Consider the following 56,930-nt stretch of genomic DNA (forward strand, 5'->3'; position numbering starts at 1 on the left):
TGCCTGGCGGCTGTAGCGCGGTGGTCCCACCTGACCCCATGCCGAACTCAGAAGTGAAACGCCGTAGCGCCGATGGTAGTGTGGGGCCTCCCCATGCGAGAGTAGGGAACTGCCAGGCATCAAATTACGACCAGACGCTGGTCATGACCGTTTCGGTGACGCGAATCGGGCGAGTTACCTGAAGCACGCACGCAATAGCGGGCATCAGTACAGAATCGGTGGAGCGGTAGTTCAGTTGGTTAGAATACCTGCCTGTCACGCAGGGGGTCGCGGGTTCGAGCCCCGTCCGTTCCGCCACCCTATTTAGGGGCGTAGTTCAATTGGTAGAGCACCGGTCTCCAAAACCGGGTGTTGGGGGTTCGAGTCCCTCCGCCCCTGCCAGAATTTAGAATCCTTTGCTCAGGCAAAGGATTTTTTTTTGCCTGACGATCCGCTGCCGGCACACAGTGGCTACAGAAGCGGGCTGCCTGGGCAGCCCTCTCCACACTATCTACCCGTTCACTGCCACTGGCTGTTTTAATAACTGGCGAATAGATGCCTGCTGATCGCTATTTTGCAGCCAGACGGCATAAAGCGGTCTTACGGCGGTGGGCGTATTCGCCACCGGCATCAGATCTTCGTATACCTTTCCCCAGCCTTCGGGCAGAAACGCACAGGCCGCCGTCGTGGCCAGCATTTGACGCGTCAGGCTGGCCGAGGTGGTGGTCAGGATCGGAAGATCATCCGCCCCGGCCAGATAACCCTCGTGCTGATGAAAGTCGGCGCCCCATTCCACCTTGATGTAGGGATACTTCTCGCGCTTTTCGCTCTGACGCGAGCGGAAAAGCGTTAATGAGATATGGCCCACCTGCTGGCTGGTCAGTTCATCCATTTTGGGCGCCTCCGTGGTTATCAGCAGGTCTAACTGCCTTTCGTGCAGCTGCTTAACCAGTAACTGCCGCTGCGCCACACGCGCCTCCAGATGCAGATTTTCGCGGGTTTCATACAGGGTCTGTAGCCAGGGAGTGAGATAGGCTTCCCACAGCGAAGCGCTGGCGCCAATGGACAGCTCATTGTGCTCCTGCGTATGCGACACCTCTTTGCGCGCCATCGTCCAGGTATTCATTAATGTTTCAGCGTAGGGAAGCAGGCGCTCACCGGCGGAAGTGAGCCGGATATTATTACGATGGCGCGTAAACAGATTTACACCCAGCTGATTTTCCAGCTGGCGTATGCGAAAGCTTACCGCAGATTGTGTGAGGTAAAGTGCTTCGGCCGCGCGCCCAAAATGTCGCGTCCGACTGACTTCCAGGAAGGTTTTTAGTAATTCTGTATCCACGGTCATCCCCCAAAAAATGTTTGTCGAGATGATTTAAATGTTTTGTTTTACACTCTGTCAAGCCTATCTAATACTCCGCGCCATAAATAGCACGGCCATAAAAGAGTTAGGAGCGTGTAAAATGGCGGAAAGCTTCGCAACAACCAACCGTTTTTTTGATAACAAGCACTACCCGCGTGGTTTCTCACGCCACGGCGATTTTACCATCAAAGAAGCGCAGCTTCTTGAGCGTCACGGATACGCATTTAACGAATTGGACCTTGCTAAACGCGAGCCGGTGACGGAAGAAGAGCGTTTATTTATTGAGGTGTGCCGCGGTATTCGGGAGCCGCATACGGAAGCTGAGCGGGTATGGAGCAAGTACATGTCCCGCATTAAGCGTCCCAAACGTTTTCACACCCTTTCTGGTGGTAAACCACAGATGGAAGGTGTGGAAGACTACAGCGACAGCGATGATTAATTAACGGGGCCTCACGGCCCCTTTTTTTTATTCCAGCTGTTGGTAGAGTTGCAACAGCAAGCGATCGATCCCGCGATAGGCGACGGCTTCCATCAAATGCGCGCGCTGTATCTTCTCCTGACCGTCTAAATCCGCCAGCGTGCGGGATACCCGCAGTAGCCGCTGCCAGGCGCGTACCGACAGTCCCAGCGCGTATAGTGCCTCTTCCAGCCAGCGGGCGTCTGCGCTGGCGATCGCGCAGTACCGGCTGATGTCCGCATTGTTCATCCAGGCGTTTACCTTTCCTGCTCGCGCCAGCTGCCGCTCGCGAACCTGCGCCACTCGCGCTGCCACGCTGGCACTGTTCTCCACTTCATCTCGCGGCTTGCTGAGCGTGCCGGGTGGGAGCAGAGGAACCTCCAGTGACAGATCAAAACGATCGAGCAAGGGGCCGGAGAGCTTATTCAGATAGCGCAGCACCTGCCGCGGAGAAGCACGATTGTGTGCGCCGGTATAGTGTCCGCCCGGACTGGGATTCATCGCTGCAATCAGCTGAAAGCGGGCGGGGAAGGTCACGCTGGCTCGTGCGCGGGAGAGGGTGATGCTTCCCGCTTCCAGCGGCTGTCGCAGCGCGTCCAGCGTGTGGCGTTGAAACTCCGGGAGCTCATCCAGAAACAACACGCCGTGATGGGCAAGTGAGATCTCGCCGGGTCGGGGGATAGTACCTCCGCCGACCAGCGCATGCAGCGTGGCGCTGTGGTGTGGCGCCCGAAAGGGACGCTGTCGCCATGCCGGACGCGCGGTTCCGGGCCCGATCAGGCTGTACAGCGCGGCAGACTCCAGCGCCTGCTGCTCATCCAGCGGCGGTAGCAGCGCAGGCAGCCTGGAGGCCAGCATCGTTTTACCGGTCCCCGGAGGCCCAATGAACAGCAGATTATGTCCCCCTGCCGCCGCCACCTCCAGCGCTCTGCGTGCCTGGTGTTGACCAATAATTTCACTGAGATCGCCGTCGCAAACGGCCGGTGAGGGCGGTGAGGCCGCTGCGCTGGGAAGATTATCCTCACCGCGCAGGAAGGCGCAGACTTCAAGCAGGTGTCCGGCGATGCGGTGCTCACCGGACTGAATCAAACCGATCTCTGCGCTGTTGTCCCCGGCGATGATCAGGGCACGGCCGTCCTGATGAGCGGCCAGGGCAGCGGGAATCGCGCCCTGCACTCCCTTTAATCCCCCATGCAGCGTCAATTCTCCGAGAAACTCCAGTTGAGCGAGCCGTTCAGCCGGCAGCTGAGCGGAAGCGGCGAGGATGGCCAGCGCAATCGGCAGATCGTAGCGCCCCCCCTCTTTGGGCAAGTCTGCCGGTGCTAAATTAATGGTCAGCCGCTGGGAGGGAAAGCGAAAGCCGCTGTTAAGCAGGGCGCTGCGAACGCGATCGCGGGCTTCTTTGACGGTTTTTTCCGGCAGGCCCACCAGCGTCATTGCCGGCAGCCCACCGCTGACGTGGGCTTCCACCGACACCAGCGGCGCCTGCATTCCAAATGCGGCGCGCGTATATACCGTAGCTAGTGACATGCTCTTCTCCTGTTGACGGCGCGCCAGTGTGGCCTCCGTCATCGGCGCTGAACAGCGCTCGTGTTCCGCTTTGCGCAGCGTCTTCCAAAAGTTTCACCAGGCTTGTCGGTGCGGCACGCGATAGGTGAGCAGCTATTGCCACGGCGGATGATGTCCGTCGGCAGGGTAAAAATGAAAAATTCTCATGGCCGGGTATATATCTCTGTTAATCATTAGGTTGATAGCAATATGCAGCTCGGGATAACCGCGTGAACATGAAAAAAAATTGCCATCTGAAGGATAACTGTGATAACTCTGTAGGCATTACTTCGAACTGATAAGTTTTTAAACCGACAATGACAGCCCTTCTACGCGTGATTAGCCTGGTCGTAATTAGCGTGGTGGTGATTATTATCCCACCGTGCGGGGCTGCACTCGGAGAAAGAAAGGCTTAAAAATCAAGTCTGAATTCAAAGAACCCCCGCACCGACAGGTCCGGGGGTTTTTTATTTTCAGGGTTTTCATGACAGAGGGATGAAAGATGAACAGTAGAATAAAATGCTGTTTTTCCCGAAAAGAGGCGGGGGAATAACTATGAATGGTGCTCAGTGGGTGGTTCAGGCGTTGCGTGCGCAGGGGGTTGATACGGTATTCGGCTACCCCGGTGGGGCGATTATGCCGGTGTATGATGCGCTCTACGACGGCGGTGTTGACCATCTACTGTGCCGCCATGAACAAGGTGCGGTGATGGCAGCGATAGGCTTTGCCCGCGCAACCGGCAAGGTCGGGGTGTGCATCGCTACCTCCGGTCCCGGTGCCACTAACCTGATTACCGGACTGGCCGACGCGATGATGGACTCCATTCCGGTGGTTGCCATCACCGGTCAGGTAGCCTCCCCGCTGATCGGCACCGATGCTTTTCAGGAAATTGATGTCCTCGGACTGTCGCTGGCTTGCACCAAACATAGCTTCCTGGTGTCGTCGCTGGACGAATTGCCGGCGGTGATGGCGGAAGCCTTCGCCATTGCGGTATCGGGACGTCCCGGGCCGGTGCTGGTTGATATCCCTAAAGATATACAACTGGCCTGCGGCGATTTGCCACCCCACCTGCTGCCCGTTGAAGAGCACCATGACTTCCCCACCGCGGAGCTGCAGCAGGCGCGAGCCATGCTGGCCGATGCGGCAAAGCCGGTTTTATACATTGGCGGCGGCGTTGGCATGGCTCAGGCGGTACCGGCCCTGCGCGAGCTGGTGCAGGCGACCGGTATTCCAAGCGTAGTGACGCTGAAGGGGCTGGGCGCGATCGGAGCCGATGATCCACACTATCTTGGCATGCTGGGGATGCACGGCACCAAAGCGGCCAACCTCGCCGTGCAGGCGTGCGATCTGCTGATCGCCGTTGGCGCGCGGTTTGATGATCGTGTCACCGGTAAGCTGAACACGTTTGCACCGCACGCGCAGGTGATCCATCTGGATATCGACCCGGCAGAGTTGAATAAGCTACGTCAGGCGCACGTCAGCCTGCGCGGCGACCTGAACGCGCTGTTACCCGCGCTGGCTCAGCCACTGACGATTGCGGCGTGGCAGCGCGACGTGCAGCGGCTCAAAAGCGAGCACGCCTGGCGCTACGATCATCCCGGTGAGGCCATTTTTGCCCCGCTGTTCCTTAAGCAGCTCTCCGACCGTAAACCGGCCCGCACGGTGATCACGACCGACGTTGGTCAGCATCAAATGTGGGCTGCACAGCATATCCAGGTGGATGCACCGGAAGATTTCATCACCTCCAGCGGCTTGGGAACGATGGGGTTTGGCCTGCCCGCCGCAGTGGGTGCGCAGGTGGCGCGCCCTCACGATACGGTGATTTGCGTGTCGGGCGATGGCTCATTCATGATGAATGTGCAGGAGCTGGGTACCCTTAAGCGCAAGCAGCTGCCGTTAAAAATTGTGCTGCTGGATAACCAGCGGCTGGGCATGGTGCGCCAGTGGCAGCAGCTGTTCTTTGCTGAGCGCTACAGTGAAACCAATCTCTCTGATAATCCCGATTTCCTGACGCTGGCCAGCGCATTTGATATCCCTGGCCAGCGCGTGACCCGTAAAGACCAGGTCGACGCCGCATTAGACGCTCTGCTGAATAGCGATGGGCCTTACATGCTGCATGTCTCGATCGACGAGCATGAAAACGTCTGGCCGCTGGTACCACCGGGCGCCAGTAATGCAAACATGATGGAGAAAACCGCATGAATCAGCATCAATTGTCTATCGAAGCCCGTTTTCGCCCGGAAATACTGGAGCGCATTTTGCGCGTGGTTCGCCATCGCGGTTTTCAGGTCTGCGCGATGAATATGGCATCGGCGCATGACGCTGACAGCATTAATATCGAATTGACCGTTGCCAGCCAGCGGCCTGTCGATTTACTGTCAACGCAACTGAGCAAGCTGATGGACGTCGCTTGCGTTCAGGTACAACAACAGACAACACAACATATCCGCGCACACGCGTAACAAGGAACAGAGTATGAGCACGAAAAAAGCTGACTTTATTTGGTTTAACGGCGAGATGGTGAAGTGGGAGGAGGCTAAAGTCAGCGTAATGTCTCACGCCCTGCATTACGGTACGTCCGTGTTTGAAGGTGTGCGCTGCTACGACTCTCATCTGGGCCCGGTGGTGTTTCGCCATCGTGAGCACATGCAGCGTCTGCATGATTCAGCCAAAATCTACCGTTTCCCACTGCCTTACAGCGTTGATCAGCTGATGGACGCCTGTCGCGACGTGCTGCGTAAAAATAACCTGAAGAGCGCGTATATCCGCCCGCTGGCGTTTGTCGGCGATGTGGGGCTGGGGGTCAATCCGCCGGATGGCTATCAGACTGACGTGATCATCGCGGCGTTCCCGTGGGGGGCCTATCTGGGGGCCGAAGCGCTGGAGCAGGGGATCGATGCGATGGTTTCTTCCTGGAACCGCGTGGCGCCTAACACGCTGCCAACCGCGGCGAAAGCCGGTGGTAACTATCTCTCTTCGCTGCTGGTTGGCAGCGAAGCACGACGTCATGGCTATCAGGAAGGGATCGCACTGGATACGCACGGTTACATCTCTGAAGGCGCCGGTGAAAACCTGTTTGAAGTGAAGGACGGTGTGCTGTTTACCCCGCCGTTCACCTCGTCCGCACTGCCGGGCATTACCCGCGATGCGATTATCACCCTGGCGAAAGACCTGGGTATTGAAGTGCGTGAGCAGGTGCTGTCAAGGGAGTCGCTCTATCTGTCCGATGAGGTCTTTATGTCCGGCACCGCAGCGGAGATCACGCCGGTCCGCAGCGTGGATGGCATCCAGGTGGGCGCCGGTAAACGTGGTCCGGTGACGCAGCGCATTCAGGAGGCCTTCTTCGGTCTGTTTACCGGCAAAACCGAAGACAAATGGGGCTGGCTGGATCAGGTCGACCGCTAAGTTTTTATTGCTATTCGCGGGCGACAGCAGTGGCCCGCATTCCGTACAGACTGGAGTATACCGAGCATGCCTAAGTACCGTTCCGCCACTACCACACACGGCCGCAACATGGCGGGCGCCCGCGCGCTATGGCGCGCCACTGGAATGACCGATGACGATTTCGGCAAGCCGATTATCGCCGTGGTCAACTCCTTCACCCAATTTGTCCCGGGCCACGTGCACCTGCGCGATCTGGGTAAGCTGGTCGCCGAGCAGATTGAAGCCGCCGGCGGCGTGGCCAAAGAGTTCAACACCATTGCCGTCGACGACGGTATCGCCATGGGACACGGTGGCATGCTCTACTCGCTGCCGTCGCGCGAGCTGATTGCCGATTCAGTGGAGTATATGGTTAACGCCCACTGCGCTGACGCGATGGTGTGTATCTCCAACTGCGACAAAATCACGCCGGGTATGCTGATGGCCGCAATGCGTCTGAACATTCCGGCCATTTTTGTCTCCGGTGGTCCCATGGAGGCGGGGAAAACCAAGTTGTCCGATCAGATCATCAAGCTGGACCTGGTCGATGCGATGATTCAGGGCGCTAATCCGAACGTATCGGACGCGGAAAGCGAGCAAATCGAGCGTTCCGCCTGCCCGACCTGCGGCTCCTGCTCAGGCATGTTCACCGCGAACTCCATGAACTGCCTGACCGAGGCGCTGGGGCTGTCGCAGCCCGGCAACGGCTCGCTGTTGGCGACCCATGCCGATCGTAAGCAGCTGTTTATCAACGCCGGTAAGCGCATTGTTGGCCTGGCAAAGCGCTATTATGAGCAGGATGATGAGAGCGTACTGCCGCGCAATATCGCCAGCAAAACCGCCTTTGAGAATGCCATGACGCTGGACATAGCTATGGGCGGCTCGACCAATACCGTTCTGCACCTGCTGGCCGCTGCGCAGGAGGGAGAGGTCGAGTTCAATATTTCGGATATCGACCGCCTGTCGCGCCATGTGCCGCATCTGTGCAAAGTGGCTCCAAGCACGCAGAAATACCATATGGAAGACGTCCATCGCGCCGGCGGGGTGATCGGTATTCTTGGTGAGTTGGACCGCGCCGGCCTGCTGAAGACTGATGTGCCAAACGTGCTCGGGACGACGCTGCGCGAGACGCTGGATCAGTATGACATCATGCTTACTCAGGACGAGGCGGTGAAAACGATGTTCCGCGCCGGTCCTGCCGGGATCCGTACCACGCAGGCTTTTTCGCAGAATTGTCGCTGGGATACGCTCGATGATGATCGTCAGCAGGGCTGTATCCGTACAAAAGAACACGCCTTTAGTCAGGACGGTGGTCTGGCAGTGCTGTATGGCAACCTGGCGCAGGATGGCTGTATTGTAAAAACCGCCGGCGTGGATGAAGAGAACCTGACCTTCCGCGGGCCGGCCAAAGTGTATGAAAGCCAGGAAGACGCGGTGGAGGCGATCCTCGGCGGTAAAGTGGTGGCGGGCGATGTCGTGGTGATTCGCTACGAAGGACCGAAGGGCGGACCGGGGATGCAGGAGATGCTCTATCCCACCACCTATCTGAAATCGATGGGGCTTGGGAAGCAGTGCGCGCTGATTACCGACGGGCGCTTTTCCGGCGGTACGTCGGGTCTCTCGATTGGTCACGTCTCGCCGGAAGCGGCCAGCGGCGGTGATATCGCGCTGGTGCGCGATGGCGATATGATCAACATTGATATTCCGCAGCGCAGCATGGTGCTGGACGTGGCGGACAGCGAACTGCACGCCCGTCGCGAGGCGGAAGCGGCGCGCGGAGACGCCGCCTGGACTCCGCACTCGCGGGAACGTGCGGTGTCGTTTGCCCTGCGCGCTTACGCTACGCTGGCCACCAGCGCGGACAAGGGCGCGGTGCGTGACAAGAGCAAGCTGGGAGGCTAATGATGGCAGAGTCTCAACCCCTACCCGACGCGCCCGGCGGCGCCGAGTATCTGCGCGCGGTGCTGCGCTCGCCGGTGTATGAGATCGCGCAGGTGACGCCGCTGCAAATCATGGAGAAGCTCTCCACGCGGCTGGGCAACACCATCCTCGTGAAGCGAGAAGATCGTCAACCGGTGCACAGTTTTAAGCTGCGTGGTGCCTACGCCATGATTGCCGGCCTGAGCGAAGCACAACAGGCGCGCGGAGTGGTCACCGCGTCGGCCGGCAATCATGCCCAGGGCGTGGCACTGTCGGCCAGCAAGCTGGGCATAAAATCGCTGATCGTGATGCCGGTCACAACCGCGGACATTAAAGTGGATGCGGTGCGCGGGTTTGGCGGTGAGGCTTTCCTGTACGGGGCCAATTTTGATGAGGCGAAAGCCAAGGCGATCGAGCTGGCGCAGCAGCAGGGCTTAACCTTTGTGCCACCGTTTGATCATCCGGCGGTGATCGCCGGGCAGGGCACGCTGGCGATGGAGCTGCTTCAGCAGGATGCACATCTCGATCGCGTTTTCGTTCCGGTCGGCGGCGGCGGCCTGGCGGCCGGCGTGGCGGTGCTGATTAAGCAGCTGATGCCGCAAATCAAGGTGATTGCGGTAGAGGCTCAGGATTCAGCCTGTCTGAAAGCGGCGCTGGACGCGGGGCATCCGGTTGATCTGCCGCGCGTCGGGCTGTTTGCCGAAGGTGTTGCAGTGAAGCGGATTGGAGAAGAAACATTTCGCCTTTGCCAGCAGTATCTCGATGATATCGTCACGGTGGATAGCGACGCTATCTGCGCTGCCATGAAGGATCTGTTTGAGGACGTGCGGGCCGTGGCTGAACCCTCGGGCGCGCTGGCGCTGGCGGGGATGAAAAAATATATCCATCAGCATGCCATTCAGGGCGAGCGGCTGGCGCACGTGCTGTCAGGTGCGAACGTCAACTTCCACGGCCTGCGCTACGTTTCCGAACGCTGTGAGCTGGGCGAGCAGCGTGAGGCGCTGCTGGCGGTCACCATCCCTGAGCAACCGGGCAGCTTTCTGACCTTCTGTCAGGTGCTGGGGGGACGTGCGGTCACCGAGTTTAACTACCGCTATGCCGATGCGGACAATGCCTGCATCTTTGTGGGCGTCAGGCTAACGCGCGGATTGGAGGAGCGCCACGAGATCATCAATCAGCTGGGGGAAAGCGGCTATCAGGTCGTGGATTTGTCGGATGACGAAATGGCTAAGCTGCACGTGCGCTATATGGTCGGCGGGCGTCCGTCGAAGCCGCTGCGCGAACGGCTGTTCAGCTTTGAATTTCCGGAGGCACCCGGCGCGCTGCTGAAGTTTTTACAGACGCTGGGAACCCACTGGAATATCTCGCTGTTTCACTACCGCAGCCACGGTACCGACTACGGTCGCGTGCTGGCGGCATTTGAACTGAGCGACGACGAGCCGCGTTTTGAAAAGCACCTGACCGATCTCGGCTACGATTTTCACGATGAGAGCCAGAATCCGGCGTTTCGCTTCTTTCTCGGTGGTAACGCCGTAGGCTGAGCTACAGTAATCGCCAAAACGCATCAATCAGCGGCTCCCCGAGCCGCTTTTTTTGTACGCACACGCCGAGCTCAAACGGCTCAACCGATTCCAGATTGTTCAGCACCAGTACGCGATTGCGGACCGGCTCAGGGCTGTTCTCCAGCACCACCTCCGGTAGCAGCGCGATACCACAGCCCAGCGCGACCATCGAGACGATTGCCTCATGTCCGGAGACCGTGGCGTAAATGAGCGGATTACTGATGCGATGGCGACGGAACCAGAGCTCAATACGGCGGCGGGCTGGCCCCTGATCCGGCAGAATAAAGGGGATCGCATTCCACTCCGGCTGCTCTGCAGTCGCCTGCTGACGAACCGGGCAGGGCAGCGACGGGGCAATCAGCACCAGCGGGATCAGGCCAAGAGGCATAAAGTCGAGGCTGGCGGGTAAACTGGCCGGTCGGCCGGCAATCGCCAGATCGGCTTCGGCCGACTGAATTTTCTCCTCCGCGGCGGCGGCATCGCCGGTGTCCAGCTTAATTTCTACCAGTGGATGGGCGGCGCGAAAGCGGTCAAGAATCGGTGGCAGATGGCTGTAAGCGGCGGTAACCGAGCAAAACAGGCGCAGCTCGCCGCTGAGCGTCGGACCGTTCTGGCCAATCGCGTGGCACATTTGCTGGTACTGTAGCAGCGTTTGCTGGGCAAACTGCCGCAGGCATTCGCCGGCCTCGGTCAGGGTTACGGTGCGATTATCTCGTAAAAACAGCGCCTGACCGAGATCCTCCTCCAGCCGCTGGATCTGGCGGGAGAGCGTGGAGGGGCTGACGTGCATCGCACGCGCGGTGCGGCCAAAATGGCGGCTCTCTGCCAAATGCAGAAACAGTTTCAGATCGCGTAAATCCATTGATATCCGCCCTCGCGTAATGTTTCATTTTGTGCAATGACAGATTGTTAATATATCAATTTAAGCAACGCATGTCCTGTCATATGATGAAGTCATCGTGATGCGGCAAACCGGCCCCATCGACAGAATAAAACAGCATACACAACCGAATAACGGAGTTCCCATGGCTAACTATTTCAATACCCTGAACCTGCGTCAGCAGCTGGCGCAATTAGGTAAATGTCGCTTTATGTCCCGCGATGAGTTTGCGGACGAGGCCAGCTACCTGAAAGGCAAAAAAGTGGTGATTGTTGGCTGTGGTGCTCAGGGTCTGAATCAGGGCCTGAACATGCGCGATTCCGGCCTGGACGTGGCTTATGCCCTGCGTGCCGAAGCGATTGCCGAAAAGCGAGCCTCCTTCCGTAAGGCCACGGAAAACGGTTTTAAAGTTGGCACGTATGAAGAGCTGATTCCGCAGGCGGATTTGGTCATTAACCTGACGCCGGACAAGCAGCACTCGGCGGTGGTACAGGCGGTTCAACCGCTGATGAAAGACGGCGCGGCGCTGGGGTACTCGCATGGCTTTAATATTGTGGAAGTCGGCGAAACCATCCGTAAAGATATCACCGTGGTGATGGTGGCGCCGAAGTGCCCGGGCACCGAGGTGCGTGAAGAGTACAAGCGCGGCTTTGGCGTGCCGACGCTGATCGCTGTGCATCCGGAAAACGATCCGAAAGGCGAAGGCATGGCAATTGCGAAAGCCTGGGCAGCAGCCACGGGCGGCCACCGCGCGGGCGTGCTGGAATCCTCCTTCGTGGCCGAAGTGAAGTCAGATCTGATGGGCGAGCAGACCATTCTGTGCGGTATGCTGCAGGCCGGCTCATTGCTGTGCTTCGATAAGCTGGTGGCGGAAGGTACCGACCCGGCTTACGCGGAGAAGCTGCTGCAGTTTGGCTGGGAAACCATTACCGAATCGCTGAAGTTTGGCGGTATCACCCTGATGATGGATCGCCTGTCTAATCCGGCGAAACTGCGCGCTTACGCGCTGTCTGAGCAGTTGAAAACCATTATGGCTCCGCTGTTCCAGAAGCACATGGATGACATCATCTCCGGCGAATTCTCTTCCGGCATGATGGCCGACTGGGCCAATGATGACCAGAAACTGCTGGCCTGGCGTGAAGAGACCGGTCGCACGGCGTTTGAAAACGCGCCGCAGTTTGATGGCAAGATTGCCGAGCAGGAGTACTACGATCAGGGCGTGGTGATGGTGGCGATGGTAAAAGCGGGCGTGGAGCTGGCGTTTGAAACCATGGTAGATGCCGGCATTATTGAAGAATCCGCGTACTACGAGTCACTGCATGAGCTGCCGCTGATTGCCAATACAATCGCGCGTAAGCGTCTGTATGAAATGAACGTGGTGATTTCCGATACCGCGGAATACGGTAACTATTTGTTCTCCTTCGCCGCGGTACCGTTGCTGCAGGCGTTTATGACCACGCTGCAGGCCGGCGATCTCGGCAAAGCGGCATCCGCCGGGAATGCGGTGGATAATGCGCAGCTGCGCGACGTGAATGAAGCGATTCGCAACCACCCAATCGAAGCGGTGGGCAGCAAGCTTCGCGGCTACATGAAAGACATGAAGCGTATCGCCGTTGCGGGATAATTTAATTCCTACAGGGCAATAAACAGGCGCCGTGAGGCGCCTTTTTTATCAGCTGCGGTACAGTACTTTAATGATGTGGTAGCCAAACTGGGTATGCAGCGGGCCGTAAGGCTCCAGCAGTGGGCAGGAGAATACCACTTTATCAAAAGCGGGTACCATTGCTCCCTGGCGGAACTCGCCCAAATCTCCCCCGCGCTTGCCTGACGGACAGGTAGAGTGCTTTTTTGCCAGCTTTTCAAAGTCCGCGCCGTTCTTTAACTGTTCCAGCAGGTCCAGCGCCAGTTTTTCTTCTTTCACAAGGATATGCAGTGCAGCTGCTTTTTTTGCCATGATCGTGTCCCGGGTGTTCGTTATACTGGCGAGCGATTTTATCTCAGCTGTCCTCAATGAGCGAATTCTGTTTATGCGTCTGAACCCAAGCCAACAACATGCCGTCGAATTTGTCACCGGGCCCTGCCTGGTTCTGGCCGGAGCCGGTTCGGGCAAAACCCGCGTAATCACCAATAAAATTGCGCACCTGATCCGCGAATGTGGTTACCAGGTACGGCATATTGCGGCTGTAACCTTCACCAACAAGGCCTCCCGCGAAATGAAGGAGCGCGTGGCGCAGACTCTCGGGCGAAAAGAGGCCCGCGGGCTGATGATCTCGACTTTTCATACGCTGGGGTTGGAGATCATTAAGCGCGAATACAAGGCGTTGGGGATGAAAGCGAACTTTTCACTGTTTGACGATCAGGATCAGCTGGCGCTGCTGAAAGATTTGACCGAACGGTGGTTAGAAAACGACAAAGCCCTGCTGCAGCAGCTGATCGCGACGATCTCTAACTGGAAGAACGATCTGATCGATCCGCACGGCGCCGAAGCGCGGGCGACGTCGGAGCGCGATCGTCTTTTTGCCCACTGTTACGGGCTCTATGATACGCATCTGAAATCCTGCAACGTGCTGGATTTTGACGATTTGATCCTGCTGCCTACCCTGCTACTGCAGCGCAACGAAGAAGTGCGGGAGCGCTGGCAGCAGCGCATCCGTTATCTGCTGGTGGACGAATACCAGGATACCAATACCAGCCAGTACGAACTGGTCAAGCTGCTGGTCGGATCGCGAGCGCGGTTCACCGTAGTGGGTGACGACGACCAGTCGATTTACTCCTGGCGCGGAGCGCGGCCGCAAAACCTGGTGCTGTTGAAAGAGGACTTCCCGGCGCTGCAGGTGGTCAAGCTTGAGCAGAATTACCGTTCGACTGAGCGGATCCTGAAAGCGGCCAATATCCTGATCGCCAATAATCCGCACGTGTTTGAGAAACGGCTGTTTTCCGAACTGGGCTACGGCGCCGAGCTCAAAGTGATTACCGCCAATAACGAGGACCATGAAGCGGAGCGCGTCGCCGGTGAGCTGATCGCGCACCACTTTATCCACAAAACCCAGTACAAAGATTACGCCATTCTTTATCGCGGCAACCACCAGTCGCGGGTCTTTGAAAAGTTGTTGATGCAGAACCGCATTCCCTATCGTATTTCGGGCGGGACGTCGTTCTTTTCGCGACCGGAAATTAAGGATTTGCTGGCTTATCTGCGGGTGTTGACTAACCCCGATGACGACAGCGCGTTTTTACGTATTGTGAATACCCCACGCCGGGAAATTGGCCCGGCCACGCTGCAGAAGCTGGGGGAGTGGGCTAACCAGCGCGATAAGAGTCTGTTCTCCGCCAGCTTCGATATGGGACTGGAACAGACGCTGACCGGCCGGGGACTGACTTCGCTACAGCAATTCACCCACTGGCTGCGGGAGATTGCCAGCGCAGCGGAGCGTGAACCGATCGTGGCGGTGCGCGATCTGATTCGCGGTATCGATTATGAGAGCTGGCTGTTTGAAACCTCCGCCAGTCCGAAAGCCGCCGAAATGCGCATGAAGAACGTCAATACCCTGTTTCAGTGGATGACGGAGATGCTTGAGGGCAGCGACATTGATGAAGCCATGACGCTGACCCAAGTGGTCACGCGCTTTACGCTGCGCGACATGATGGAGCGAGGTGAGAGTGATGATGAGTTGGATCAGGTCCAGCTGATGACCCTCCACGCTTCTAAAGGCCTCGAGTTTCCGTATGTCTATCTGGTCGGAATGGAAGAGGGGCTGCTGCCGCATCAAAGCAGCATTGACGAAGATAACGTTGAGGAGGAGCGCCGGCTGGCCTACGTGGGCATCACGCGCGCGCAGCGCGAACTGACGTTTACCCTCTGTCGCGAGCGGCGGCAGTACGGCGAACTGGTGCGTCCGGAGCCCAGCCGCTTTCTGCTGGAACTGCCGCAGGATGATGTACAGTGGGAAACCCAGCGAAAAGTGGTCAGTGCTGAAGAGCGTATGAAAACCGGCCAGAGCCGGATTGCCGGGCTGCGGGCGATGCTGGATAAATCGAAAGGGGGATGATGGCCGCGGATCGCGGCCGTGAACTCAGTGCAGGGTTAGCGTCCAGTGCGCATAGCTCTGCCAGTGGCACTCCTGCTCAAGCAGCTCGGCGCGCAGCGGATGCGCCGCCAGCCAGTTTTCCGGAAGCCTCAGGGTCAGGGCGTCATCCTGCGCCTGAATACGAACGGCGGGCAGGGCGTCATCGACCCGGCGGCTGGCAAAGATGATGGCCAAGCGCAGCAGTCGGCAGAGGCGTTCGGCCAGCCGCGGCGGCAGCGCGTTTTGCTGACTCAGTAACGCCAGATCGATGGCCTGGCTCTGGTTGTGCAACAGCGCGGCCAGCAGCGTTTTTTGCGCCGGGGTAAACCCGGGCAGATCGAGATGGTGGACCAGATAAGCTGCGTGCTGGGGCGCGCGGCGGAAATCGACGCTCAGGCCAATTTCATGAATCAGACAGGCGCTTTCCAGCAGCTCGCGGCAGTGCGCGTCAAGCTGCCAGCTGCTGCTGACCTGACGAAAAAAGCTGCAGGCTAATTCGCGCACCCGCTCTGCCTGCTGCCTATCCAGCGTAAAACGGCGCTGAATATTGTGCAGGGTGCGGGTGCGGATATCGCGGTCGATGGGCAGATGCAGCATGCCATAGACCAGCCCTTCGCGCAGCGCGCCGCCGGCCAGCGTCATACTGTCGATGTGCAGTTCGGTGAAAATGGCGATCAGAATCGACAGGCCACTGGGGAAGACCAGCGCTCGTTCAAGCGTCAGGCCTTCAATTTCCAGCTCTTCCAGTTTGCCACACTGAATCGCCCGCTGACGCAGCTGCTGCAGTTTGCTCAGGGTGATCCGCTCATCCATTCCCTGCGCCATCATGATTTCCTGCAGCGCCTGCACGGTGCCTGAGGCACCGACACAGACTTCCCAACCCTGCTCGCGCAGGCGTTCGGCTACCGGGCGAATGATGTCGCGCGCGGCCTGCTCGGCGTGAGCAAAATTCTCTTCGCCGAGGTGGCGGTCGGTGAAGTAGCGCTCCAGCCAGGTGACGCAGCCCATCGACAGGCTGAACAGGGCGGTGGCGTGGGCGCCATTGCCGGTCACCAGTTCTGTCGATCCGCCGCCGATGTCGACCACCAGACGCCGATCCGAGCCACCGGTAGTGTGCGCCACGCCCTGATAAATCAGGCGCGCTTCCTCTTCGCCGCTGATCACGTTGACCGGACAGCCGAGAATGTCGCCGGCCTGCTGTAAAAAGCGATCGGCGTTGGTGGCCAGCCGCAGGGTGGCCGTCGCCACCACGCTGATGTGATCGGCAGGGATATCGCGCAGCTGCTCGGAAAACAGGCGCAGACACTGCCAGCCGCGCGCCATTGCCTCGTCTGACAGCCGATGCTGGCTATCCAGACCGGCCGCCAGGCGAACTTTGCGCTTGATACGCGTCACGGTCTGAATGGAGCCGGCCACTTCACGCACCACCAACATGTGAAAACTGTTAGACCCCAAATCGATGGCAGCGTAAAGGGACGACGCGCTTAGCATGGCTATTTAACTCGAACGTTTACGATGGTTATTACGCGGAGCGCCACTGCGGCGCGGTGCGTTACCACTGCGGCGCGGTCCATTTCCGCTGCGCGGACGGCTCAGGCGCTTCGGTGGCGGTAAGTCGGTCATCAGCGCGTCGCTGTTGTATTTGCTCACCGGAATGCTGTGGCCGATGTACTCCTCGATCGCCGGCAGGTTCAGCGCATACTCTTCACAAGCGAGGCTGATAGAGTGTCCATTGGCTCCGGCGCGACCGGTACGCCCGATACGGTGTACGTAGTCTTCCCGATCGTCAGGCAGATCATAGTTAAAGACGTGGGTCACCGCGGGGATATGCAGTCCGCGTGCCGCCACATCGGTGGCCACCAGGATATCCAGATCGCCTTTGGTAAAGTCATCCAGAATACGCAGGCGTTTCTTTTGCGGTACGTCACCGGTTAGCAGGCCCACGCGATGCCCATCGGCAGCCAGATGGCCCCAGATGTCCTCGCAGCGGTGCTTAGTATTAGCGAAAATGATCGCGCGATCCGGCCACTCTTCCTCGATCAGCGTCTGCAGCAGGCGCATTTTCTCTTCATTGGAAGGATAAAACAGCTCTTCTTTGATGCGGTGTCCGGTGCGCTGCTCCGGCTCAACTTCAACGTATTCCGCATTGTTCATGTTTTCAAACGCCAGTTCACGCACGCGCCAGGAGAGCGTCGCGGAGAACAGCATATTCAGGCGCTGCGTCGCCGCAGGCATGCGGCGGAACAGCCAGCGAATGTCTTTGATGAAGCCGAGGTCAAACATGCGGTCAGCTTCATCCAGCACCACGACCTGGATCGCGCCCAGGTTAATATGGTTCTGTTTGGTGTAATCGATTGTACGGCCGGTGGTCCCGATCAGGATATCCACGCCGCTCTCCAGCACTTTGAGCTGTTTGTCGTAGCCGTCGCCGCCGTAGGCCAACCCAATTTTCAGGCCGGTAGCGTCCGCCAGCGGTTCGGCATCAGCGTGGATCTGCACCGCCAGTTCGCGCGTTGGCGCCAGGATGACGGCGCGGGGCTGGTTCACCTGACGGCCTTCTGCCGCAGGATGAGAAAGAAGATGATGAAACGTTGACGTTAAAAACGCCATCGTTTTGCCGGTACCGGTTTGCGCCTGCCCCGCGACATCGCGACCCGCAAGGGTCAACGGCAATGCCAGTGCCTGAATTGGCGTGCAGTTATGAAACCCTTTCTTTTCAAGGGCTTCTACTACTTTTGGGTGCAGGGCGAAGTCGGAAAACTTCTGTTCGGTTAAGTGTGTTTTGCTCATAGTGGTGGTAGAATATCAGCATAGTATTGCTTTACGAAAGCGTATCCGTTGAAATAAAGTCAACCATGGTTGGTAAAATTTACGCCAATCTGACCAGCATAATCTTGTGGAGTAAGACATGAGCAGCGAAAAAATTGTTCATCTGACCGATGGCAGCTTCGAAAACGACGTCCTGAAGGCGGACGGTGTTACGCTGGTAGACTTCTGGGCTGAGTGGTGTGGGCCGTGCAAAATGATCGCGCCGATCCTCGACGAAATCGCCGAAGAGTTTGACGGTAAGCTGACCATTGCGAAGCTGAACATTGATGAAAACCCGGCCACCGCACCGAAGTACGGCATTCGCGGTATCCCGACGCTGCTGCTGTTCAAAAACGGTGAAGTGGTTGCCACGAAAGTGGGCGCGTTGTCGAAGGGGCAGCTGAAAGACTTCCTGACGGCTAACCTCGATTAAGCTCGTTTGGGCGCCGGCGGCCGAATTTTTCTGCAGACCGCTGGACGCCCTGCTTCAGGCGTGCTAGTTTACGTTTACTGCAATATGAACTTATCTGGTATTAGCATCTAAGCATCTCTTGTTAATTCTGAGCCTGTATCTGTCTACGGTACGCGCGGTTTTAGCAACCTGACGGTTAACGTCAACGTTTTCAGGCATCTTGTTCCAGGCGTCCTCTCGTGTCAGATCTCCATGTCTTCCCCGGAGCTTATGGCATGGACAAGGGTTGACAAGGCCATTAACAGGCATGGAAGTTCCTGCCATACCATTCACGACAAACTTCGAGATTTACCCCGAGTTTAAGAACCCACCACTATGAATCTTACCGAACTAAAGAATACGCCGGTTTCTGATCTGATTACTCTCGGCGAGAATATGGGGCTGGAAAACCTGGCGCGCATGCGCAAACAGGACATTATCTTTGCCATCCTCAAGCAACACGCGAAAAGTGGCGAAGATATTTTCGGCGACGGCGTGCTTGAGATATTGCAGGATGGATTTGGATTCCTCCGCTCAGGAGACAGCTCCTACCTCGCCGGCCCCGATGACATCTACGTTTCCCCCAGCCAGATTCGACGCTTTAACCTCCGCACCGGTGACACCATTTCAGGCAAAATTCGCCCACCGAAAGAGGGTGAGCGTTATTTCGCGCTGCTGAAAGTTAACGAAGTTAACTATGACAAGCCGGAAAACGCCCGCAGCAAAATTCTGTTTGAAAACTTAACGCCGCTGCACGCCAATTCCCGCCTGCGCATGGAGCGCGGCAACGGTTCAACCGAAGATCTGACCGCGCGCGTGCTGGATCTGGCATCACCGATCGGTCGCGGTCAGCGCGGTCTGATTGTGGCACCGCCGAAAGCCGGTAAGACCATGCTGCTGCAGAATATCGCGCAGAGCATCGCTTACAACCATCCTGACTGCGTACTGATGGTACTGCTGATCGATGAGCGTCCGGAAGAAGTGACCGAGATGCAGCGCCTGGTGAAGGGTGAAGTCATTGCTTCAACCTTTGACGAACCTGCATCCCGCCACGTTCAGGTCGCCGAAATGGTGATCGAGAAGGCCAAACGCCTGGTTGAGCATAAAAAAGACGTGATCATCCTGCTGGACTCCATTACTCGTCTGGCGCGCGCCTACAACACCGTCGTCCCGGCGTCCGGCAAGGTGCTGACCGGGGGTGTGGATGCAAACGCCCTGCACCGCCCGAAGCGCTTCTTTGGTGCGGCGCGTAACGTGGAAGAAGGCGGCAGCCTGACCATCATCGCGACGGCGCTGGTCGATACCGGGTCGAAGATGGACGAAGTGATTTACGAAGAGTTTAAAGGTACAGGCAACATGGAGCTGCACCTGTCGCGTAAAATCGCTGAGAAGCGCGTGTTCCCGGCGATCGATTACAACCGCTCCGGTACGCGTAAAGAAGAGCTGCTTACCTCTCAGGAAGAGCTGCAGAAGATGTGGATCCTGCGCAAAATCATCCATCCAATGGGCGAGATCGATGCGATGGAGTTCCTCATCAACAAGCTGGCGATGACCAAAACCAACGACGAATTCTTTGACATGATGAAGCGCTCGTAACGCGGGCCGCCCGTCGCGGTTTGAGCGCTTGCTGCTCTGTCAGACCGCGCAGAAATCAAAGAAAAACTCAATTAACGCCACGTTGAAACGTGGCGTTTTTTGTTATCGCCCTATACGATATGACAGGAAAAGCGAATTATATCGCACGATGGGAATGGAACAGTTGTACCAGGCCCGGGCCATCGCAGGCATGACAATTGCTTAATTCTCCAGAGTTTCTTTGTTGAGAGCTGTTAATGTGAACTTACTCACAATGAGTACCGAGCTGGCGTCGATTTTTCTTTTTTCGCTGGTGTTCCTGTTTTTCGCCCGCAAAGTGGCGAAGAAAATTGGCCTGGTGGATAAACCTAACTACCGCAAACGCCATCAGGGCGTGATCCCGCTGGTTGGCGGAATTTCGGTCTATGCCGGGATCTGCTTTACCTTTCTCATCACCAATTACTATATTCCTCATGCCCTGCTGTATCTGGCCTGCGCTGGCGTACTGGTGTTGGTCGGTGCATTGGACGATCGCTTTGATATCAGCGTGAAAATTCGCGCTACCGTGCAGGCACTGATTGCCATTGCGATGATGGTGTACGGTAAGCTGTATCTGCTGAGCCTGGGGCATATCTTTGGCTCCTGGGAACTGGTGGTAGGCCCGTTTGGTTATGTGCTGACGCTGTTTGCCGTCTGGGCGGCAATCAACGCGTTTAATATGGTTGACGGCATTGATGGCCTGCTGGGGGGACTCTCCTGCGTCACCTTTGCGGCGATGGGGATCATTCTCTATTTCGACGGGCAGGAGAGCCTGGCCATGTGGTGTTTCGCCATGATCGTGGCGATTATCCCCTACATTCTGCTCAACCTCGGCGTCTTTGGCCGTCGTTACAAGGTGTTTATGGGCGATGCCGGTAGCACCCTGATTGGCTTCACCATCATCTGGATCCTGCTGGAAACCACCCAAGGGGTTCGCCATCCGATCACCCCGGTATCCGCGCTGTGGCTGATCGCCATTCCGCTCATGGACATGGTGGCCATCATGTACCGGCGCCTGCGCAAAGGGATGAGCCCGTTTTCCGCCGATCGCCAGCACATTCACCATTTGATTATGCGCGCCGGATTCACCTCCGGTCAGGCTTTTGTCCTGATTACCCTTGCCGCCGCGCTGCTGGCTGGTGTCGGGGTATTGGGCGAATACCTCTCCTTTATCCCCGAATGGGTGATGCTGGTACTGTTTTTATTGGCCTTTATGCTCTACGGCTACTGCATCAAGCGCGCCTGGCGCGTGGCGCGTTTTATCAAGCGCCTTAAGCGCCGGATGCGCAACAGCAGCGCCAGGAATGCAGAGTGATTAATCAGGATGCCACGTGATGAAAAATGAGTCAGCCCCATTAAGCCCATCGGGCAATGTTGAAAATGAACTGGATGTGCGTTCACTCTGCTGCGCCCTCTGGCGTGGTAAACTGTGGATAATTGCGACCGCGCTGCTGTTTGCACTGGTGGTATTTGTCTGGTCGCTGCTGGTAAAGCAGGAGTGGAGTGCGACCGCTATTACCGATAAGCCCACGGTCAACCAACTGGGGCATTTTTATGCTCAGCAGCAGTTCCTGCGCAATCTGGATGCGCGAAATGCGCCGGCGCTGGCCGCTACGCCCGAGCCCTCAGCGATGGAGGAGGCATGGCAAGAATTTGTCATGCAGCTCTCCTCATGGGACACTCGCCGCGAGTTTTGGCAGCAGACCGATTACTTTAAGGCCCGCCGCAGCGGCAATGCGCGCAATGATGCCGCTTTGCTGGATGATATGATCAATAACATCCAGTACACCCCGGCGGACACCGCGCGCAATCTGAGTGATAACGTGCGGTTGACCGCGGAAACGGCGGCGGACGCCAATAATTTGCTGCGTCAGTACGTCGCCTTTGCCAGTGAGCGAGCGGCACGCCACCTCAACGACGAGCTGCAGGGCGCCTGGCGTGCACGCACTGCACAGCTGCAGGCTCAGGTTGAGCGGCAGGAGGCGGTGGCCAAAGCGATTTACGATCGTCAGATTAATAGCGTGCAGGAAGCGCTGAAGATCGCTCAGCAGCAGGGGATCGAGCAGGCCAGAACGGCAACGCCGACCGAGCAGCTGCCGGAATCGGAAATGTTTCAGTTAGGTCGTCCGCTACTGCAGGCGCGGCTGGAAAATCTGCGCGCCAGCGGTCCGGATTACGGCCTGGATTACTATCAAAATCGCGCGATGCTCAGCACATTACGTCATGGCCCAACGCTGGATGAAAAATTTCAGAGCTATCGCTATTTAAGAACGCCTGAAGAGCCGGTAAAACGCGATAGCCCCCGCCGCGCGTTCTTGATGGTTCTCTGGGGAGCCATGGGCGCACTGGTCGGTGCGGGCGTGGCGTTGCTTCGTCGTTCACGCGGCTGACGATGTTACTGACGCTACCAACAAAAGAGAGCAAGAGTGAAAGTATTAACAGTGTTTGGCACGCGCCCGGAGGCCATCAAGATGGCCCCGTTGGTGCATGCGCTGTCAAACGACCCGGACATCGACGCGCGGCTGTGCGTCACGGCGCAGCATCGCGAAATGCTCGATCAGGTGCTGCGTTTGTTTGCGATCGTACCGGATTATGACCTGAACATTATGCGTCCCGGGCAGGGGCTGACGGAGATTACTGCCCGGATCCTCGAGGGACTGAAAGGCGTTTTTGACGCGTTTCGACCCGATGTGGTGCTGGTGCATGGCGATACCACAACCACGTTTGCCGCCAGTCTGGCGGCTTTTTATCATCGCATTCCCGTTGGGCACGTCGAGGCGGGCCTGCGTACGGGCGATCTCTACTCGCCCTGGCCGGAAGAAGCCAACCGCACGCTGACCGGGCGCCTTGCCTCCTGGCACTTCCCACCCACCGAACGCGCCAGACAGAATCTGCTGCGGGAAAATCTGCCCGCAGATCGCCTGTTTGTCACCGGTAATACGGTGATAGATGCGCTGTTTTGGGTGCGGGATCGGGTGCTGACCGATGCGGCACTGCGTCAGTCGCTGGCTGGTCGTTATCCATTCCTGTGCGAAAGCAAAAAGATGATTCTGGTCACCGGCCACCGTCGGGAAAGTTTTGGCGAGGGGTTCGAACGCATCTGCAGCGCGCTGGCTGACATTGCGCGCCAGCATCCGGAGGTGCAGATTGTCTATCCGGTGCACCTCAATCCTAACGTGAGCGAACCGGTCAACCGCATACTGCAGGGTATCGAAAATATCATTCTGATTGAGCCGCAGGAGTACCTGCCGTTCGTCTATTTAATGCATCATGCCTGGCTTATCCTCACTGACTCGGGCGGCATTCAGGAAGAAGCTCCGTCGCTCGGCAAACCGGTGCTGGTGATGCGCGAAACCACCGAGCGGCCGGAAGCGGTTGAGGCCGGGACAGTTCAGCTGGTCGGTACCGATGTCAACAGGATCGTGGCGGCGGTGACGACGCTACTTACCGACGACGATGCCTGGGAAACCATGAGCCGGGCGCACAATCCCTACGGCGACGGGCGCTCCTGTGAACGCATTGTGCAGGCGCTGAAAAATAATCGGATCACGCTATGACTTTTAATACCCTGTCCGTGGTGGGTTTGGGCTACATTGGCCTGCCCACCGCCGCAATTTTTGCCTCCCGTCAGAAGACGGTGATCGGCGTGGATATCAATGAACGCGCGGTGGAGACCATCAACCGCGGTGAAATTCATATTGTTGAACCCGGTCTGGCCGGGGTGGTGAAGACCGCGGTCGCCGACGGCTATCTGCGCGCGACCACCCAGCCGGAGGCGGCGGACGCCTTCCTGATTGCCGTACCGACGCCGTTTCAGGACGATCACCAGCCGGATCTGCGCTATGTGCAGGCGGCGGCACTGGCGATTGCGCCGGTGCTGCAGCCAGGCAATCTGGTGGTGCTGGAGTCAACGTCGCCGGTGGGCACTACCGAACAGCTGGCAGCCTGGCTGGCTGCGGCCCGGCCCGATCTGCGTTTTCCGCAGCAGGCGGGCGACGAGGCGGATGTTGCCATCGCTTACTGCCCTGAGCGGGTGTTGCCCGGTCAGGTGATGGATGAGCTGGTGAAAAATGATCGGGTAATCGGTGGCATGACGCCGGGATGCTCGGCACGCGCCAGCGCGCTGTATAATCTGTTTCTGGAAGGCGAGTGCGTGGAAACCAACGCGCGCACCGCCGAACTGTGCAAGCTGACTGAGAACAGCTTTCGCGACGTCAATATCGCTTTTGCTAATGAGCTGTCGCTGATTTGCGCGGATCAGCAGATCAACGTGTGGGAGCTGATTGCGCTGGCCAATCGCCATCCGCGCGTCAACATCCTGCAGCCGGGGCCGGGCGTTGGCGGCCACTGCATCGCGGTCGATCCGTGGTTTATTGTGGCGCAGAACCCGCAGCAGGCGCGGCTGATCCGCACGGCTCGGGAAGTGAATGACGCCAAGCCGCACTGGGTACTGGAGCAGGTGAAAGCCAGCGTAGCGGAGAGCCTGACCCGCAGTAATAAGCGAGCCAGCGAACTCACCGTGGCCTGCTTTGGCCTGGCATTCAAACCCAATATTGACGATTTGCGGGAGAGTCCGGCGATGCAGGTGACGCAGCTGATCGCCGACTGGCACGCCGGTACCACGCTGGTGGTTGAACCGAATGTCACCCGACTTCCTGACGCGCTGGCGAGCACGGCGACGCTGGTCAGTCTGCAACAGGCGCTGGCGCAGGCGGACGTGCTGGTAATGCTGGTGGATCACCGTGAGTTTCGCGCGGTATCGCCGGCCGCTGTCACGCAGTCGTGGATCGTCGACACCAAAGGGGTGTGGCGATGAGGCAGGAGTGTTGAGATGGCGCTGACCGGAACCCTGACGCCGCTGGCGTGGGAGAGTGAGTTTTTTCAACGGCGCACCGCCCGGTTGGATAGCGATCCTACGCAGACGCTTAGCGTGGCGGCGCTGGACGCCTGGCCGCTGGTGCAGGCGAAACGGGACGCGAGCCAGACCGCTGACATTGATGCCCTGAGCGCGCTGGGCTTTCGGCTGGTAGAGGGCGAGGCCGAGCTGCTGCTCAGGCCGTCGGTCGCTGAGCGCCCAGCGGGGATCCGCGTGGCGCGGACCGCGCAGATTCCGGCGCTGCGCGAGGCTGCGGCAGCGGCATTCTCCCACAGCCGCTTCCGCGCGCCCTGGTTTGCCGCGGATGCCAGCGCCCGCTTTTACGCCCAGTGGATCGACAATGCCGTGCACGGCACGTTTGACCATCTTTGCCTGTTGGCGATAGATGCACACGGCGACCTACAGGGGTTTGTCTCCCTGCGGGAAACCGGCCCGCAGGCTGGGCGCATCGGTCTGCTGGCTACGCTTGAGGGCCATCAGGGAAAAGGCGTGGCGACCCGTTTGCTGACGGCGGCGCAGGACTGGTGCCTGACCCGCGGCATTGATCAGCTGCGCGTGGCTACCCAGCTGGCTAATCTGCCGGCGCTGCGGCTTTATCTGCGCTGCGGCGCTACCCTTGAACGCACCGCTTACTGGTTTTACAGGTAATCAGATGATCCCATTTAACGCCCCGCCGGTGGTCGGCACCGAAGTCGAGTATATGCAATCTGCCATGAGCAGCGGCAAGCTGTGCGGCGACGGTGGCTTCACCCGCCGCTGCCAGCAGTGGATGGAGCAGCGCTTTGTCAGTAAGAAAGTGCTGCTTACTCCCTCCTGTACGGCTTCGCTGGAAATGGCGGCGATCCTGATTGATATCCAGCCGGGTGATGAAGTGATCATGCCGAGCTACACCTTTGTGTCGACCGCCAACGCCTTTGTACTGCGCGGCGCGACCATCGTGTTTGTTGACGTGCGCCCCGATACCATGAATCTGGATGAAACGCGGATTGAAGCGGCAATCACCGCGAAGACCCGCGCTATCGTGCCGGTACACTACGCCGGCGTGGCCTGCGATATGGACGCCATCATGGCGCTGGCGAAGCAATATCAGCTGTATGTGATCGAAGACGCCGCACAGGGCGTGATGTCCACCTGGAAAGGACGGGCGCTGGGCAGCATAGGCCATATTGGCTGCTTCAGCTTTCACGAAACCAAGAATTACACCGCTGGCGGCGAGGGCGGCGCAACGCTGATTAACGATCCCGCGCTGATTGAGCGGGCGGAAATTATTCGTGAAAAAGGCACCAATCGCAGCCAGTTCTTTCGCGGGCAGGTGGACAAGTACACCTGGCGTGATATTGGCTCCAGCTATCTGATGGCCGATCTGCAGGCGGCCTACCTGTGGGCGCAGCTGGAGGCGGCGGAGACCATTAACCAGCGGCGACTGACGCTGTGGCAGCGCTACTATGACGCGCTGGCTCCGCTGGCGGCCCGCGGCCTGCTGACCCTGCCCACCCTTCCTGAAGGGTGCGAACACAACGCCCACATGTTTTATCTGAAGCTGCAGGATGAAGCGACCCGGGCGGCGCTGATTGCCTGGCTGAAGGAAGCGGAGATCCTGGCTGTTTTCCACTACATTCCGCTGCACAGCGCGCCGGCCGGCGAGCGCTTTGGTCGATTTGACGGTGACGATCGCGTCACAACCGCCGACAGTGAGCGGCTGCTGCGGCTGCCGCTGTTCTATAACCTCTCTGATAACAATCAGAAAACGGTGATCAGTTCCCTGCACAGCTTTTTTGGTCAGGCAGGATGACGGGCGCAGTACGGAGATGGCCTGATGTCGCTGGCTAAGGCCTCGCTGTGGACGGCCAGCTCGACGCTGGTCAAAATTGCGGCCGGACTGGTGGTGGTCAAACTGCTGGCGCTGAGTTTTGGCCCACAGGGCCTTGGCCTGGCGGGGAACTTTCGGCAGCTGATTACCGTGCTCGGCGTACTGGCCGGTGCTGGTATTTTCAACGGCGTGACGAAGTATGTCGCCGAGTATCAGCAGCAGCCGGATCGCCTACGTCAGGTGACCGGCACCGCCGCGGCGATGGTACTGGGCTTTTCAATCCTGCTGGCCGGCGTCTTTCTGTTGGCCGCCGCGCCGATCAGTACCGCGCTGTTTGGCGATGAGCGCTATCAGCAGGTAATTCGCGCGGTGGCTCTGCTGCAGCTGGGCATCGGCTGGGCGAACCTGCTATTGGCGATAATCAAAGGCTACCGCGATGCACAAGGCAACGCGCTGGCCATCATGGCGGGTAGCGTGACCGGCGTGGCTGGCTACGCGGTTTGTTACTGGCTGGGTGGCTATGCCGGTGCGCTGGTCGGGCTGGCGCTGGTGCCGGCGCTGCTGGTGGTGCCGGCGGGCGCGCTGCTGGCGCGGCGCGGATCGCTGCCGCTGCGGTATCTGCGGCCATGCTGGCAGCCGGACATTGCGCGGCATCTGAGTAAATTTACCCTGATGGCGGCGATGACCGCCGTGACGCTGCCGGTGGCGTGGATGATGATGCGTAACCTGCTGGCCGCTCAGGAGGGCTGGCAGGCGGTCGGACTGTGGCAAGGAGTGACGACGCTTTCTGATGCCTGGCTACAGTTTATTACCGCCACCTTCAGCGTCTGGCTACTGCCGACGTTGGCGCGGCTGCAGGAAAAAACGGCCATCCGTCGGGAGGTTCTCAGGTCGCTGCGCTTTGTGCTGCCGGCGGTGTCACTGGTGGCGTTAGGCGTCTGGCTGCTGCGCGATGTGGCCATTTGGCTGCTGTTTACGCCGCAGTTTGCCGCCATGCGCGATCTGTTTGTCTGGCAGCTGGTTGGGGACGTTCTGAAAGTGGGCAGCTATGTGTTTGGCTACCTGATTATCGCCAGGGCCGCACTGCGCTACTATCTGCTGGCGGAGCTGACGCAATTTGCCCTGCTGACCGGTTTCTCGCGCTGGCTGATCCCGGCTTACGGCGTAACCGGTGCGGCACAGGCCTATATGGCCACCTATATCGTCTGGTTTGCCGTGTGCTCTCTGGGTTTTCTAATTTATTGTCGACGAGCGTAATCCCGTGATGCATGTTTTGGGATCTGATATCCCGCACCACAATCATACCCTTTTGCACTTTTTTGACCGCGTTCTGGCGGAGGCGGCACCGCGCGCACAGCCGCGCCGCTTTATGGTGGTGGCCGCCGATGCATCCGGCTTTTCGGCCTACAGCCGCCTCGAGATAGCGGTCTACGCCAGTAAGCAGGCGCTGGCGCAGGCGCTGATTGCCCGCGCCCGCGACCGCCGGCAGCGTTTCTTTTTTCATGGCCAGTTCAATGCGCCGATCTGGCTGGCGCTGCTTAGCGGAAAGATCCATCCGTCACAAGCCTGCTGGCATATTTGGGGTGCCGATCTGTACGAAGACTCGCGTCGCCTGCGCTTTCGGCTCTTCTATCTGCTGCGCCGCCGTGCGCAGGGGCGTTTTGCCCACGTCTTTGCCACCCTGGGGGATTTGGCCGGGTATCGTCAGCGTCATCCGCAGGTGGCAACCTCACGGCTCTATTTTCCAACGCGTATGCAGCCCGATCTGCAGATCGCTTCTGCAGCGCCGACAACAACGCTTACCGTGCTGGTGGGCAACTCCGGCGATCGCAGCAACCGGCACATTGCCGCGCTTGAAGCCATTCATCGGCAGTTCGGTCAGGCGGTGCGGGTCATCGTGCCGATGGGGTATCCGGCCAATAACGCGCGCTACATCGCTGAGGTCCGTCACGCCGCCGCGCGCTGGTTTGCGCCAGAACAGCTGACGATCATCACGGAACAGTGCGCATTTAATGACTATCTTCAGCTGATCGCCGGCTGCGATCTGGGCTGGTTCGGTTTTGAACGTCAGCAGGGTATCGGGACGCTCTGCCTGCTGATTCAGGCTAACGTGCCGTTTGTTCTCAGCCGCCGCAATCCGTTCTGGCAAGACCTGGCCGATCAGGGGCTGCCGGTGCTGTTTAGCGGAGATGCCCTTGATGCTGGAGCGATTGGCGAAGCGCGGCGTCAGCTGACGCAGGTGGATAAGTCACGCATCGCCTTCTTCGATCCCGGCTTTATTCAGGGGTGGCAGCAGGCGCTGGCTGAACTGGAGGAGGGGACACCATGAGTCTGACGGACTTTACGGGCTTGCTGCTGCTGTGGCTGCTGTCGGTTGGTTTTATCCTGACCCTGACCTGGCGTGAATTTCGCCGCGTGCGCTTTAGCTTTCATCTGTTTTTTTCTCTGCTGTACCTGCTGACCTTTTTCTTTGGGTTTCCGCTAACCAGCCTGCTGGTGTTTAACTTTAACGTGACGGTGGTGCCCAGCGCCTGGTTGCTGCAGGCGATGCTGGCGGCCACGGCCTTTTATGGCATCTATTACGTTAGCTATCGTACGCGGCTGCGTCCCCCTCAGGCCGGGCCGCCGCGTGCGCTGTTCAGTATGAATCGGATTGAAACCCACCTGAGCTGGATGCTGCTAATGGGCGTGGCGCTGTTTACCGTCGCGGTGTTCTTCGCGCATAACGGCTTTCTGCTGTTTCGCCTGACGGCATATAACCAGATTTTTTCCAGTGAAGTCTCTGGCGTGGCGCTGAAGCGCTTTTTTTACTTCTTTATTCCGGCCATGCTGATCATCTACTTTCTGCATGAGAGCGTGCGTCGCTGGATCTTTTTTCTGGTGTGCTGCGTTGGCTTTGGTCTGCTCACCTACATGATTGTCGGCGGCACGCGGGCCAATATCATTATCGCGTTTGCCCTGTTTCTGTTTATCGGCATCCGCCGCGGCTGGATCACGCTGTGGATGCTGGGTAGCGCCGGCGTTCTGGGCGTTGTGGGCATGTTCTGGCTGGCTCTGCGACGCTACAACCTGGACGTCAGCGGGGCTGAAGCGTTTTACACGTTCCTGTATCTGACTCGTGATACGTTTTCGCCGTGGGAAAATCTGGCGCTGCTGCTGCAACATTATGATCAGATCGTTTTTCAGGGGCTGGCGCCGATTGTGCGCGATTTTTACGTGTTTATCCCCGGTTGGATGTGGCCGGACAAGCCTGGGACGATCCTTAACAGCGCCAACTACTTCACCTGGGAGGTGCTGAATAACCACTCCGGTTTGGCTATCTCTCCTACCCTGATCGGGTCACTGGTGGTGATGGGTGGCATCTGGTTTATCCCGCTGGGCGCGGTTGCCGTGGCGATGATCATTAAATGGTTTGACTGGCTCTATGTGCTCGGGCAGCAGGAGAGCAATCGCTATAAATCGGCGCTGTTGCAGGCTTTCTGCTTCGGCGCGGTATTTAACATGATTGTGCTGGCCCGCGAGGGGCTGGATGCGTTCGCTTCGCGGGTGGTGTTTTTCTGCGTTATTTACGGGCTGTGCGTACTGGTGGCGAAGCTGCTGTTCCTGATGCTTGACCGCGCCGGAGTGATTCGCCCCCGCGCCGCGCGCACGCCGCTGCAATTATAAAGGAGACCGGGATGCGACAAGTTGAGTCATCGCCCCAATACGTCATTCGCGGTATTGCGCTGTACGGTTTTGCCAGTATGCCGCGGTTTATCGACTTTCTCTGCGCTGACGGTCAGTGGAAAACCGGAACGCTGGTCGCGATCAATGCGGAAAAAGTGCTCACTGCGGAGCAATCTCCGGCGCTGCGTTCGCTGATTGCGGAGGCGGAGTACAAGTATCCTGACGGCATCAGCATCGTGCGGGCGATCCGTAAAAAGTATCCGGGGGCGCAGGTTACCCGGCTGCCGGGAGCGGACCTGTGGGAAGCGCTGATGGCGAAAGCGGGCGCCGAGGGTACGCCGGTCTTTTTGCTGGGAGGCCGACCGGACGTGCTGCAGCAAACCGCGGCTAAGCTGCGCCGGCAGTGGCAGGTTAACCTGGTCGGCACGCAGGACGGCTATTTCGACGCGGATCAGCGTGAAGCGCTGTTTGCGCGCATCGCCGCCAGCGGCGCGAAAATAGTTACCGTTGCGATGGGCAGCCCGCGTCAGGAGCTGCTGATGCGCGATTGTAAGGTAAACTACCCGGAGGCGCTCTATATGGGCGTGGGCGGCACCTATGACGTGTTTACCGGCCACGTTCGCCGCGCGCCGAAGCTGTGGCAGCAGCTGGGGCTGGAGTGGCTCTATCGTTTGCTGTCTCAGCCCAGCCGTCTGCGCCGCCAGCTGCGCCTGCTGACCTGGGTGAAATATTACTGGCGTGGCGATCTGTAATTGGCTGCAGGGCACGAAAAAATCAGCGAGAACCGGCGTTTACCGGTTGAAAACGTCGGTAAAACGCACAAGATGCATAAACTATAAGCAGGTGCGATCTTTTTTCAAAAAAAGAACTGGACAGCCCCCCCTCAAGTCCGTACTATTCGCATCCGCAACGGCGCTAAGCGCCCGTAGCTCAGCTGGATAGAGCGCTGCCCTCCGGAGGCAGAGGTCTCAGGTTCGAATCCTGTCGGGCGCGCCAAGTTTTTCAGGCGCAAGAGCTGCGGTGGTAGTTTTACCGCGTTAGAAAAAGTAAAGCAGTACTATGGTGGCTATAGCTCAGTTGGTAGAGCCCTGGATTGTGATTCCAGTTGTCGTGGGTTCGAGTCCCATTAGCCACCCCAGATTTTGTGGCATGCGAAGGTGGCGGAATTGGTAGACGCGCTAGCTTCAGGTGTTAGTGTTCTTACGGACGTGGGGGTTCAAGTCCCCCCCCTCGCACCAACAAAATCGACAAGCAGTACCTCGGCGAGTAGCGCAGCTTGGTAGCGCAACTGGTTTGGGACCAGTGGGTCGGAGGTTCGAATCCTCTCTCGCCGACCACTTTCGAAACCCCGCTTTTTAAGCGGGGTTTTTTGCATTCGCTTTCTCCCCAGAGGACAAACGCCATTGAAGGCGTGTTGAGCCGGGCGAACCATTCTCCCCTTTGACCTGACCTTTTCGACGGATATCGGCCGGTGACGCGTGGCCATCGCCTTGTGTCGATGTCGTATTTCCCCTTGTCTGCACGGTGGTCACCGCAGAGAGAGTGCGGGCATTGTCGCCGTCCGGCGACAACTATCCTACTGAAATATATCAGGTTGCTGAAATACCTCGCAGGGCGTGGTGGATTGACGACACCCTGATGGCGTGGGCGATTGCCGCCCGACGTATCGTGCAGGGAAATGGCAGAAGCAGATAAATAAATCCGTTAATTATCATACAAATAAACTATTAACGCAGAGGAAGTGACAAACTGGCATGGGATCTGCAATAATTAACGTGTAGATGCTCATTCCACTCTTATGTTCGCTCCGGCCTCATAAACCCGGGAATGACGCAGAGCCCATTTACGATGCCTGCTGTCCACATCTCCGCTATTGCCGCTGGCATAATGGAAACCGGACAAACCGTTGAGTCGGGCATCACCCGGTTGTCTAACCGATCCGATCTTCTGCCTGCCGCTTGCGGCAGGTTTTTTTTTGCCTCGCTGGTCGCGCAGACAAAAAAAAGCCCTCCCCCTGGCCAGGGGAGGGCCGCAGAGCCGCGGAACGCTATGGCGTATTTTTCAACGTTAACAGCAGGCCTTCACGACGCATCTGCGCCGCATCCTCCGGCTGATGCTGACGGTCCAGCGCATCGGCCAGCCAGGCATAATCAAATGCGTCAGGACGCTGTTTCAGCGCGTCGCGGAAGGCTTCACTGGCCTGAGCCCACTCACCGCGCTTCATCAGTAACTGCCCCAGCGTGCTGTGCAGGAGCGGTGTGGCACCGTGCTGCTTCATCTGCTGACGCAGGGCTTTTTCCAGCTGTTCCGGATTGCCCGCCTTCAGGCGCGGCATCAGTAAAATCAACCGCTCATCATACTGGCGCTTGAGTCCGTCCAGTACGATCTGCTGGGCAGTGTCATGATCGTCGCACTCAATCAGGTGCTCGGCCATGGCAACCTGCAGGGTAGTCTCCTGACGGGTTTTACGGCTCTGGTTTTGCCACCACAGTTTCAGCCCTTCGCTACCCTGGTCGGCCATGGCCTGATTCATCAGGCCCAGCCAGGCCTGCTGCTGCAGCGCTGCACGCTGATCGGCATCGTTGATCTGGATTTTTTCCATCGCCGGCAGAATATCGAGCAGCGAACTCCAGGCGCCGGTACGCAGATAGGCCTGTTCAGCAAGGCGCAGAACTTCAGGGTGGCGAGGGGCCACTTCCAGCAGGCGATCGACACCGTGACGCGCGGCGTGATCTTCATTACGGGCCAGCTGCAGCCGCACGCGGGTGATCTCTACCGGAAGCTGATCGCTACCGGCCAGCTCGGCCGCCCGCTCAAGGTGCTGATTGGCGCGTAGCTCATCGTTGCGCTGCTGGGCCGCTTCGGCCGCCAGCAGATAGTTGACCACCGGTTGCTCTGCGTGGTCGGCGTGGCGCGACAGCAGCTTTTCAACCTGGGAGTAATCTCCCTCGGCCAGCTTGAGCAGTGCGGCCTGAGTGTGCTTACGCGCGCGGTTGCGTTTGCGACCGAGGAACCAGCCGCGGGTGTGGGCACCGGTGCGCAGCACACGGCGTATCAGCCACTCGACGGCCAGAATCACGATAAGCGTTAATACCAGCATGATTGCCAGACCGGTCACGCTGGTTTCAATGTTCCAGTTATCGGTCTGAATCAGCACGTAGCCCTGGTGGCCGGCGATCATCGGACCGATGACCACCCCGGCGATCAGCAGGAGAAAAAGCAGAAAGACTTTTAACATGTCTACTCTCCCTGCTGCTGCTGAGTCTGCGGTGTGGCCGCGGCGGACGGCTGTGCCAGCAGGTTACGCACCCGGGTTTGCATCAGTTTGTCCAGCAGCGGCTGACTGCTCAGTGAGTCGGGAACGTCCATCGAGATGTTCTGCTCGCTTAGCGCATCCAGTTGAGCCAGAAAAGCTTTGGTCGCTGGATCATTGGTGTCGAACCAGGCGCGTACCCAGGCAGAAACGGTATCCACTGACTGCGAGTAAATTTCATTCTGATGACGCGGGACCGCCTGCGCCGCGATCAGCAGGCGCGAGCGAATGTTCTCACGCAAATAGACATCCTGATTGGGGGCCAACAGCGGTTCGGCGGTGCTGTCGCGGCGACGGACAGTAATAAAATCATCCATAAAAGCGTGCCAGCTTTTTACCAGATTTTGCCGCCATTCGCGTAGCGAGGTGCTCAGTTCACCGCCGTCTTCATCCATTGGCGTATCATCACTGTTATTGTCCGCCAGTCGCAGATTATCGACGCCGTTGGCCAACTGGTTCAGCTTCAGAATGATGCCGTCGTAGTCCACCTGACTGACCGCAGAGAGATCGCTGATGTCCTGGGTGAGCGCGCGGCGTACGTCAATCAGACTGGGGTCGTTCATCTCGGCGAGGCTGCTGTCGGCGCTTTTTAACAGCGCGGCAGCGGTGGTCACATCCTGATCGCTCCACAGCTTACGCCCCGCCAGTTTGACCAGGTAATCGGCCTGCGCCAGCAGCCAGGTGCGGGTATCGTTGCCGGAGAGGGTGGTCACTTTCTGATTTAACTCATCGAGCTGACGCACCAGCGCCTGCTGTTGTGACTCGGCGCTCTCCAGCGCTTTTTGCTGCGCGACCAGCCGTTCGGTGAGCTGCTGTTTTTCGCTACTGGCCTGCTGTTGCAGCGTGTTCACCTGCTGGGCAAGGGCGTCGCGTGCCGCCTCCTGCCGTGCAGACTGCTGCTGGGCATGCAGCCACAAGCCGGCTCCCACCGCCAGCGCGATGACAATCGCCACTGCGCTCAGTGCCATACCGCGTCGGTCAGGCGATGGCGTCGCCGTGGCGCGCTCATTCGGCGTCGATGCCGCGGTGGTATTCACCTCGGCTGGGGTCTCATCAACCTTGGCGGAGGTCTCTTTTTGTTCCGTCATTGGGCATTCCCGTCATTAAGTTTGTAGTAACGCGCGCAGTAGCGCATCGTTATCGGCACTGTCGGCTACGACGATAGTTTGCCAGCCCAGTTCCCGGGCACGCGTAGCCAGACGTTCACTGACGACAACCAGTCGACAGCGTAGCAGCCATTCTGTCCGATCGCCGGGCGGAATGAGCGCAAAAAGCTGATGCAGCATCTCGCCGCTGGTTACAACCAGCGTATCTACCTGGCGTTCCCGCCAGCGCCGCGCCTCTTCATAACCGTTATAGGTTTTATCACAGCGCTGATAACATTCGCAAAAATGGACGTCCGCGCCGCGAACGCGCAGCGTTTCGCCCAGCAGCTCGCGGCCGCCGTTACCGCGCAGGATCAGCGCCCGTTTACCGCTCAGCTGCTGCAGGGCCGGAAGCTGAATCAGCACGTCGCTGGTTTCCCGCTCGTGCGGCCAGGTCACCCGTTGGCCACAGGCGCTGTGCAGGGCCATCGCGGTGGTGCGTCCAATAGCATAATAGTCGACGTCGGTCGGCCAGTGCCCGCCCTGCTGCTGCAGCGTATGGTTGGCCCAGCCAATGACCTGCTGCGAGAGAACAAAAATCAGGTCACCCCTGCGCAGTTCCCGCACGTGCGCAGGCAGCATCGCCAGCTCGCGACCAGGAGCAAATTCGATCAGCGGCAGTGACCAGCCGCGCCTGCCCAGCGCATGCAGTCGGCTGACCAGCGCATCGCCGGCAGGGGCCGGACGGGTGACCAGAATCGTCATACGGGAGGGGCTCCCTGATAGACCGCGTTTAGGATTTCGCGGGCGCCACCGGCCAGTAGCTCATCGGCGAGTGAGATGCCCATTTGCACCGCCTGATCGCGCGGTCCCCGGCGTTCACCGCGCACCATCACGCTGCCGTCGGGGCTGCCGACCAGACCGCGTAGCCACAGTTGATCGCCATCCAATTCAGCATAGCTGCCAATCGGCACCTGACAGCCGCCCTCCAGACGGGTGTTCATCGCCCGCTCAGCGCTGACCCGAACGGCGGTATCGGCATCATTTAACGCCGCCAGCAGCGCGATAGTGGCCTTGTCGTCCAGCCGGCATTCAATGCCTACCGCGCCCTGACCGACGGCGGGCAAAGAGACTTCCGGCGGCAGCGCGTGGCGGATGCGATCGGTCAACCCCAGGCGAATCAGTCCCGCGGCGGCGAGTATGATGGCGTCATACTCGCCGGCATCCAGCTTCGCGAGACGCGTGCCAACGTTGCCGCGCAGCGTGCGGATAACCAGGTCAGGTCGCCGCTCGCTGATTTGACACTGGCGACGCAGGCTCGACGTGCCGACTACGGCTCCGGCAGGCAGCGCATCAACGGAGTCGTAGTGATGGCTGACAAAGGCGTCGCGCGGATCTTCACGTTCGCAAATGGTAACCAGCCCAAGGCCTGCCGGAAAGGCGACGGGGACATCTTTCATTGAGTGCACCGCAATATCTGCGCGATTCTCCAGCAGTGCGGTTTCCAGCTCTTTGACGAACAGGCCCTTGCCACCGACCTTGGCTAACGGCGTATCGAGGATGACATCGCCTTTGGTGACCAGCGGCACCAGCTCGACGGTCAGCCCGGGATGCGTGGCTTGCAAGCGCTGTTGAACATAGTGTGCTTGCCACAGCGCCAGCGGGCTTTGCCGTGTAGCAATTCTTAAAATTTGATTTAACATACTGATAACCGTTTTTATCGTTTAATGATTATCCTATCATTGATACGGAATTGCATACAGCCGCCCCGCCATCAGCGCTCACCGGGCGAACGATGGGGCAAGACTGGCGTATTTTTGTGCTAGAATCACACAGCGCATCTTTCTTTACGGTCAACCTGGCAGGTGTTAGATTGATCACGTTTTCAGCCCCTATTTGCGCCACGTCAGGCTTGAGCGCCGCGCGCGCGGGTATCGGGTAGTGAGAAAATACCGGGACAATCAGGCGAAACGTCTTGTACCTCTATATTGAGACTTTAAAACAGAGACTGGATGCCATTAATCAGCTGCGCGTGGATCGCGCGCTGGCGGTTATGGGGCCCACAGCACAGCAGGTCTATCACCTGCTGCCTCTCTTTTTACATCATCACCATCCGCTGATGCCAGGCTACCTTGACGGTAACGTTCCTCACGGCATCAGCTTCTTCACGTCTGATGATATCCAGCGCGAGTATCTGGCCAGCCTGCCGGAGAAACCGTTCGCTTACTCTTCCGCGGCCACCTTTGGCGAACCCCCGATTACCGGCGTGTACTCTATGGGGAGCACCTCCTCCGTTGGACAAAATTCTACCTCCGATCTCGATATCTGGGTGTGCCACCACTCATGGCTGGATAACGATGAGCGGCTGGCTCTGCAAAAAAAATGCCATCTGCTGACCCGCTGGTGCGCGTCGCAGGGGGTTGAAGTAAGCTTTTTTCTGATTGATGAGAACCGTTTCCGTCACAATGAAAGCGGCAGCCTTGGGGGAGAGGACTGTGGCTCCACGCAGCATATGCTGCTGTTAGATGAATTCTATCGTACCGCCGTGCGCATGGCGGGCAAACGCCTGCTGTGGAGCATGGTGCCGGGCGAAGAAGAAGAGAATTACGACGATTACGTGATGTCACTGTATGCCCAGGGGGTGCTGACGCCTAACGAATGGCTGGATCTCGGCGGTCTGGGCACGCTGTCGGCGGAAGAGTACTTTGGCGCCAGCTTATGGCAGCTGTATAAAAGCATCGACTCCCCTTACAAGGCGGTGTTGAAAACCCTGCTGCTGGAGGCATATTCCTGGGAGTACCCCAATGCGCAGTTGCTGGCGATGGAGATCAAGCAGTGTCTCCACGATGGGGAGATCGTCTCTTACGGACTGGATCCATACTGTATGATGCTGGAGCGGGTGACGGCCTATCTTACCAACTCCGGCGATGAGGCCCGTCTCGATCTGGTCCGCCGCTGCTTTTACATGAAGGTGCGCGAGAAACTGTCGCTGCCTGGAGAGCCGCGCGGCTGGCGTGCGGAAATTCTGCATCAGCTGGTGCAGGAGTGGGGCTGGAGTGCGGAAAAACTGGCCATTCTTGACAGCCGCCCCGAGTGGAAAATTGAGCGGGTGCGCGAGGCGCATAACGAGCTGCTGGACGCGATGATGCAAAGCTATCGCAACCTGATTCGCTTCGCCCGTCGCAACAATTTGAGCGTCAGTGCCAGTCCGCAGGATATCGGAGTGCTGACCCGCAAGTTGTATGCGGCCTTTGAAGCGCTGCCGGGTAAAGTGACGCTGGTTAATCCGCAGATCACCCCCGATCTGTCTGAACCGCACCTGACCTTTATTCACGTACCGGGCGGGCGGGCCAACCGCGCCGGCTGGTATTTATATAATCAGGCGCCGGATATGGCTTCGATCATCAGCCATCAGCCCCTTGAGTATAATCGCTACCTGAATAAGCTGGTGGCCTGGGCTTGGTTTAACGGCCTGCTCACGGCCAACACGCACTTACATATTAAGGGCAGCAGCGTAGTGGATCTGCCGCGTCTGGAGGAGCTGGTGAGCGACGTTTCGCACCATTTCCCGGTGCGTCTGCCGGCGCCGACGCCAAAGGCCCTTTACAGCCCGTGCGAAATCCGTCATCTGGCTATCATTGTCAATCTGGAGTACGACCCGACGGTAGCCTTCCGCAATCAGGTGGTGCACTTCGATTTCCGCAAACTGGACGTGTTCAGCTTTGGTCAGCAGCAGCAGTGCCTGGTTGGCAGCGTTGATCTTCTGTACCGCAACTCATGGAATGAAGTTCGTACCCTGCATTTCAATGGCGAACAGGCGATGATCGAAGCACTGAAAACCATTCTGGGCAAAATGCATCAGGACGCGGCGCCGCCGGATGCGGTGGAAGTGTTCTGCTACAGCCAGCATCTGCGCGGTTTGATCCGCACCCGCGTACAGCAATTAGTGGGCGAGTGTATCGATCTGCGACTCTCCAGCACGCGACAGGAGCCGGGACGTTTTAAAGCGGTACGGGTTGCCGGCCAGACTTGGGGATTATTCTTTGAGCGCCTCAGCGTGTCAGTGCAAAAGCTGGAAAATGCGGTCGAGTTTTATGGCGCCATTTCCAATAATAAACTGCACGGGCTGTCGATCAAGGTGGAGGCGAACCAGACCCGCCTGCCGTCGGTGGTTAACGGCTACGCCAGCGAGGGGATCATTCAGTTCTTTTTTGAGGATACGTTGGATGACCGCGGATTTAATATCTATATTCTTGACGAGAGTAACCGCGTAGAGGTTTACCACCACTGCGAGGGCAGCAAAGAGGAACTGGTGCGTGACGTCAGTCGTTTTTACTCTTCCTCCCACGACCGCTTTACCTTTGGGACCAGCTTCGTCAACTTTAACCTGCCGCAGTTTTATCAGCTTGTTGACGCTGAAGAGGGGCAGGTGAAAGTGATCCCCTTCCGCAGTCAGGCGTTGGTGCAGCTGTGTGCGGTGTCTGATGCTCAGCCGGCAATGTCGGATCTGGCTCAGCGCTACCACAATGTGTAACGCCTGACGGACCTCTCGCATCGCCTGAGGCCCGTGATACGCGCTGCGGTTCAGGCGTCGGTTAATTCGACCTTGATTCCCGCCTGCTGACTGCAGGCCTCTTCCAGCAGTTGCCAGAAGTCAAATCCGCTGCGGTTACAAATCCAGCGGTCACCGCGCTTCTCAAAGTGATATCCGCCTTTTTTAGTGGCCAGCCACACTTCATGCAGCGGCTCCTGGCGGCTGATAACGATGGCGCTGCCATTATCAAACTCCAGATTCATGGTACCGCCGTTAACTTCGTAATCCACGTCGAAGCGCGCCTCCTCATTGGCGGTGTTGTGACGCTCCAGTCGCGCCTCAACGGTTTCCATGATCTCATCGGCCAGTTGGTGAAATTCGCTGTCGGTCATCATTGCTTCCTTAATGGGTTTTGCAGGCAGTATACGAAGAAACCGCCGCGGATCGAAGTGGCTGGGGAGGCGAATCTTTGTCCCGACGCCGACATTGCTGCAATTCCAGTTGATTTTCAGAAGTCACCTGCGATGATAGGTCATCAGCTAAACAGGATGAGCACGCAAAACATGAGCAAAAAAACTGGCCTTCTGGCACTGATGCTGGCCGCGTTGAGCCTGGCCGGATGTGGACTAAAGGGCCCACTCTACTTCCCGCCGGAAGAGACGCCAAAACCGCAGGTTCAGCCGCGCGCTGACGCCAGTACCGCGCAGCCGGACGACGCCAGCAAGACGCCGAAAACCGCGCAGCCTGGGATGCAAACCGCACCCTAAACCATGACGCACTCGGCGGAGCAGAAAATGCAGTTCTCGAAAATGCACGGCCTTGGCAATGACTTTATGGTCGTTGATGCCGTGACGCAAAACGTCTATTTTTCGCCGGAGCTTATCCGTCGGCTCTCCGATCGTCACCTCGGCGTCGGCTTCGATCAGTTGCTGATCGTGGAGCCGCCTTACGATCCCGATCTCGATTTTCATTACCGGATTTACAATGCCGACGGCAGCGAAGTGGCGCAGTGCGGCAATGGTGCGCGCTGTTTTGCCCGCTTTGTGCGGCTAAAGGGACTGACCAACAAAAGCGACATTCGGGTCAGTACGCAAAATGGCCGCATGGTGCTGAGCGTGACTCCGGATGAGCGGGTGTGTGTCAACATGGGCGAGCCGAACTTTGAGCCCGCTCAGGTGCCGTTCCGCGCCAATAAGGCGGAAAACCTCTATTTACTGCGCGTACAGGAGCAGACGCTGATGTTTGGCGTGGTGTCGATGGGCAATCCACACTGCGTCATTCAGGTTGAAAGCGTCAAAACCGCGCTGGTAGAGACCCTCGGCCCGGTGCTGGAGAGCCACGAACGTTTTCCAGAGCGGGTGAACGTCGGCTTTATGGAGGTGGTTAGCGCGGAGCACATTCGGCTGCGCGTGTACGAGCGCGGTGCCGGGGAGACCCAGGCCTGCGGCAGCGGTGCCTGTGCCGCGGTGGCCAGCGGCATCCAGCAGGGGCTGCTGGCAGAAAAAGTACGCGTAGATTTGCCGGGCGGTACGCTGCACATCGCCTGGCGGGGACCGGGATATCCGCTGTACATGACCGGTCCAGCCACCCACGTTTACGACGGGACGCTTCATCTATGAAACAGATCGGTGAACCGAGCGCCAGCGAACGGCTGCTGGACGACGACGCCGTCAGCCTTTGGCTGCAGCAACATCCGGATTTCTTTATTCGCCATGCGCGCCAGGTGGAGCAAATGCGTATTCCGCATCCGGTACGCGGCAGCGTCTCGCTGGTGGAGTGGCAACTGGCCCGCCAGCGGCATCAGATTAGCCAGCTGGAAGAGGAAATTACCCTGCTGATGGCGCACTCTGCGGCTAACCAGCGTCTGTTTGAGCAGTTGCTGACGCTGCAGGGGCGGCTGGCCACGGCCGACAGCCTGCATGATATGCTGAATCGGCTGCACCGCTGGGCACGTGAGCTGGGCCTGGCCGGCGCTAACGTTCGGCTGTTTAACGATCGCTGGCGGCTGGGCGCTCCATCCGACTTCACGCAGCTGGCGCTGTCGCGCCACGCCTTCGAGCCGCTGCGCATTCAGCGTTTGGGCGCACAGCCACACTTTCTGGGTGGACTGAATGGTCCGGAGCTCTTGCTACTGCTGCCGCAGGCAAAACATGTCGGCTCGGTGGCGATGTCGATGATGGGAGATGACGGCCTGCTGATTTTCAGCAGCCGCGATGCCCAGCATTATCAGCTGGGAATGGGCACCGATCTGCTCGACCACCTTTCCCGACTGCTGCCCCCCCTGCTGGCACGTTGGATCGAACGTGCATGAGTGACGCCATACTGCTGGCCGACGTCGACGCCTTCCTGCGTTATCTGCGGGTAGAACGCCAGCTCAGCCCGCTGACGCAAAAGAATTACGCCCAGCAGCTGTCAGCGTTGTGCGCCCAGGCCGAGGCCATGGGAATCACCGCGTGGACGCAGCTTGACGATCGCGCAGTGCGAAGCCTGGCGGCCCGCAGCCGGCGGGCCGGCCTGAAGCCGGCCAGCCTCGCTTTGCGGCTCTCGACGCTGCGTAGTTTTCTTGACTGGCAGGTGAGTCAGGGCAAACTGACCGCCAATCCGGCCAGAGGCGTCGCCACCCCGCGAGCGGCGCGGCACCTGCCAAAAAATCTGGACGTGGATGATGTCAGTCAACTGCTGGAGATCGACGACGGCGATCCGCTGGCAATACGCGATCGTGCGATGCTGGAAGTGATGTACGGCGCCGGGCTGCGTCTGTCGGAGCTGGTAGGAATCGACACCACCCACCTGAACCTGGAGAGCGGTGAAGTGTGGGTGGTGGGGAAAGGGAGCAAAGAGCGGCGGCTGCCGATCGGCAGTACTGCGCTTAGCTGGCTGAATAAGTGGCTGGCTCTGCGCGACTTTTACGCCCCGGGCGATGAGGCGGTGTTCCTGTCCAGCCAGGGACGGCGCATTTCCGTACGTAATGTACAGAAGCGTTTTGCGGAGTGGGGCGTTAAGCAGGGGATGAGCAGTCATATTCACCCGCACAAGCTGCGTCACTCTTTTGCTACCCACATGCTGGAATCAAGCGGGGACTTGCGCGCGGTGCAGGAGCTGTTGGGACATGCCAATCTGTCGACCACCCAGATCTATACGCATCTTGATTTTCAACATCTGGCATCGGTGTACGATGCCGCTCACCCCCGGGCGAAGCGAGGCAAACGCTGATGAAGTTTTACCGACCGTTGCAGACCATCCAGGCGCTCACCTTCGATCTGGATGATACGCTGTACGACAATCGCGAGGTCATCCGCCAGACGACGTTGGCTTCTCATGCGTTCTTACAGGGTTATCATCCCGATTTACGTTCGGTCACTCCGGCGGCGTATCAGCAGCAGCGCGAGGCGCTGGCGGACGCCGAGCCGGAGATTGTCCACGATGTGACCGAGTGGCGGCGTCGTACCGTGGAGCGGATCATGCAGCAAGCGGGCTTGGGTGACCGCGCTGCGCAGGTCGGCGCCCGCGAAGTGATGACGGTGTTTGCCCACTGGCGCAGCCAGATTACTGTCCCGCCGGAGACTTTTACGACGCTGGCCGCGCTGGCCCAGCGCTGGCCGCTGGTGGCGATCACCAACGGTAATGCGGAACCGCACCGCTTTGGCCTCGGCGATACTTTTCAGTTCGTGCTGCGCGCCGGCCCGGATGGGCGAGCTAAACCCGCTGGCGATATGTTTTATCGGGCAGCGCGGCGCTTGGGTATCGATCCCGCCGGGATCCTGCACGTTGGCGATGATTTGACCACCGATGTGGCCGGTGCGCTGCGCAGCGGCGCGCAGGCGTGCTGGATCAATCTGCGTGCAGGCAACCTGATGCGCGAGCCTGATGGCCGATTGGTGCCTCATCTCGAAATAACCCGGTTGGCATCGCTGACCGCGCTGATATAATCGTCTGGATAAATATCCAGTGAAGCGCCTGTGCGCTTCCTCCCAGTCAGACCAATGGTGCTTATGGACGTTTCAGACCTGCTCGACGGACTCAACGATAATCAACGTGAGGCGGTGGCCGCCCCTCGCCGCAATCTGCTGGTGCTGGCCGGAGCGGGCAGCGGTAAGACCCGGGTACTGGTGCATCGGATTGCCTGGCTGATGGCGGTGGAAAACAGCTCCCCTTACTCGATCATGGCGGTGACTTTTACCAACAAAGCGGCCGCGGAGATGCGGCACCGCATTGAGCAGCTGATTGGCACCAGTCAGGGAGGAATGTGGATTGGCACTTTCCACGGTCTCGCGCATCGCCTGTTACGTGCGCACCACCTCGATGCGGGTCTGCCGCAGGATTTTCAAATTCTCGATAGCGAAGATCAGCTGCGATTGCTCAAGCGGCTGATCAAGGCGATGAATCTGGATGAGAAGCAGTGGCCGGCGCGCCAGGCCATGTGGTACATCAATGGCAAAAAGGACGATGGACTGCGGCCTAAGCACATTGAAAGCTATGGTAACCCGATTGAGCAAACCTGGCTGCGTATCTACCAGGCGTATCAGGAAGCCTGCGATCGCGCGGGGCTGGTGGATTTTGCCGAGCTGCTGCTGCGTGCGCACGAACTCTGGCTGAACAAGCCAGCGATTCTGCAGCACTATCGTGAACGCTTCAGTAATATTTTGGTGGACGAGTTTCAGGATACCAATAGCATTCAATATGCATGGATTCGGCTGCTGGCGGGGGACAGTGGCAAGGTGATGATTGTCGGCGATGACGATCAGTCCATCTACGGCTGGCGTGGTGCGCAGGTTGAAAATATTCAGCGCTTTCTGACCGATTTTCAGGGCGCCCACACCATTCGCCTGGAGCAAAACTACCGTTCTACCAGCAATATCCTGCGCGCGGCGAACACCCTGATCGCCAACAATAACGGCCGACTGGGAAAAGAGCTGTGGACCGAAGGGGGGGAGGGGGATCCGATCTCTCTGTACTGCGCCTTTAACGAACTCGATGAGGCGCGCTATGTCGTTAACCGTATTAAAGTCTGGCAGGACAACGGCGGAGCGCTGGCCGAATGCGCGATCCTCTATCGCAGTAATGCTCAGTCGCGCGTGCTGGAAGAGGCGCTGATTCAGGCCAGCATGCCCTACCGTATTTACGGCGGCATGCGCTTTTTTGAACGGCAGGAAATCAAAGATGCGCTGGCTTATCTGCGTCTGATTTCCAATCGCAATGATGATGCGGCCTTTGAGCGGGTGGTGAATACCCCGACCCGCGGCATTGGCGATCGCACGCTGGATGTGGTGCGGCAAACCGCCCGTGAGGGACAGCTTACGCTCTGGCAATCCACCCGCAAACTGCTCCAGGAAAAAGCGCTGGCGGGCCGCACCGCCTCGGCGCTGCAGCGCTTTGTGGAGCTGGTGGATTCGCTGGCGCACGAAACGGCAGAGCTGCCGCTGCATGTCCAAACCGATCGGGTGATCAAGGATTCCGGTCTCTGGCTGATGTATGAGCAAGAGAAAGGTGAGAAGGGCCAGGCGCGGATTGAGAACCTGGAAGAACTGGTAACGGCCACCCGACAATTCAGCTATCAGGATGAGGATGAAGATCTGATGCCGCTGCAGGCCTTTCTCTCACATGCGGCGCTGGAAGCCGGAGAGGGACAGGCCGATAAGTGGCAGGATGCGGTGCAGCTGATGACCTTGCACGCCGCAAAAGGACTGGAATTCCCGCAGGTGTTTATTGTCGGAATGGAAGAGGGGATGTTCCCCAGCCAGATGTCGCTGGAAGAAGGGGGGCGACTGGAAGAGGAGCGCCGGCTTGCCTACGTTGGTCTGACGCGCGCAATGAAAAAGCTCACCCTGACATTTGCCGAAACTCGTCGCCTGTACGGCAAGGAAGTGTATCACCGTCCTTCCCGCTTTATCGGAGAGCTTCCGGAGGAGTGCGTGGAAGAGGTGCGCCTGCGCGCCAGCGTGAGTCGTCCGGTCAGTCATCAGCGCATGGGAACACCGGTGGCGGAAAATGATAGCGGCTTCCGTCTCGGGCAACGCGTGCGCCATGCGAAATTCGGTGAAGGAACTATCGTTAATCTTGAGGGCAGCGGTGAGCATAGCCGGCTACAGGTGGCATTTCAGGGACAGGGTATCAAGTGGCTGGTCGCCGCTTACGCCAGACTTGAAGCACTGTAATCCGGCGCCCAGTGCAGGGGGGATCGGGGCGTCAGGCAGCCCGCCGTTGCTGCGGTGAGTTCTGTTTACGGTAACTTGACGCTTTTTGCGTCTTTGCGTAACATGCGCCCACGATTACCCTAAGAGGACATTCGCCTTGGACACACCCAGTCGAGACTGGCTCAAGACCCTGTTATCCAGGGACAACCACTAAGGCCCTCCTCTGCTGGCAGCCTTAGTGCTTGTCAGCGACCCACCTCTCACCCGTCGCATTGAGTCATTCTGCCACTGACGCCCGTCAGGGTGGTGTTCAGACGCCATGTCCCGAAAGCAACGCGAATTTGGGAGCACCGTTATGCTGAGCGCATTCAAACTGGATCACAGCCGCCTGTCACGCATGGAACTCGATGATTCAGATACCCTCGTGGAATCCGTCTGGGTTGATCTTGTTGAGCCCGAAGAGGAAGAACGTCAGCGCGTGCAGGCGGAACTGGGGCAAAACCTGGCTACCCGCCCCGAACTGGAGGACATTGAGGCCTCGGCGCGATTCTTTGAAGACGAAGATGGCCTGCACATCCACTCGTTTTTCTTCTACGAAGATGCTGACGATCACGCCGGCAACTCCACCGTGGCATTCACCGTGCGCGAGGGGCGTCTGTTTACCCTGCGCGAACGTGAGTTACCGGCATTTCGTTTGTACCGCATGCGCGCCCGCAGTCAAATGATGATTGACGGTAACGCCTGGGAGCTGCTGCTGGATCTGTTTGAAACCAAAATTGAACAGCTGGCCGATGAGATCGAGAACATCTACAGCGCCCTCGAAAAACTCAGCCGGGTTATCATGGAAGGCCAGCAAGGCTCGGAATTTGATGAGGCGCTTTCGCGGTTAGCTGAATTGGAGGATATTGGCTGGAAGGTTCGTCTCTGTCTGATGGATACGCAGCGCGCACTGAATTTTCTGGTGCGCAAGGCGCGCCTGCCGGCCAACCAGCTGGAACAGGCGCGTGAAGTGCTACGCGATATTGAATCCCTGCTGCCGCACAATGAATCGCTGTTTCAGAAGGTCAACTTTTTGATGCAGGCAGCCATGGGTTTTATCAGCATCGAACAGAACCGCATCATTAAGATCTTCTCGGTTGTGTCCGTGGTGTTTCTGCCGCCGACGCTGGTAGCCTCCAGCTACGGTATGAATTTTGAGTTTATGCCGGAGCTGCACTGGAGCTTTGGCTACCCCGGGGCCATCGGGCTGATGATCCTGGCCGGATTGGCCCCCTACGCTTACTTCAAGCGGAAAAACTGGTTGTAACGGGGCTCCTGGCCGCCGTCGGCGGACAGGAGCCCCGTCCGCCAAAAAGAACGCAGGCAGGGATGAGTTGGCGATCTCCGCGCGTCCCGGCTGTGAGTAAGCTAAAAACGCTATGGCGTCTGCTGACAGGTTTCGCGCCTGGTGTACGGTGCTGGGGGGCAATCTCAATGCGCCGATGGGCCGTCAGGCGGTGCGTTTTGTCGGCGACGTCCATCTTCAGCTCGCCGCTCAGTACAAAGAAAAACTGCCGCGAAAGATGATGTAAGTGCCGCGTCTCCTCTCTGCCGGCAGACTTGTTTTCGTGGATAATGCTCATATCCTGACGCTTTACCAGATGCCATCCGTCACCCTCATTTCCCCATGAGGAGTGCTCCGCGTGAGTGTTAGAAGTCATCGCTGCTCCCTATCCGTTACAGGCTGGTGCACACTGTCGTGCGCGCCCAGTTCCAAGGCCTGCCGCCAAATCAGGTCAAAAAGCAGCCCGTCAAAGACCGCCTCGCCCTGCGTCGTGAGCATACCACTCATCAGTAATTGGGTAATCGCCTGACAGTACTCCAACAAGGTACGTGAATCCAGCGCCAGTGTGTCGTGAACCCCGGGTGAGGGATGCCGCATGGCATGCCGTTGGTGCCCAGAGGCCAGTGGGCGATCCAGTGCCTGTTGCATGTCAGCAAGTGTGGTTGACAGGGGATAATAGCGCGCGTGACGCCAGCCGGTGGTTGGGGGGGAAGCTGTCAGCTGACAGACCAGTGATACGCAGACGCGAGCATAATCGATAGCATCCGCCGACGACGTCAGAGTGAGTTGGGGAGACACCGCGATTATCTCTCCGCATTCCAGTCCACCGGCATCGGCGCCATGATAGGTCGATAAGGTCATACTTTTCCTCCTGATAAAATAACTGTTTATTTATACAGCATCTAGCTATTTATGGAGGAAATGGCATGCATATTTGCGAACTGGTTCGAAAGGTTGATTAAAAAAAAACCGATCTGGCGGTTAAAACCGCAATGCACCCGAACCGTAAAAACGGGTTTCCGATAAAAAGCATTTATCGTTAATTCTTTCTGTATTTTTTTTGATCCGTAACTATTTATCGATATGTATACTGCAGTCTCAAAATGGGACGGTTTTATAACATTGAGACGGTTTGATAAAAGTGAGTAACGCGATAAAGATTAATAACCTTGTTTACTATAGTCGGCGGGGATGAAATATAGTGCGTGAACCGGTTCCATCATCATTTGAGCAAGATTTGGTGTGATAATATATTGGTACACCCTCTCCGTAGAACGCTGTCATAAAAATGTCATATTCCTCGCTGACTATTAATCCGCTGTTATGCAGGGACGGACCAGCGTTCGGGATCGATGGGGTTGAGCGTAGTTTGAGCAATTGTAAAGCGGCGGGCAGGCATCGGGCGGAGTGAGACGCCCGTCGCAGTCAAAAAGCGGGCACGCCGCAGCCAAACACCGCCGTAAAGGTCGGTGTGTGCTTGACTGAAGGCGTCTCTCCCCAGCATAATAGCTGGAAAATTTTCCCTGGTGTTGGCCAATGTGGCAACCTGACCCAACGTGGTCAGGTTTTTTTTTATTTGAATCGGTACTGCTTGTTTTTATAGAAGCGAGTATACGGGTTTTGTTTAATGATGGTAGTTAGACTAAAGTATAGTTTGGTGCTATACTTTCAGGTGCATAGTTGGAAGTTAAACGCTCAAGTTATTGAGGATGGATGATGCCTTTATTGTTCTCCGATAATGAAATCATAACCAGTACGATAAGTAACTATTTCGATCGTAAACTAAAAAGATACGGCGATCCGAAGTACGCTTACATGATCCTCAATAAGAAAAACCCCGCTGAGATGATGATCATCTCTAATTATCCGGATGAGTGGGTTGAAATTTATAAGGCCAATAACTATCAGCACATCGATCCGGTTGTGCTCACCGCTTTCAACAAGATCGCGCCTTTCTCGTGGGACGAGAACATCGTCATCAGCTCCAACCTGAAAATGTCAAAGATCTTTACCCTGTCCCGTAAGTATAACATCGTGAACGGCTTCACTTTTGTACTGCACGATCAGGCCAACAATCTGGCCATGTTGTCGTTAATGATGGATGATAAAACCATCGATGATCTGGAAGAGACGATTGAGCGCAACCGTGACAAGCTGCAGATGCTGCTGATCACCGCGCATGACAAGATGCACTCACTGTACAAAGAGATGATGGAAAACCAGAACATCCGCCATCCCGGTGAAAAGGAGATCTTTTCCGCGCGAGAGAACGAAATACTGTACTGGGCGAGTATGGGTAAGACCTATCAGGAAATCTCTCTTATTATGGGGATCACTACCAGTACGGTGAAATTCCATATTAAAAATGTGGTCAAGAAGCTGGGCGTGCTCAATGCCAAACACGCCATCCGCCTCGGCATTGAGCTCCAGCTGATTAAGCCTGTTCTGTCATGATTTTTAGCGCCATCGGCCAGTGATTCAGGGTGCTATGCTCGTCGCGACTCCAGGCCTGCACGCGCTCCGCCAGGATGCACTGATTGCGCTCGTCAACTGGCAGAAACAGCAGATAGACCGGCTTATCCTTTTCTGATGTACCCACCTGAACGACCTGAATTTCCCATCCGGAGCGCTTCAGGATAGTCCACATTGGCTTGCTGCAGATGGTGTAGATCCCATCATAGCCCTGCTGACGAGCGTAATTCACCATCGCAAGGAACAGCACCGTGCTCACGGGAAATTGCGCACCAAGCAAGGTTTTCGCCCGCGCTTTATCCACAAAAAAGCGGCTGGACTCAACATAATTACCCGCTGGCAGCGTTGCGTCGGCAAAGAAAGTGTGAAATGTGTGGGTGATCATGTTGGGCAGATGGGTTTCGATAAAGCGCACGCTACAAACCAGCTGATGGTCGCAAATCCCAAGCAGATAGTGCGTATTAACGTTATCGTACTCATCGAACTCCATACCGTTAGTACAGGTGACCGCCCAGTCGAGACGATCCTTAAAGGTCTCTTTTCTGAGCGTGTACAATTCTTCAGACGTTATCTCGGGTAACGACGCATAGTTTACATCAATGATCTCTAACATCCTTTCTCCCTTAGGCACCCTGAGTGCTGGTAGCGTAGGCCGGAGCCATCCTCGCGATGATTTTTTTAACTTGTTATTAAACAAAGGTTTTAACTTTCTATTTTACGCATTCACCTAAGTTTGTACAGGTCCGGATGGCTGACTTTTCGCGCTAAAGGATCCCGATCTTGCGCGACAAGAAACCGATCCAGGTGGCAGATCAGCCGAGCTGGACTGGCGAAGGCCGGTTGAAAGGCATACGCTATATCTTCTTATTTATTAATATATTGTATCCCTATGGCACGCCTACCCACGTCGCTTCAATGGTCAGTTTTACTAATGCTTTCGGCACTTGCCGGCTGGCTTTTTAACCGGATACATCTGCCTGCAGCCCTGCTACTCGGACCGATGATTATCGGGGTGGCGATGGGGCTGAGCGGCGCCACGCTGCACATTGATAAGCGCCTTTTTATCCTTGCCCAGGTGGTACTGGGGTGCATGATTGCGCAAAGTCTGTCGCCGGCGGTACTGACGCCGCTGCTCACTGACTGGCCTGTGGTGCTGGGCGTGTTGGTAATGACGCTGGCCGCCAGCGCGCTGTCCGGCTGGTTACTGATGCGTTATAGCGCACTGCCCGGATCGACCGCCGCGTGGGGGTCGTCACCGGGAGGGGCATCGGCGATGGTGGCAATGGCGGGAGATTTCGGCGCCGACGTTCGACTGGTCGCCTTTATGCAGTATCTGCGGGTATTGATGGTGGCCGCCGCCGCCGCGGTGGTCGCGCGTATTGGATTAGGAGATGCGGCACAGAGCGCCAGCGGGGCCGTCTGGTTTCCGCCGCTCACCGGCGGCTTTGCGGTGACCGTGAGCGTGATGGTACTGGGGGCCTGGCTTGGGCAGCGCCTGGGTATTCCCTCCGGCGCGCTATTGCTGCCGGCGCTGATTGGCGCGACGCTGCACAGCGGTACGACGCTGCCGCTGCAGGTGCCCGAATGGCTGTTAGCCGTGGCATACGCGCTGATTGGCTGGACGGTGGGGTTGCGCTTTACCCGTCCGGTGCTGTTGCTGGCGCTGCGCACGCTGCCGCAGATGATCCTGGCAATCACCGGGCTGATGGTGTTGTGCAGTGCGATGGCGTGGGGACTGACCCGGGTGCTGGAGGTGGATCTGATGACCGCCTGGCTGGCGACCAGCCCGGGGGGGCTGGATACGGTGGCCATTATCGCGGCAGGAAGCCGCGTCGATGTGGCATTTGTCATGGCACTGCAAACGCTGCGTCTGTTTACTATTATTATCACTGGCCCCGGGCTGGCGCGTTTTTTGTCACGCTATGCGCGGGCGTAATCGTTGGATCGTCATCAGCGCATCGCTGACAAACAGCGCCAAAGCGACCCAGATGAATCCAAAGGTGATCAGCTTATCGTCGGTGACGGTCTCACCGTAAAACAGAACCGCCAGCAGAAACATCAGCGTCGGTCCCAGGTACTGAAAAAAGCCGACCGTTGAGAGGCGCAGGCGGGTGGCGGCGGCGGTAAACAGCATCAGTGGGATAGTAGTGACCACACCGGCAGCAATCAGCAGGATGTTGAGCGAAAGCGGATTGTGAGACAGGTGACTGGTGGGCGTATCGGCAATGCAAAACAGATAGATGGCCGCCATCGGCAGCAGCCAACTGGTTTCGATCAGCATGCCGCTTTGCGCATCAACGGCGATTTTTTTTCGCAGCAGTCCATACAGAGAAAAGCTCAGCGCCAGTCCCAGTGCAATGAGCGGAACCGACCCAAATTGCCAGAGCTGCACCAGTACGCCGCAGGCCGCCAAAGCGACTGCCAGCCACTGCAGTGGGCGAAAACGTTCGCCTAAAAATAGCATGCCAACCAGCACATTAAGCAACGGGTTAATGAAGTAACCAAGGCTGGCTTCGAGAATATGCTGGTTGTTTACCGCCCAGATAAACAGCAGCCAGTTACTGGCGATCACGATTCCTGAGCAGGCGAGAAGCAGCACTTTACGCGGCTGCTTTAGGATCTGCTGCACCGCCGGCCAGTGCCGGCTCAGGCTAATCAGCAGTAGCATAAAAAAGAATGACCAGATGACCCGGTGAGTCATGATCTCATCAGGCGGCACCGACTGAAGCAATTTGAAGTAAGCTGGTGCAATTCCCCAGATAAAGTAAGCGCCCAGCGCGCACAAAACGCCCTGACGGGTCTGTTGACTTTCCATCTTATCGCTATCCAATTAAATAGGTGGCTATCGCGGTGGCAATGTGTACACCGGCATCGTTGTGCAGTTCCACCCGGGCGACTGACACTTTATTTCCGGCGCGGATCAGGCTGCTACTGGCAGTAAAATGATCGCCACGACCGGGGCGTAAATAGTCGACGCGCAGGTCGATAGTTCCCATGCGGGCCAGTCGCTGGCGCAGCTGCTCTTCATCCATTTCTGCATGCCGCGTCAGGCTGCTGGTCACGCAGACCAGGCCGGCGGCGACGTCCAGGACCGATGCAATCACCCCGCCGTGCAGGATCTGCTGCGCGGCATTGCCCACCAGCATTGTTTGGTTGCGAAAGCGCAGTTCGGCGTAACCCTCTTCCAGGCGTGACAGTTCAAGGCCAAGCGCCTGATTAAAGGGCATGTGATATACAAATATATCGCCAACTAGCTGACGGACAGCCTGAGACGAGAGGGGGATTGCTGACATAGCACGGCGATCCTGTTGCGGGTCATTGTAAACAATATGTTAATTAAGACGCCATTGTACGCTTCTCTCACTGCGCTCGCTACTTTCAGAAATCAGTACTCAATCTGCTCTGATTTTATGTGTAGAATGGCGACGTTTTGTTACTCAAAATGTTACACGGAGAACAGTATGCTCAGGCAGTATCGATGGCTTTTGGCAGCGTTGCTGCCTGCAGTGGCGCAGGCCCAGGAAGCGACCATTAAAGCAGTGCATGATGCCCCGGCAGTGCGCGGCAGCATTATTGCCAATATGTTGGAAAAGCACGATAACCCGTTTGTGCTCTATCCCTATGAAAATAACTACCTGCTTTACACCTATACCACCAACCTGAATAAAGACGCCATTGAGTCTTATGACTGGTCTAATGATGCGAAAAAAGATGAGGTGAAATTTCAGCTAAGCCTTGCCTTCCCACTGTGGCGCGGCATTTTGGGTGATAACTCGGTGCTGGGCGCCTCGTATACTCAACGATCCTGGTGGCAGCTGTCGAACCGCGGTGCTTCCTCACCGTTTCGTGAAACGGATTATGAACCGCAGGTTTTTCTGGGCTGGGCGACGGATTATCAGCTGGCCGGCTGGACGCTGCGTGATGTCGAGGTGGGCCTGAATCACCAGTCAAACGGCCGTGCGGATCCCACCTCGCGCAGCTGGAACCGCGTGTACGCACGTCTGATGGCGCAAAACGGCAATTTCCTTGCGGAGGTCAAGCCGTGGTACCGTATTCCGGAAAGCGAGAGTAATGACGATAATCCCGATATCACAAAATATATGGGGTACTATCGACTGAAGCTGGGCTACATGGTCGGCGACAGTATTTTCAGCGTTCAGGGCAACTATAACTGGAACACCGGCTACGGCGGCGCGGAACTGGCCTGGAGCTATCCCATTAGCGAACACGTTCGCTTCTATACGCAAGTCTTCAGCGGCTACGGTGAGTCGCTGATCGATTACAACCATAACCAGACCCGTTTCGGTGTCGGCGTGACCCTCAACGATCTCTTTTGATCGCACATCGCCTGCCCGATACCGGGCAGGCAAACATGGAATTCAATGTAGTGTCAACGGCGTCAGTACTCAATCAGGATACCCTCGCGCACCAGGTGCTGCGCGATACCTTCGGCTATCAGCAATTTCGTCCCGGGCAGCAGGCGATCATTGAGACCGCGCTGGCGGGCAGGGATTGCCTGGTCGTCATGCCAACCGGCGGCGGCAAGTCGCTCTGTTATCAGGTACCGGCGCTGGTTCGTGAAGGATTGACGCTGGTGGTTTCACCGCTCATCTCCCTGATGAAAGATCAGGTCGATCAGCTGCTGGCTAACGGTGTGGCCGCGGCCTGTCTTAACTCAACGCAAACTCGCGAAGCGCAGATGGCGGTGATGGACGGCTGTCGCCGCGGCGAAATTAAATTGCTCTATATCGCGCCCGAGCGGCTGATGATGGATAACTTCATCGAGCGCATATCGGCCTGGCAACTGGCGATGCTGGCGGTGGATGAAGCGCACTGCATCTCGCAGTGGGGACATGACTTCCGGCCAGAATACGGTGCGCTGGGACAGTTACGGCAGCGCCTGCCTCAGCTGCCAATCATGGCGCTCACCGCGACTGCGGATGAAACCACCCGCCATGATATCGCCCGCCTGCTCGATCTGCGCGATCCGCTGGTTCAGATTAGCAGTTTTGACCGCCCAAATATTCGCTATACGCTGGTGGAAAAATTCAAACCGACCGATCAGCTGATGCGATACGTACAGGATCAGCGCGGTAAGTGCGGCATTATTTATTGCAACAGTCGGGCCAAGGTGGAGGACACCGCCGCGCGTTTGCAGAGCCGCGGTATCAGCGTGGGTGCTTACCATGCGGGGCTGGATGCGCCGGTGCGGGCGCGAGTGCAGGAGGCGTTTCAGCGTGATGACCTACAAATCGTTGTTGCCACGGTGGCGTTTGGTATGGGCATCAATAAGCCTAACGTGCGCTTCGTGGTCCACTTTGACATTCCACGTAACATAGAATCTTATTACCAGGAGACGGGGCGCGCCGGACGTGATGGCCTGCCGGCGGAGGCGCTGCTGTTTTACGATCCGGCCGATATGGCCTGGTTACGCCGTTGCCTGGAGGAGAAGCCGCCCGGACAACTGCTGGACATTGAGCGGCATAAACTTAACGCGATGGGGGCTTTTGCCGAAGCGCAAACCTGTCGGCGCCTGGTACTGCTCAACTACTTTGGTGAAGGCCGGCAACAGCCGTGCGGTAACTGTGACATCTGTCTGGATCCGCCGCGTCGCTACGATGGCCTGGCTGAGGCGCAGAAGGCGCTGTCAACGATTTATCGCGTGGGGCAGCGATTTGGCATGGGCTACATCGTTGAGGTTCTGCGCGGGGCGAACAATCAGCGTATCCGTGAGTTACAGCACGATAAGCTGGCCGTATATGGCCTCGGGCGGGAACAGACCCACGAGTACTGGGTCAGCGTCATTCGCCAGCTGATACACCTCGGACTGGTGACGCAGAATATCGCTATGCATTCGGCGCTGCAGCTGACCGAAGCGGCACGCCCGGTATTACGCGGCGAGATGCCGCTGATGTTGGCCGTGCCACGTCTGGTGGCGCTGAAAACCAAAGGCAGCTCGGCCAAATCCTTCGGCGGTAACTACGATCGTAAGCTGTTTGCCAAGCTGCGTAAGCTGCGCAAAGCCATTGCTGACGAAGAGAACATTCCGCCGTACGTGGTGTTCAATGACGCCACGCTGATTGAAATGGCGGAGCAGATGCCGCTCAGCGCGGCTGAAATGCTGAGCGTGAATGGCGTCGGCAGCCGCAAACTCGAGCGCTTTGGCAAACCTTTTATGGTGATGATTCGCGAGCACGTCGATGGCGATGAGGACTGATTCTTCGGTTCAATATCCTGAGGGCAATGAACAATGTTGATGCTTTTCCTGACCGTGGCATTCGTCCACCTGCTGGCACTGATGAGCCCAGGGCCGGACTTCTTTTTTGTTTCCCAGATCGCCGCCAGTCGCTCCCGAAAAGAGGCCATGCTGGGGGTGGTAGGGATAACCTTGGGCATCGTAGTCTGGGCGGGCGTGGCGCTGATGGGGCTGCACTTGATCCTGCAAAAAATGGCCTGGCTGCATCAAATTATTATGGTGGGGGGCGGGCTCTATTTGCTGTGGATGGGGGGGCAGTTACTGCGCTCGGCGCGCCATCTGCATCGGCATCCACCGCAGGACGAGGCAGCAAGAGTGCTGCCGCAGGGCGGCCGAAGCTTTCTTAAAGGGTTTTTGACCAATGTCTCGAACCCCAAAGCGGTCATTTACTTCGGCAGCGTCTTTTCTCTGTTTGTGGGCGACAGCGTGGGCACAGGGGAGCGCTGGGGTCTGTTTATGCTGATCATTGGCGAAACGTTCATGTGGTTTAGCATTGTGGCGGTGGTATTTGCGCTGCCGGCGATGCGCCGCGGATATCAGCGAATGGCGAAATGGGTAGATGGCGTTGCCGGCGTTCTGTTCGCCGGCTTCGGTATCCACCTGATACTGTCTCGATAATCGCGCGTCAGGCCACGCGCCGCGCCGTGGCCAGCAGTGCACCGATGGTCATGAACAGGCCACCAAAAATGCGATTAAGCAGTTTCATTTGCCGCGGGCCTCTTATCCAGCCAGCGATGCGCGTTGCCAGCGTGGCGTAGCCTATCATTACGACCACATCGACCACCACGGTGGTGACGCCAAGCACCAGATACTGCGCGGCCAGTGGCCGATCGGGCGAAATAAACTGCGGAAATAGCGCCGCCAGAAATACAATGCTTTTCGGGTTGGTCAGATTGACCAACACAGCCCGTTGAAACAGGCGACGGCGCGGCAGCGAGGTCGCAACGGCGTTCAGATCGATCGAGCCGGCCGCCCGCCACTGCTGGATACCCAGCCAAATCAGATAGGCTGCGCCGGCCCATTTTAAGATTTCAAACGCCAGCAGCGACTGCGAGAACAGCGCGCCCAGGCCGATACCGACCAGCACGATGTGCGCGGCGAGTCCCACCTGTAATCCGGTAATCGAGGCGGTTGTGCCGCGGTAGCCATGGCTGATGCCAGTACTCATGGTATTAATGGCGCCGGAACCCGGCGACAGGCTAAGAATAGCGGTGGTAAGTAAGTAGGTTAACCACCATTCGAGTGTCATGGTAACGCTCCCTGCACAGACTGAACTGTGACACAATACGACAGTTATTTCGGCAACGCACCAGGTTGAAAGAAAAACCATGAAAACACCGTCTCCGCCGTGGCTAACGCGCGAAAAAGCCTTTGCGGCCTTTGCGACCGGTCCC

The 56,930-nt window shown here is 57.8% G+C and carries 52 protein-coding genes, 6 tRNA genes and 1 rRNA gene (1 of these 59 running past the window's edge); 42 read left to right on the plus strand and 17 right to left on the minus strand.

Going from position 1 to position 56,930, the window contains the following annotated elements; genetic code table 11:
* Window positions 1-2 precede the first annotated feature (2 nt).
* The 3 genes from rrf (at window position 3) to BS626_RS15985 (ending at window position 381) form a co-directional block, all read left to right on the plus strand.
* A 5S ribosomal RNA gene (gene rrf, locus BS626_RS15975) occupies window positions 3-118 on the plus strand.
* A gap of 102 nt (window positions 119-220) precedes the next feature.
* Window positions 221-297: transfer RNA gene (locus BS626_RS15980), tRNA-Asp, on the plus strand.
* An 8-nt stretch (window positions 298-305) separates the two neighbouring features.
* Window positions 306-381: transfer RNA gene (locus BS626_RS15985), tRNA-Trp, on the plus strand.
* Between the two features lie 109 nt (window positions 382-490).
* Here BS626_RS15985 and hdfR read toward each other — a convergent pair.
* Window positions 491-1,318, minus strand: coding sequence for an HTH-type transcriptional regulator HdfR (gene hdfR, locus BS626_RS15990; protein WP_075183457.1), 828 nt, complete (start codon window positions 1,316-1,318; stop codon window positions 491-493).
* Between the two features lie 121 nt (window positions 1,319-1,439).
* On the opposite strand from hdfR, the gene BS626_RS15995 reads away from it, so the two are divergent.
* Window positions 1,440-1,778: a DUF413 domain-containing protein gene (locus BS626_RS15995; RefSeq protein WP_075183388.1), complete on the plus strand. Its 339-nt coding sequence runs from the start codon at window positions 1,440-1,442 to the stop codon at window positions 1,776-1,778.
* Between the two features lie 27 nt (window positions 1,779-1,805).
* Here BS626_RS15995 and BS626_RS16000 read toward each other — a convergent pair whose 3' ends face one another.
* Entirely contained in the window at window positions 1,806-3,326 is a 1,521-nt protein-coding gene (locus BS626_RS16000) for a YifB family Mg chelatase-like AAA ATPase (RefSeq protein WP_075183389.1), read from the minus strand.
* A 335-nt stretch (window positions 3,327-3,661) separates the two neighbouring features.
* On the opposite strand from BS626_RS16000, the gene ilvL reads away from it, so the two are divergent.
* The 6 genes from ilvL to ilvA all read left to right on the plus strand — a co-directional run bounded on the left by ilvL (window position 3,662) and on the right by ilvA (window position 10,225).
* Window positions 3,662-3,760 carry an ilv operon leader peptide gene (gene ilvL, locus BS626_RS16005; RefSeq protein ID WP_071530467.1) on the plus strand — a complete coding sequence of 33 codons (99 nt, stop codon included), beginning with the start codon at window positions 3,662-3,664 and terminating at the stop codon, window positions 3,758-3,760.
* A gap of 139 nt (window positions 3,761-3,899) precedes the next feature.
* On the plus strand, window positions 3,900-5,546 hold the full coding sequence (ilvG, locus tag BS626_RS16010; protein ID WP_075183390.1) for an acetolactate synthase 2 catalytic subunit: 1,647 nt from the start codon (window positions 3,900-3,902) through the stop codon (window positions 5,544-5,546).
* A complete protein-coding gene (gene ilvM / locus BS626_RS16015) occupies window positions 5,543-5,806 on the plus strand; it encodes an acetolactate synthase 2 small subunit (protein WP_075183391.1) in 264 nt (87 codons plus the stop codon). Before ilvG ends, ilvM begins: the two co-directional genes overlap by 4 nt.
* A gap of 13 nt (window positions 5,807-5,819) precedes the next feature.
* Window positions 5,820-6,749: a branched-chain-amino-acid transaminase gene (gene ilvE / locus BS626_RS16020; protein WP_075183392.1), complete on the plus strand. Its 930-nt coding sequence runs from the start codon at window positions 5,820-5,822 to the stop codon at window positions 6,747-6,749.
* Window positions 6,750-6,815: 66 nt separating this feature from the next.
* Window positions 6,816-8,666, plus strand: coding sequence for a dihydroxy-acid dehydratase (ilvD, locus tag BS626_RS16025; protein WP_075183393.1), 1,851 nt, complete (start codon window positions 6,816-6,818; stop codon window positions 8,664-8,666).
* A gap of 2 nt (window positions 8,667-8,668) precedes the next feature.
* Entirely contained in the window at window positions 8,669-10,225 is a 1,557-nt protein-coding gene (gene ilvA / locus BS626_RS16030) for a threonine ammonia-lyase, biosynthetic (RefSeq protein WP_075183458.1), read from the plus strand.
* 1 nt (window position 10,226) lies between these two features.
* Here the strand turns inward: ilvA and ilvY are convergent, their stop codons facing one another.
* Complete coding sequence (gene ilvY / locus BS626_RS16035; protein WP_075183394.1) at window positions 10,227-11,108, minus strand: HTH-type transcriptional activator IlvY; 882 nt, start codon at window positions 11,106-11,108, stop codon at window positions 10,227-10,229.
* A 163-nt stretch (window positions 11,109-11,271) separates the two neighbouring features.
* Here ilvY and ilvC point away from each other — a divergent pair, with 163 nt between their 5' ends.
* Complete coding sequence (gene ilvC, locus BS626_RS16040; RefSeq protein WP_075183395.1) at window positions 11,272-12,750, plus strand: ketol-acid reductoisomerase; 1,479 nt, start codon at window positions 11,272-11,274, stop codon at window positions 12,748-12,750.
* Window positions 12,751-12,798: 48 nt separating this feature from the next.
* Here the strand turns inward: ilvC and ppiC are convergent, their stop codons facing one another.
* Window positions 12,799-13,080, minus strand: a complete 282-nt coding sequence (gene ppiC / locus BS626_RS16045) for a peptidylprolyl isomerase PpiC (protein WP_075183396.1) — start codon at window positions 13,078-13,080, stop codon at window positions 12,799-12,801.
* A gap of 73 nt (window positions 13,081-13,153) precedes the next feature.
* Here ppiC and rep point away from each other — a divergent pair, with 73 nt between their 5' ends.
* Complete coding sequence (rep, locus tag BS626_RS16050) at window positions 13,154-15,175, plus strand: DNA helicase Rep (RefSeq protein ID WP_075183459.1); 2,022 nt, start codon at window positions 13,154-13,156, stop codon at window positions 15,173-15,175.
* A gap of 24 nt (window positions 15,176-15,199) precedes the next feature.
* Here rep and gppA read toward each other — a convergent pair whose 3' ends face one another.
* Together gppA and rhlB are read right to left on the minus strand one after the other, a co-directional pair.
* Window positions 15,200-16,684 carry a guanosine-5'-triphosphate,3'-diphosphate diphosphatase gene (gppA, locus tag BS626_RS16055; RefSeq protein ID WP_075183397.1) on the minus strand — a complete coding sequence of 495 codons (1,485 nt, stop codon included), beginning with the start codon at window positions 16,682-16,684 and terminating at the stop codon, window positions 15,200-15,202.
* Between the two features lie 6 nt (window positions 16,685-16,690).
* A complete protein-coding gene (gene rhlB / locus BS626_RS16060) occupies window positions 16,691-17,983 on the minus strand; it encodes an ATP-dependent RNA helicase RhlB (protein ID WP_075183398.1) in 1,293 nt (430 codons plus the stop codon).
* Window positions 17,984-18,101: 118 nt separating this feature from the next.
* Here rhlB and trxA point away from each other — a divergent pair, with 118 nt between their 5' ends.
* From trxA to BS626_RS16140, 16 genes are all read left to right on the plus strand, one after another.
* Entirely contained in the window at window positions 18,102-18,434 is a 333-nt protein-coding gene (gene trxA, locus BS626_RS16065; RefSeq protein ID WP_075183399.1) for a thioredoxin TrxA, read from the plus strand.
* Between the two features lie 354 nt (window positions 18,435-18,788).
* Window positions 18,789-20,048 carry a transcription termination factor Rho gene (gene rho / locus BS626_RS16070; RefSeq protein WP_075183400.1) on the plus strand — a complete coding sequence of 420 codons (1,260 nt, stop codon included), beginning with the start codon at window positions 18,789-18,791 and terminating at the stop codon, window positions 20,046-20,048.
* 238 nt (window positions 20,049-20,286) lie between these two features.
* Window positions 20,287-21,381, plus strand: coding sequence for a UDP-N-acetylglucosamine--undecaprenyl-phosphate N-acetylglucosaminephosphotransferase (wecA, locus tag BS626_RS16075; protein WP_075183401.1), 1,095 nt, complete (start codon window positions 20,287-20,289; stop codon window positions 21,379-21,381).
* A 19-nt stretch (window positions 21,382-21,400) separates the two neighbouring features.
* Entirely contained in the window at window positions 21,401-22,456 is a 1,056-nt protein-coding gene (gene wzzE / locus BS626_RS16080; RefSeq protein ID WP_075183402.1) for an ECA polysaccharide chain length modulation protein, read from the plus strand.
* Between the two features lie 36 nt (window positions 22,457-22,492).
* Window positions 22,493-23,623, plus strand: coding sequence for a non-hydrolyzing UDP-N-acetylglucosamine 2-epimerase (wecB, locus tag BS626_RS16085; protein ID WP_075183403.1), 1,131 nt, complete (start codon window positions 22,493-22,495; stop codon window positions 23,621-23,623).
* Window positions 23,620-24,882: a UDP-N-acetyl-D-mannosamine dehydrogenase gene (gene wecC, locus BS626_RS16090; protein ID WP_075183404.1), complete on the plus strand. Its 1,263-nt coding sequence runs from the start codon at window positions 23,620-23,622 to the stop codon at window positions 24,880-24,882. Before wecB ends, wecC begins: the two co-directional genes overlap by 4 nt.
* Before the next feature lie 15 nt (window positions 24,883-24,897).
* Window positions 24,898-25,590: a dTDP-4-amino-4,6-dideoxy-D-galactose acyltransferase gene (gene rffC / locus BS626_RS16095; protein WP_075183405.1), complete on the plus strand. Its 693-nt coding sequence runs from the start codon at window positions 24,898-24,900 to the stop codon at window positions 25,588-25,590.
* 4 nt (window positions 25,591-25,594) lie between these two features.
* A complete protein-coding gene (gene rffA / locus BS626_RS16100) occupies window positions 25,595-26,734 on the plus strand; it encodes a dTDP-4-amino-4,6-dideoxygalactose transaminase (RefSeq protein WP_075183406.1) in 1,140 nt (379 codons plus the stop codon).
* 24 nt (window positions 26,735-26,758) lie between these two features.
* Window positions 26,759-28,009 carry a lipid III flippase WzxE gene (wzxE, locus tag BS626_RS16105; protein ID WP_075183407.1) on the plus strand — a complete coding sequence of 417 codons (1,251 nt, stop codon included), beginning with the start codon at window positions 26,759-26,761 and terminating at the stop codon, window positions 28,007-28,009.
* A 7-nt stretch (window positions 28,010-28,016) separates the two neighbouring features.
* The gene (locus BS626_RS16110; protein WP_075183408.1) at window positions 28,017-29,081 is read left to right on the plus strand and encodes a TDP-N-acetylfucosamine:lipid II N-acetylfucosaminyltransferase; all 1,065 of its coding nucleotides are present in this window, start codon (window positions 28,017-28,019) and stop codon (window positions 29,079-29,081) included.
* Window positions 29,078-30,418, plus strand: coding sequence for an ECA oligosaccharide polymerase (gene wzyE / locus BS626_RS16115; RefSeq protein ID WP_075183409.1), 1,341 nt, complete (start codon window positions 29,078-29,080; stop codon window positions 30,416-30,418). Before BS626_RS16110 ends, wzyE begins: the two co-directional genes overlap by 4 nt.
* Before the next feature lie 11 nt (window positions 30,419-30,429).
* Window positions 30,430-31,170, plus strand: a complete 741-nt coding sequence (gene wecG, locus BS626_RS16120; RefSeq protein WP_075183410.1) for a lipopolysaccharide N-acetylmannosaminouronosyltransferase — start codon at window positions 30,430-30,432, stop codon at window positions 31,168-31,170.
* A gap of 167 nt (window positions 31,171-31,337) precedes the next feature.
* Window positions 31,338-31,414: transfer RNA gene (locus BS626_RS16125), tRNA-Arg, on the plus strand.
* 66 nt (window positions 31,415-31,480) lie between these two features.
* Window positions 31,481-31,556, plus strand: a tRNA-His gene (locus BS626_RS16130).
* Between the two features lie 13 nt (window positions 31,557-31,569).
* Window positions 31,570-31,656 (plus strand) — tRNA-Leu (locus BS626_RS16135).
* Window positions 31,657-31,678: 22 nt separating this feature from the next.
* Window positions 31,679-31,755 (plus strand) — tRNA-Pro (locus BS626_RS16140).
* A gap of 710 nt (window positions 31,756-32,465) precedes the next feature.
* Here BS626_RS16140 and hemY read toward each other — a convergent pair.
* The 4 genes from hemY to hemC are packed head-to-tail and all read right to left on the minus strand — an operon-like array spanning window position 32,466 to window position 36,519.
* Complete coding sequence (hemY, locus tag BS626_RS16145; RefSeq protein WP_075183411.1) at window positions 32,466-33,656, minus strand: protoheme IX biogenesis protein HemY; 1,191 nt, start codon at window positions 33,654-33,656, stop codon at window positions 32,466-32,468.
* 2 nt (window positions 33,657-33,658) lie between these two features.
* The gene (hemX, locus tag BS626_RS16150) at window positions 33,659-34,819 is read right to left on the minus strand and encodes a uroporphyrinogen-III C-methyltransferase (RefSeq protein WP_075183412.1); all 1,161 of its coding nucleotides are present in this window, start codon (window positions 34,817-34,819) and stop codon (window positions 33,659-33,661) included.
* 15 nt (window positions 34,820-34,834) lie between these two features.
* On the minus strand, window positions 34,835-35,581 hold the full coding sequence (gene hemD / locus BS626_RS16155) for a uroporphyrinogen-III synthase (RefSeq protein ID WP_075183413.1): 747 nt from the start codon (window positions 35,579-35,581) through the stop codon (window positions 34,835-34,837).
* Window positions 35,578-36,519, minus strand: coding sequence for a hydroxymethylbilane synthase (gene hemC / locus BS626_RS16160; RefSeq protein WP_075183414.1), 942 nt, complete (start codon window positions 36,517-36,519; stop codon window positions 35,578-35,580). Before hemC ends, hemD begins: the two co-directional genes overlap by 4 nt.
* A 272-nt stretch (window positions 36,520-36,791) precedes the next feature.
* Here hemC and BS626_RS16165 point away from each other — a divergent pair, with 272 nt between their 5' ends.
* Window positions 36,792-39,350 (plus strand): class I adenylate cyclase, encoded by a 2,559-nt coding sequence (locus BS626_RS16165; protein ID WP_075183415.1) that lies wholly within the window; start codon window positions 36,792-36,794, stop codon window positions 39,348-39,350.
* 50 nt (window positions 39,351-39,400) lie between these two features.
* Here BS626_RS16165 and cyaY read toward each other — a convergent pair whose 3' ends face one another.
* The gene (cyaY, locus tag BS626_RS16170; RefSeq protein WP_075183416.1) at window positions 39,401-39,742 is read right to left on the minus strand and encodes an iron donor protein CyaY; all 342 of its coding nucleotides are present in this window, start codon (window positions 39,740-39,742) and stop codon (window positions 39,401-39,403) included.
* 171 nt (window positions 39,743-39,913) lie between these two features.
* Between cyaY and BS626_RS16175 the strand changes: the two genes are divergently transcribed.
* The 7 genes from BS626_RS16175 (at window position 39,914) to corA (ending at window position 46,790) form a co-directional block, all read left to right on the plus strand.
* Entirely contained in the window at window positions 39,914-40,117 is a 204-nt protein-coding gene (locus BS626_RS16175; protein ID WP_075183417.1) for a lipoprotein, read from the plus strand.
* Window positions 40,118-40,144: 27 nt separating this feature from the next.
* Window positions 40,145-40,969, plus strand: a complete 825-nt coding sequence (dapF, locus tag BS626_RS16180) for a diaminopimelate epimerase (RefSeq protein ID WP_075183418.1) — start codon at window positions 40,145-40,147, stop codon at window positions 40,967-40,969.
* Window positions 40,966-41,661, plus strand: coding sequence for a DUF484 domain-containing protein (locus BS626_RS16185; RefSeq protein WP_075183419.1), 696 nt, complete (start codon window positions 40,966-40,968; stop codon window positions 41,659-41,661). The genes dapF and BS626_RS16185 overlap by 4 nt, the downstream gene beginning before the upstream one ends.
* On the plus strand, window positions 41,658-42,563 hold the full coding sequence (gene xerC, locus BS626_RS16190) for a tyrosine recombinase XerC (RefSeq protein WP_075183420.1): 906 nt from the start codon (window positions 41,658-41,660) through the stop codon (window positions 42,561-42,563). The genes BS626_RS16185 and xerC overlap by 4 nt, the downstream gene beginning before the upstream one ends.
* Window positions 42,563-43,279, plus strand: a complete 717-nt coding sequence (gene yigB / locus BS626_RS16195; RefSeq protein ID WP_075183421.1) for a 5-amino-6-(5-phospho-D-ribitylamino)uracil phosphatase YigB — start codon at window positions 42,563-42,565, stop codon at window positions 43,277-43,279. The genes xerC and yigB overlap by 1 nt, the downstream gene beginning before the upstream one ends.
* Window positions 43,280-43,342: 63 nt before the next feature.
* Window positions 43,343-45,505 (plus strand): DNA helicase II, encoded by a 2,163-nt coding sequence (gene uvrD, locus BS626_RS16200; RefSeq protein WP_075183460.1) that lies wholly within the window; start codon window positions 43,343-43,345, stop codon window positions 45,503-45,505.
* A 334-nt stretch (window positions 45,506-45,839) separates the two neighbouring features.
* On the plus strand, window positions 45,840-46,790 hold the full coding sequence (gene corA, locus BS626_RS16205; protein ID WP_075183422.1) for a magnesium/cobalt transporter CorA: 951 nt from the start codon (window positions 45,840-45,842) through the stop codon (window positions 46,788-46,790).
* Here corA and BS626_RS19100 read toward each other — a convergent pair.
* Window positions 46,768-47,184: a cupin domain-containing protein gene (locus BS626_RS19100; RefSeq protein WP_371328509.1), complete on the minus strand. Its 417-nt coding sequence runs from the start codon at window positions 47,182-47,184 to the stop codon at window positions 46,768-46,770. The genes corA and BS626_RS19100 overlap by 23 nt on opposite strands.
* Window positions 47,181-47,669: a hypothetical protein gene (locus tag BS626_RS16210; protein WP_075183423.1), complete on the minus strand. Its 489-nt coding sequence runs from the start codon at window positions 47,667-47,669 to the stop codon at window positions 47,181-47,183. The genes BS626_RS19100 and BS626_RS16210 overlap by 4 nt, the downstream gene beginning before the upstream one ends.
* An 855-nt stretch (window positions 47,670-48,524) precedes the next feature.
* Between BS626_RS16210 and BS626_RS16215 the strand changes: the two genes are divergently transcribed.
* Window positions 48,525-49,262, plus strand: coding sequence for a LuxR family transcriptional regulator (locus BS626_RS16215; protein ID WP_075183424.1), 738 nt, complete (start codon window positions 48,525-48,527; stop codon window positions 49,260-49,262).
* On the opposite strand, the gene BS626_RS16220 is transcribed toward BS626_RS16215, so the two are convergent.
* Window positions 49,243-49,893, minus strand: coding sequence for an acyl-homoserine-lactone synthase (locus tag BS626_RS16220; RefSeq protein WP_075183425.1), 651 nt, complete (start codon window positions 49,891-49,893; stop codon window positions 49,243-49,245). The genes BS626_RS16215 and BS626_RS16220 overlap by 20 nt on opposite strands.
* 276 nt (window positions 49,894-50,169) lie before the next feature.
* Here BS626_RS16220 and BS626_RS16225 point away from each other — a divergent pair, with 276 nt between their 5' ends.
* Window positions 50,170-51,216 (plus strand): AbrB family transcriptional regulator, encoded by a 1,047-nt coding sequence (locus tag BS626_RS16225; RefSeq protein ID WP_075183426.1) that lies wholly within the window; start codon window positions 50,170-50,172, stop codon window positions 51,214-51,216.
* On the opposite strand, the gene rarD is transcribed toward BS626_RS16225, so the two are convergent.
* Together rarD and BS626_RS16235 are read right to left on the minus strand one after the other, a co-directional pair.
* The gene (rarD, locus tag BS626_RS16230; RefSeq protein ID WP_075183427.1) at window positions 51,196-52,095 is read right to left on the minus strand and encodes an EamA family transporter RarD; all 900 of its coding nucleotides are present in this window, start codon (window positions 52,093-52,095) and stop codon (window positions 51,196-51,198) included. The two genes, BS626_RS16225 and rarD, sit on opposite strands and share 21 nt — an antisense overlap.
* A 7-nt stretch (window positions 52,096-52,102) precedes the next feature.
* Window positions 52,103-52,573 carry a thioesterase family protein gene (locus tag BS626_RS16235; RefSeq protein WP_075183428.1) on the minus strand — a complete coding sequence of 157 codons (471 nt, stop codon included), beginning with the start codon at window positions 52,571-52,573 and terminating at the stop codon, window positions 52,103-52,105.
* A gap of 168 nt (window positions 52,574-52,741) precedes the next feature.
* On the opposite strand from BS626_RS16235, the gene pldA reads away from it, so the two are divergent.
* Genes pldA through rhtC form a run of 3 tightly spaced genes read left to right on the plus strand, consistent with a single transcriptional unit; the run spans window position 52,742 to window position 56,154 of the window.
* Entirely contained in the window at window positions 52,742-53,617 is an 876-nt protein-coding gene (gene pldA / locus BS626_RS16240; RefSeq protein ID WP_075183429.1) for a phospholipase A, read from the plus strand.
* A 50-nt stretch (window positions 53,618-53,667) separates the two neighbouring features.
* Window positions 53,668-55,497, plus strand: coding sequence for an ATP-dependent DNA helicase RecQ (gene recQ / locus BS626_RS16245; protein ID WP_075183461.1), 1,830 nt, complete (start codon window positions 53,668-53,670; stop codon window positions 55,495-55,497).
* 33 nt (window positions 55,498-55,530) lie between these two features.
* Window positions 55,531-56,154, plus strand: coding sequence for a threonine export protein RhtC (gene rhtC / locus BS626_RS16250; protein WP_075183430.1), 624 nt, complete (start codon window positions 55,531-55,533; stop codon window positions 56,152-56,154).
* A 7-nt stretch (window positions 56,155-56,161) separates the two neighbouring features.
* Here the strand turns inward: rhtC and rhtB are convergent, their stop codons facing one another.
* Entirely contained in the window at window positions 56,162-56,785 is a 624-nt protein-coding gene (gene rhtB, locus BS626_RS16255; RefSeq protein ID WP_075183431.1) for a homoserine/homoserine lactone efflux protein, read from the minus strand.
* Window positions 56,786-56,864: 79 nt separating this feature from the next.
* On the opposite strand from rhtB, the gene pldB reads away from it, so the two are divergent.
* Window positions 56,865-56,930, plus strand: the start of a protein-coding gene (gene pldB, locus BS626_RS16260) for a lysophospholipase L2 (protein ID WP_075183432.1). The gene runs 930 nt beyond the window's last position; the window shows 66 of its 996 coding nt (coding positions 1-66); the start codon lies at window positions 56,865-56,867; its stop codon lies beyond the right edge, outside the window.

Source organism: Pantoea sp. 1.19 (genome assembly GCF_001922585.1).
GTDB lineage: Bacteria > Pseudomonadota > Gammaproteobacteria > Enterobacterales > Enterobacteriaceae > 1-19.

Bases quoted from the DNA above. Each gene is read 5' to 3' on its own strand.
- wzzE (WP_075183402.1), top strand. From the start codon at position 21,401: ATGAAAAATGAGTCAGCCCCATTAAGCCCATCGGGCAATGTTGAAAAT.
- ilvL (WP_071530467.1), top strand. From the start codon at position 3,662: ATGACAGCCCTTCTACGCGTGATTAGCCTGGTCGTAATTAGCGTGGTG.
- BS626_RS16210 (WP_075183423.1), bottom strand. From the start codon at position 47,669: ATGACCTTATCGACCTATCATGGCGCCGATGCCGGTGGACTGGAATGC.
- ilvY (WP_075183394.1), bottom strand. From the start codon at position 11,108: ATGGATTTACGCGATCTGAAACTGTTTCTGCATTTGGCAGAGAGCCGC.
- BS626_RS16000 (WP_075183389.1), bottom strand. From the start codon at position 3,326: ATGTCACTAGCTACGGTATATACGCGCGCCGCATTTGGAATGCAGGCG.
- hemX (WP_075183412.1), bottom strand. From the start codon at position 34,819: ATGACGGAACAAAAAGAGACCTCCGCCAAGGTTGATGAGACCCCAGCC.
- BS626_RS15995 (WP_075183388.1), top strand. From the start codon at position 1,440: ATGGCGGAAAGCTTCGCAACAACCAACCGTTTTTTTGATAACAAGCAC.
- xerC (WP_075183420.1), top strand. From the start codon at position 41,658: ATGAGTGACGCCATACTGCTGGCCGACGTCGACGCCTTCCTGCGTTAT.
- BS626_RS16220 (WP_075183425.1), bottom strand. From the start codon at position 49,893: ATGTTAGAGATCATTGATGTAAACTATGCGTCGTTACCCGAGATAACG.
- BS626_RS16215 (WP_075183424.1), top strand. From the start codon at position 48,525: ATGCCTTTATTGTTCTCCGATAATGAAATCATAACCAGTACGATAAGT.
- trxA (WP_075183399.1), top strand. From the start codon at position 18,102: ATGAGCAGCGAAAAAATTGTTCATCTGACCGATGGCAGCTTCGAAAAC.
- BS626_RS16175 (WP_075183417.1), top strand. From the start codon at position 39,914: ATGAGCAAAAAAACTGGCCTTCTGGCACTGATGCTGGCCGCGTTGAGC.
- hemY (WP_075183411.1), bottom strand. From the start codon at position 33,656: ATGTTAAAAGTCTTTCTGCTTTTTCTCCTGCTGATCGCCGGGGTGGTC.
- BS626_RS16185 (WP_075183419.1), top strand. From the start codon at position 40,966: ATGAAACAGATCGGTGAACCGAGCGCCAGCGAACGGCTGCTGGACGAC.
- ilvG (WP_075183390.1), top strand. From the start codon at position 3,900: ATGAATGGTGCTCAGTGGGTGGTTCAGGCGTTGCGTGCGCAGGGGGTT.
- ilvE (WP_075183392.1), top strand. From the start codon at position 5,820: ATGAGCACGAAAAAAGCTGACTTTATTTGGTTTAACGGCGAGATGGTG.
- ilvC (WP_075183395.1), top strand. From the start codon at position 11,272: ATGGCTAACTATTTCAATACCCTGAACCTGCGTCAGCAGCTGGCGCAA.
- rffC (WP_075183405.1), top strand. From the start codon at position 24,898: ATGGCGCTGACCGGAACCCTGACGCCGCTGGCGTGGGAGAGTGAGTTT.
- rffA (WP_075183406.1), top strand. From the start codon at position 25,595: ATGATCCCATTTAACGCCCCGCCGGTGGTCGGCACCGAAGTCGAGTAT.
- cyaY (WP_075183416.1), bottom strand. From the start codon at position 39,742: ATGACCGACAGCGAATTTCACCAACTGGCCGATGAGATCATGGAAACC.
- rho (WP_075183400.1), top strand. From the start codon at position 18,789: ATGAATCTTACCGAACTAAAGAATACGCCGGTTTCTGATCTGATTACT.
- wzyE (WP_075183409.1), top strand. From the start codon at position 29,078: ATGAGTCTGACGGACTTTACGGGCTTGCTGCTGCTGTGGCTGCTGTCG.
- rhtC (WP_075183430.1), top strand. From the start codon at position 55,531: ATGTTGATGCTTTTCCTGACCGTGGCATTCGTCCACCTGCTGGCACTG.
- pldA (WP_075183429.1), top strand. From the start codon at position 52,742: ATGCTCAGGCAGTATCGATGGCTTTTGGCAGCGTTGCTGCCTGCAGTG.
- wecC (WP_075183404.1), top strand. From the start codon at position 23,620: ATGACTTTTAATACCCTGTCCGTGGTGGGTTTGGGCTACATTGGCCTG.
- BS626_RS16110 (WP_075183408.1), top strand. From the start codon at position 28,017: ATGCATGTTTTGGGATCTGATATCCCGCACCACAATCATACCCTTTTG.
- ilvM (WP_075183391.1), top strand. From the start codon at position 5,543: ATGAATCAGCATCAATTGTCTATCGAAGCCCGTTTTCGCCCGGAAATA.
- rhtB (WP_075183431.1), bottom strand. From the start codon at position 56,785: ATGACACTCGAATGGTGGTTAACCTACTTACTTACCACCGCTATTCTT.
- hemD (WP_075183413.1), bottom strand. From the start codon at position 35,581: ATGACGATTCTGGTCACCCGTCCGGCCCCTGCCGGCGATGCGCTGGTC.
- dapF (WP_075183418.1), top strand. From the start codon at position 40,145: ATGCAGTTCTCGAAAATGCACGGCCTTGGCAATGACTTTATGGTCGTT.
- ppiC (WP_075183396.1), bottom strand. From the start codon at position 13,080: ATGGCAAAAAAAGCAGCTGCACTGCATATCCTTGTGAAAGAAGAAAAA.
- wecG (WP_075183410.1), top strand. From the start codon at position 30,430: ATGCGACAAGTTGAGTCATCGCCCCAATACGTCATTCGCGGTATTGCG.
- BS626_RS16235 (WP_075183428.1), bottom strand. From the start codon at position 52,573: ATGTCAGCAATCCCCCTCTCGTCTCAGGCTGTCCGTCAGCTAGTTGGC.
- rep (WP_075183459.1), top strand. From the start codon at position 13,154: ATGCGTCTGAACCCAAGCCAACAACATGCCGTCGAATTTGTCACCGGG.
- BS626_RS16225 (WP_075183426.1), top strand. From the start codon at position 50,170: ATGGCACGCCTACCCACGTCGCTTCAATGGTCAGTTTTACTAATGCTT.
- gppA (WP_075183397.1), bottom strand. From the start codon at position 16,684: ATGCTAAGCGCGTCGTCCCTTTACGCTGCCATCGATTTGGGGTCTAAC.
- uvrD (WP_075183460.1), top strand. From the start codon at position 43,343: ATGGACGTTTCAGACCTGCTCGACGGACTCAACGATAATCAACGTGAG.
- hemC (WP_075183414.1), bottom strand. From the start codon at position 36,519: ATGTTAAATCAAATTTTAAGAATTGCTACACGGCAAAGCCCGCTGGCG.
- rarD (WP_075183427.1), bottom strand. From the start codon at position 52,095: ATGGAAAGTCAACAGACCCGTCAGGGCGTTTTGTGCGCGCTGGGCGCT.
- ilvA (WP_075183458.1), top strand. From the start codon at position 8,669: ATGGCAGAGTCTCAACCCCTACCCGACGCGCCCGGCGGCGCCGAGTAT.
- corA (WP_075183422.1), top strand. From the start codon at position 45,840: ATGCTGAGCGCATTCAAACTGGATCACAGCCGCCTGTCACGCATGGAA.
- yigB (WP_075183421.1), top strand. From the start codon at position 42,563: ATGAAGTTTTACCGACCGTTGCAGACCATCCAGGCGCTCACCTTCGAT.
- wzxE (WP_075183407.1), top strand. From the start codon at position 26,759: ATGTCGCTGGCTAAGGCCTCGCTGTGGACGGCCAGCTCGACGCTGGTC.
- BS626_RS19100 (WP_371328509.1), bottom strand. From the start codon at position 47,184: ATGACTTCTAACACTCACGCGGAGCACTCCTCATGGGGAAATGAGGGT.
- ilvD (WP_075183393.1), top strand. From the start codon at position 6,816: ATGCCTAAGTACCGTTCCGCCACTACCACACACGGCCGCAACATGGCG.
- rhlB (WP_075183398.1), bottom strand. From the start codon at position 17,983: ATGAGCAAAACACACTTAACCGAACAGAAGTTTTCCGACTTCGCCCTG.